Raw genomic sequence first — 53571 nt, 5'->3', positions numbered from 1 at the left:
GTAGATCCCGACCACTTTCGGCACCGCAGGCTCAGGCCGAAACGGCTTGCTCTCCTCGAGCATGAGCCAGCCCTGGACGGCATCGATCACCGACACGGGACCTTCTGGTGAGGCCACCATCACAGGTAGTTCGGGATCGACAACGGTGAGCGGTGCAAGCGCATAGACGATGTTCTTCTGCGCGACATCGCGCAGGTCTTCGGGGATGCGGAGTTTGCGGATCGCGGATTCGACCTCTCGACGGAACAGCACTCTCGTCCAGGTGCGCCTGGTGTCGTCATCCTTGTCGCGGACACGCGCTTCGATACTCTGCTCGGTGTCGATCATCTCGCGCTCAAGCTTCATCAACAGGCGACCGTGCTCGACCTTTACTTCCCGACCGAAGTTGCTCAGCCTGAAGCCATCGCCATCGCGTTCGTAAAACGACGCAAGCTCACCTGGATCGTCGGTGGTGTCGGGCATGAGTTCAGTCATCATTGGACTCCAATTTCTGTCTGGCTGCTTCCGTCTCAAGCTCCTGAGCCTCGGCGAGGATCGCGGCTGGATCTTTCGCCACCGCATCCACCATGCCGAAGAACGAACCTGCGGCACGATCAAACCCCTCCACCGCCGACTTCAACCGCGAGAGCCTTTCGGTCTGCTCTGGGAAATTCTTCCGCTGCCAGGAAGCAATGCGGGCATCGCGCTCAGCCTGACTCAAGCCGCTCACCCACGCAGGCGCACCAGCCAGCGCAGCAACGGTGTCGTTGTCGATCAGCTTTTCTGCCGTGACCTTCAACCGATCCTCTGCCGACATCATCGATAGGCGCTGACGCAGCTCACTATGCATTTGAGCTTCCGCTGCATCCCTCGGCCGCGGTGGCTGTATCTGACCTTCGATCTCGCTGATAGAGACGCGGGCCTGGTGTCTGGCACCGTCGAGTTTGGTGGATAGACTGTCTGCTACTTTCAACGCAGACCGCTTGATTTGTAAGGCTTTCTGCGCCTGGGTGAGGGTTTGATCCGCCTCCAGTTTTGCTGAAAATGTCTGGAGGACGTGAGCTTTGGCGTGAGTATTGGTGATGGTCTCAGCGAGCCTCTCAATCACCTCATCCTTACCCTGACCACCACGCACCTTGGGTAGATGCTTGCTGACAGCGCGAGGATCGAGGGACAGTGGTATGGCGAGCCGCGGCTGCGGTACCGCCGCTTCCTTCACGGGATGGTGAAGGTCAGCACCGCTATGGATGATGCGGATATTCTTGGTCATGTGTTTCGAAGCCTCAATCCAGCCCGCGATGCGCGCGTTACCCCGGCGGTGACTACGCCACCGCTACCCTCGACGAAGTGATGATGAATGACCTCAACATCGACTGAGTCACTGCCATCGTCGGCGACGACTTGGCCTCTCTCGCCTGATTGGAGCTCGACGATGGTGCCGACTGGATACGACAACGGCGGGAACAAGACCTCGACATCGCCATCGGAAACGAGCGCGCTATCCAGGGCACCGGGGACGCCATCTTGCCGACAGATGCGCAAACGCGTGACGCCGTCATGGCCAAGCTCGTGCGCCCACACGACGAAGCGCTTGCCGTTGAAGCGAACTAGGCTGCCGATAGCGGTGGTCATGCCGACCTCCGACGCAGGCAGTCGGGCAGTTTGGGCATGCCATCGTCGTGGTATTCGAGCGGGTAGTCGCCTTGGATCGCCCCCGGGGTGCTGCCATCGGGATTGCTGCCGATGAGAGGATCGATCACTCGCTCGGGGTAGATGTAGGGTTTAAGACCGTCAGAGGAGTCACTGGAAGCGTTTCTAGCCGTGACATGAGGGTTGGAGGTGGTTGACAGGGGTGGGACCGTGTCACGGTGCGCACGCTGTCTACAGGTGTCTCCGCAATAGCGACGACGAAGGTTGGACCCGAGAAGCTCCTCACCGCAAAAAGAGCAGACACGGACCGGAAGATCGAGCACGTCACCTTCACCACGATGCGCTCATCGACGCCGGGCCGATACGGCGGTGAACTGAATCGGTATGAGTCAACGGGCGATGGAATGCAAGTTGCTGGTCGTCCAGCACCGTCCAGCGGTATGAAAAAAGTTTTCTGTGTGAGTGGGTGCGTGGGCATGTCGCCTACTTGGCGTTGGACTACTTGGTTTCCTTGGTGGTGATGGGGGACTTGGTGTCTGCCTTGGTGCTGGCTTTGACCTTCACGGCCTTGGCCCGGATTGCTCGCACCTGAGACTTGTTCGTGCGCGGCGGTGAGTTCTTGCCGAGATTGACAGCGGCGATCTCAATGTTGATGCGGTCTTTTTCGCCGAAGATAAAGCGTCGAAGCGCAGTCGACACCAGATTGGTGACACTTTCCCCGCGATCCTCGGCGATCTCTTTTAGCGCCCGAAGCTCCTTGGGATGGAGCTCGATCTTAACGATGGTCGTTTGGTCGCGTTCGTTCATCGGTAGTCCTTTCAAAAGCCCCGCACGGGCAAGTCTTCGATCTCGCTTTCGGGAATGTAGTTGGCGGCTCCCACTAGCAGCGCGGGAAGGCCGTTGATGGTCTCCTGCCTGTCGTAAATCTCGCCGTTCCGTCTGAAGTACCGCTTCTTGCCGGCATTGGGATTGTGCTGCTTCTGATAGCCCTGGTGATCGAGACACCATTTGCGCCACGCCTCATCCCAATTCGCAAACTTGCTGCCTTTGGCTCGGTGATGAGCCTTAAAGCGAGCGAACTGATCTTTTGCCATGATGGGGTTGATCCCGATCTCCGCAGCTATCTCGATCTGTTTCTTGGCGATCTTCGCGTCAGCGGAAATGAGAGTGGAGCGCGAACGCGCTCTCTCACTGGGTGTTTCACTGGGTGATTCACCAGGGTAATTGCGAGTATCGCTGGCGATACGGTTTTGTGCGCCTGGCGATACGGTTTCAGATCGCTGGCGATACGGTTTCTCACTTGAAAGGGTATCGCTGATGATACCGTTTCCATCACTAAAGGGTATCGCTGGCGATATGGTTAGATCGAAGAGATATTCATTGCGACGGTTGCGACCGCCAGTGTTCTTCTCGAACTCGACGTGACCAAAGGCCTTCATCCTCGACACAGCGCGCTTTGCCGTGTTCTCGGTGACACCAGCCTTCTCCGCCAGCTGCGGATAGCTCGGGAAGCACCTGCCGGTTTGGGTGTTGTGAAAGTAGAGAAGGAGGGTGGCTCCAATCACACGCTCGGCATGGGTGAGGCGCAGGTCGGTGACAATGGCGGCGCCACGCTTCACCTTAACTACCAGCGACCCGTCTTTTTTTGCCATCTCTCGTCTCCATCCTGCTTGACCTGGGAGGCGAGAAGGGCTAGGTGTTGCTTGCTCATCACACTTTCCTAGCTGTCTACATCTCTCCAGAACCTTAAAAGGGCGGCCTTTCACAAGGGTCGCCCTTCTCCTTCTATGCCTGCATCGATAAATTTACAACACGACTGGTGCGGGAAAAACTCAGTCGTGTTGGTGAGCTAAGACGTGGTTATATTTGCCGAATGGTGCTGGACTCCTTGGCTATGTTGAGCTGGCGGTGGAGGGATGGTCCGCTATGGCGGCCTCGTTCATCAGCTTCTCGGCGCCGGAGCCGCGCACCGTTGGCAAGCCCTGCTTGAGCAGCTCCTTGTTGAGAGCCGTGACCGGGATGCGGCTCCAGGCGTGCGCCTCCATCACAATGCGGGCGACCTCAACTTGTCGTTTGCGAATGTCGAGGTGTTCGGGCTTGGCGATGCGAGCCATCACGCCACCTCACGAGTGGCGACGCGCCGTTCGATCCAGGCCTGAACTTCGTGCTCCAGCCAGGCGGTGGCGTGCTTGCCAATCTTCACTGGGCGGGGGAAATCTTCGCGGGCGTAGATGCTCGACCGGGAGATGCCGGTCAGATGTTTCACCTCATCCAGGCGGATGAAGCGACGAACCTTCACGTCATTCATGATGATGTCCTTCTGTTCCAATTGGACCCAGGAGGACAGGAGCGGACCCGTACTGCAACCGTGACGGGGGCTGTGTCCACGACGACGCGCGACATGCCCTCGGCGGGAAATCAGATCTCGGGATAAACTGCGTCATCCACAGCCTCCCGATATTCACAGCCGGGGCGCTTGACTCCACCTCCCCTACCCTAGTTTCATGGTTTGTTCTGCGGTGATTCTCACAGGCCATTGGGGCTTTGTGCACACGCGCGGAGCGGGAAGGAGACCAATATTGGATTGGAGAGAGGTGAAGGCGCTCGCCGACGACGACGTGCGGGTGCGCAATATGGCGAAGATCCTGCTGGCCACGCCGGGCCTAACCGAGAAGCAGCACGATTTCCTCAGCGACATGGCGCGGTTCAAGGGCTCGATCTCGACCAGGCAGGGCGAGACCCTGCTCGGCATCCGCGACGACCTGCAGGAGATGAGCACCATCTACGGGTTCGACGTCGGCAGCCTGACCCGCAAGTGCTGGCTTGGTCGCGCCGATCTCAGCGAGGAGGACGAGGAGTGGATCGAGAAGCTCAGGGGCAGGACCACGATCAGGTGGAAAAATCGCGGTCGCCTGCTGCGCATAGCTCGGCAGCTCGAGCTGATCAATTAGTCCATGATGGAGGCGATGATGACGAAGCTGAACGAGGCTGGGGTGAAGGCGGCGATAGAAGCTTTGGACCGGCTTAGCCAAGAACATGCAGAGACGGCTGTGACGACGACCAAAAAATCTGAAGGCAATTACGAAATTACTCTCAATGCCTTGTCAAACGAGAAGGTCGTGGAGACTGTCGTGCAAGCCTATCTGGCGGCGTCTGGGACCACGCCCGGATCGCCGTGATGGTGGCTGTCGTGTCCGTTGCCTGATGGCTGATCCTGGGCAGTTGTTGGAGATATGGACGGTTTAGGCACGTTCCTGTGTACGGATTGGGATGACTTGGCCTGTGGCACCAGTGCCTTGGCAATGACTGGCCCAGGCCAGCATCAACAGCCGGCGCTTCTCCAAAGCATCTAGCCTGCGATAGCTGGCTTCTGTCTTGTCGCTGATCGCATGACCGAGCGCGGCCTCAACCACATCGCGTTGGAACGAGGTGGTGTCCCTGGCCCAATCGCTAAACGAGGAGCGAAACCCATGGACCGTCGAGATCGGATCAAACTCACGCAGCACATTGCGCATGGTGGTGGGCGACATCGGCCTGGTTGGGGTGAGGGTGAAGATGAAATCCTCCGCCACCGGCCGACCTGACCGCGGCAATGAGCGCAGGATCTCAACGGCGCGATCGACCAAGGGCACACGAAGCTGACGCAGGCGCTTGGTACGAGCCGCGGGGATGCACCACACACGCTCATCGAAATCAATCTCACCCCATCGGGCACCAAAGGTCTCATTGCTGCGAACGGCGGTGAGGATCGTGAACTCCAAAGCCTTGGCGTTGACGTCAGTGCGCTCACGCAGGCGGGACATGAGCTGCGGCATCATGCGGTAGTCGAGGGCGGCCAGATGCTTCTTCTCAGGCGATGACGTGAACATCGTCGAAAGATGATTTCTCCATCGCGCTGGATTATCACCTTGCCGATAACCGCTGGCGGTCGCCCATCCCAACACAGCCTCGACGCGGCCCCGCAGACGCATCGCGGTGACCGGCGTTTCGTCGAACAGCGGTCTCAACAGACGCAGGACTGCTGGCGTATCGACCTGATCCACAGGCAGATGACCGAGAACGCGATTGGCGGTCTCGATGCTGCCCTTCCATTGCTGCCGATGTTTATCGTTGCGGAAGACCTTGAGCTTCACCGACATGTAATCCGCCGCGCATTCGGCGAAGGTCAACATCTTCGCCGCCTCGAGCTTCATCCGCCTCTTTTCGCTAAGAGGATCGACGCCATCAGCGATCTGTTGGCGCGCTCGGCGCGCACGTTCTCTAGCTTCAGCAAGAGAGAAGTCCTTGATGGAGCCAAGGCCGAGCCGATGCTCTTTGCCATGCATGGCGTATCTCAGCAGCCAGCTCTTGGTGCCGGTTTTACTCACCTGCAATTCGAGCCCGGCACCATCAGCGTAGCGCCCCGGCTCCTTCAAAGTCTCGACGAGGCGAGCTGTCAGCTTTTTAATTCGTCTCACGTATTGACTCCCGTTGCGAGCATGGACCTGACCGGAATCCACCGGAACACGCTGGACGACGGCGTGGTGGATTTGTCAAGTAGTCCAATGAGTTGCTGGACGTGCCTGGACGTGTTGAGACGTGATTATTTCAGTTACATGATCCGCGACAACCTCACCCTCAACGTACTGATGCTGCTGTGGCCGGTTCAGTCCATCCTCGACTGGCAGGCGGGAAGGTGAAACCGCCCTCATGCTGAGGAGCGCCCGAAGGGCGCGTCTCGAAGCATTGGCCTCATCCTTCGAGACGGCGCCGACGCGCCTCCTCGGGATGAGGGCTTGTTTGCTAGAGCGGGATGCGGATGCCGAACACCATGATCAGCATCAGCCAGACGAAGGCCAAGACCGTCGGATAGAAGGTGATGCCGAAACCGAAGGCACGCAAATACGGGTTCCGGTGATAGCCGATCCAGAACAGGATGCGCCCCATCACGAACAACATGGTGAGCAGGGGCAGCGAGCGGGCCTCCTCGGGCGGGCAGTACATGGCAAGACCGGCATTGGCCACGAAATAGGCGGTGAACTGCTCGAAGGTGTTGAGGATGAACCTGTTGTTGATGTCCACGGCCGAGTTCGGCTTGGGCGTCTGCCCGACAAACATGCTGGGGTTGAGCCGCTGCGCCGCGACGATGCAGATGCCGATCACGCCGGGCAGGAGGGCGAACACCGCGTCCTTGAGCACGAGCGCGATGCGATCGGCGATGCCCCAATCGGCCGGCTGCCAGTGCCAGACGAGCTTCATCCCCAGGAAGAAGGTGAGCGAGAAGATCCAGTTCGCCACCAGCACGATGATGAAAGGTCGCTGCCGCGCGGTGAAGCCGAAGGTCTTCGCGGGGACGTGGCGCCGGGCGCTGGTGCGGCGTTTTGGACTGTGGCGCTGTTCGACGGTGCGCTGCATCGCTGTCCCTGGTTAGGGTAGGGGTGGGTCGGCCCGCTGAGCCTGACCTACAGATCGTGAAGATCGGGTTGCCAGCTCTTAGGGCCGAGCGCCGTTCTCTCTAAGGCATAGTTCGCACCTGCACAATTCGCAAAGCGCGCCCTGTGGGCGAGTAGAACAAAACGTGTACAAAATTACGCGGGCGTCTTATTGTGGAGCGGCGCCACCTTTTCTAGCGAGAGGCGCCCGGCAAGCGGTAGAGTTCGCTCACGGTTAACAGGGGCTGCGCAACAGCGGAGGTCGCCACATGGCGGGATCAGTCAACAAAGTCATCTTGGTGGGCAACCTCGGAGCCGATCCGGAGGTTCGCCATACGCAGGACGGCCGCCCCATCGTGAATTTGCGCGTGGCCACCAGCGAGAACTGGCGCGACAAGGCGACCGGCGAGCGCCGCGAGCGCACCGAATGGCACCGCGTCGTCATCTTCAACGAGAACCTGGCGAAGATTGCCGAGCAATATTTGAAGAAGGGCTCGAAGGTCTATCTCGAGGGTCAGTTGCAAACGCGGAAATGGCAGGACCAATCCGGCCAGGACCGCTATTCGACCGAGGTGGTGCTACAGCAATTTCGCGGCGAGCTGACCTTGCTCGACAGCAAGCAAGGGGCAGGCGGTGGAGACCGCGAGCCTGCCGGCGCCTCGGCAGGGGACTTCGGCCGCTCAGGTCCGCTCGGCGGCGGTGGCGGACGCTCCTTCGACAAGGAGCTCGACGACGAGATCCCGTTTTAGAACCAACGAAGCCCGGCGACCTTTCGGCCACCGGGCTTCCGAGGCACTATGATCATCAGCCTTTAGCTAGTAGGTGCTGGAGTCGCCCTCGCGATCGGTCTTGGCCGAGCCCTCCACCACCGGCTTCTGACCGAGCAATTTGTAGCTCGGCGCCGAGGCAAGCACGTCCTTGCTGATGTTCAGCACGACCTTCACGGTGTTGTTGTCGTCACTCGTCAGTTTGAGGTCCTCGAAGCGCACGGCGACGTCCTTTTCGCCGATGCCGAGGAAGCCGCCGACGCCGATCAAGGCGGCGACGATCTTGCCGCTACGGTCGGTCACGAGATCGTTGACGTCGCCGATGGCCTCGTCCTGACTGTTGACCGCGGGCTTGCCGATGATCTTGCTCGCGAGCAGATCGTCGGACTTCTGTTCCGTCAGGAACTGCGCCGTCTGCTCCGAGCCGCTCGATGGCGGGCTCATCGCCTCAGTCGACGTCGGCGTGCCAGCGAAAAGCCCGGCAACCTTTGCGGCAACCGGGCTTGCGAGCGGCAGCGCTAATAGGCGTGGGTCTTGTCGTCGTGGCCGCTCTTGTTGGCGCCTTCCACGATCTCCTGATCATCGAGCGACTGGTAGTCCGGCGCCGCCGTCAACGCCTCCTTGTCGATGTCCACCTCGATCCTGACATCGTTGTTCGTGTCGCGCGTGAACTTCAGATCCTCGAAGGGTATCGCCACGTCCTTCTCGCCGATACCGAGGAAGCCGCCGACGCCGATCACTGCCGCAATGGCCTTGCCGCTCTTGTCGGTCACGAGATCGTTGACATCCCCAATCGTCTCGTTTGCGGCATTCACCGCCGATCTGCCGAGCACGTCGGTAACCAGCAGCTCGTCACGCATCTGGCGCGAGATAAAATGCAGCTTCAGATCGTTTGTCCCCGAGGACTGGCCTGTCGGAGTGAGCGAGGCGGAAGCGGTTGCCGGGGATTCCGATGGAGCCTGGACCTGGGCCGGCCCTTGCAAAATCTCGTTGGGGGTCGCATGCGTCTCAGCCAGGGCCGGGGCAAGGCTCAAGAGGAGGGCAGCGGCGGTTATTGCCATTTGATGTTTCACTTGTACCCTCCTTCGCCGTTTCAATGTTGTTTGATCGGTTTCGCTCGAGCCAAGAGCGAGCCTTCACAGGCTGGCGGAACGGCGTCGAGCCTCGCTCGACCGCTCCACAGATTCGCTCCCGATGGTGTCAATCCGAAGGCTGACGGCGAGCGCCGCAAAGCGAGCGCTGGAGGTCCTCGAATCGACCTGCAAGAGTCTGTATTTATTCATTAAAATAGCCCGCTACAGAAGCGCGCGGATGGTTGCGCGAAGCCCTGAAAATCAGCTATAGAAAAGTGCCTTCTCCGTACGCTCTCAGTGCTCGGAAGGCCGTGCGCATGCGCAAGCGGCCACGACTGATTATTTCGTCAACCACCTTTCAACGGACACCACCCGGCCTTGGCCGACAACGATCAACCTCCCGGATCGGGCGCGCCGAGCCCGTCTGATATTCGGCCGATCTCGATCATCGATGAGATGAAGCGGTCGTATCTCGATTACGCCATGAGCGTGATCGTGGCCCGCGCGCTGCCCGATGTGCGCGACGGTCTGAAGCCCGTGCATCGCCGCATCCTCTATTCGATGCACGAGAACAACTACACGCCCGACCGCGCCTACAACAAATCGGCGCGCGTCACCGGCGACACCATGGGCAAGTACCACCCCCACGGCAACCAGGCGATCTACGACGCGCTGGTGCGCATGGCGCAGGACTTCTCCATGCGCGTGCCGCTGATCGACGGGCAGGGCAATTTCGGCTCGGTCGACGGCGATCCGCCCGCGGCCGAGCGTTACACCGAGGTGCGGCTCGCGCGCCCCGCCATGACCCTGCTCGACGATCTTGCCAACGAGACGGTCGACTTCCAGGCGAATTATGACGGCCGCGAGCAAGAGCCGGTGGTGCTGCCGGCCAAGTTCCCGAACCTTCTAGTCAATGGCGCGGGCGGCATCGCCGTCGGCATGGCGACCAACATCCCGCCGCACAATCTCGGCGAGGTGATTGACGCCTGCATCGCCTATCTCGACAATCCGGCGCTCTCGATCGAGGAGCTGATCGAGATCGTGCCGGGTCCGGACTTTCCCACCGGCGCCCTGATCCTCGGCAGGGCCGGCATCCGCTCCGCCTATCACAAGGGCCGCGGCTCGATCCTGATGCGCGGCCGCGTGGCCACCGAGATTTTGCGCAAGGAACGCGAGGCGCTGGTCATCACCGAGATTCCCTATCAGGTGAACAAGGCGGCGATGGTTGAGAAGATCGCCGAGCTCGTGCGCGAGAAGAAAATCGAAGGCATCTCCGACATCCGCGACGAGTCGAGCCGCGATGGCATGCGCGTGGTGATTGAGCTGAAGCGCGACGCCATGGCCGATGTGGTGCTGAACCAGCTCTACAGGTTCTCGCCGCTGCAATCGACCTTCGGCGCCAATGTGGTGGCGCTGATCGGCGGCCGGCCAGAGCAGCTCAACCTCAAGGATCTGATCCGCGCCTTCACCGATTTCCGCGAGGAGGTGATCGGCAAGCGCATCAAGTTCCTGCTGCGCAAGGCGCGCGATAGGGCCCATGTGCTGGTCGGTCTCGCCATCGCCGTCGCCAATATCGACGAGGTCATCGCCCTGATCCGGAAAGCGCCGGACCCGGCGTCCGCGCGTGAGCAGTTGATGGCCAAGGATTGGCCGGCCAAGGACGTCGTGCCCCTGGTCGAGCTCGTCGCCGACCCGCGTCACAAGGTGTCGGCGCAAGGGACCTATCGGCTCTCCGAGGATCAGGCCCGCGCCATTCTCGACTTGAGGCTCCAGCGGCTCACCGCGCTCGGCCGCGACGAGATCGGCGATGAGCTGGCGAAGCTCGGCGGCGAGATCACCGACTATCTCGCCATCCTGCGCTCGCGCGCGCGCATCATCGCCATCGTCAAGGACGAGCTCGACGCCATCAAGGCTCAGTTCGGCACGCCGCGGCGCACCGAGATCCTCGAAATGGACGCCGAGGTGGAAGACGAGGACTTGATCCAGCGCGAGGACATGGTCGTCACCGTCAGCCACAAGGGCTACATCAAGCGCGTGCCGCTCTCCGCCTATCGGGCGCAACGCCGCGGCGGCAAAGGCCGCGCCGGCATGGCCACCCGCGAAGAGGATTTCGTCACCCGCATCTTCATCGCCAATACCCATACGCCGGTGCTGTTCTTCTCCTCGCGCGGCATGGCCTACAAGATGAAGGTGTGGCGTTTGCCCATCGCGGCGCCTCAGGCGCGGGGCAAGGCGCTGATCAATCTGCTCCCGCTCGCGAAGGACGAGAACATCACCACCATCCTGCCACTGCCCGAGGACGAGGCAAGCTGGGCCAAGCTCGACGTGATGTTCGCCACCAACGGCGGCACCGTCCGGCGCAACAAGCTCTCCGACTTCATCGAGGTGAGGCAGAACGGCAAGATCGCCATGAAGCTCGAGGAGGGCGACCGCATCGTCGGCGTGGCGGTCTGCAGCGAGCGCAACGACGTGCTGCTCACCACCGCGGAAGGACAGGCCATCCGCTTCCCCGTCACCGACGTGCGCGTGTTCAAGGGCCGCGAATCCGCTGGCGTCCGCGGCATCAAGCTCGAAGGCAAGGACCAGGTCATCTCCATGGCCATCCTCGCCCATATCGAGGCGGCGCCTCCGGAGCGCGTGACCTATGTGCGCCAGGCGAACATGATGCGCCGCGGCGGCGCCGAACAGGAGCAAGAGGTTGAGAGCGAAGGCAACGGCCAGGAGGTGGTGCTGTCGCCGGAGCGCTACGCCGAGCTCAGCGCGCATGAGGAGTTCGTGCTGACCGTGTCGGAGAACGGCTACGGCAAACGCACCAGCGCCTACGAGTACCGCATCTCGGGCCGCGGCGGCAAAGGCATCATCGCCATGACCGTGAACCAGCGGAACGGCAAGTTGATCGGCTCCTTCCCGGCCGAGGAGGGCGACCAGATCATGCTGGTCACCGACCGCGGCCAGCTGATCCGCATTCCGGTGGAAGGCATCAGCGTCATGGGCCGCTCGACGCAAGGGGTGATCGTGTTCGACACCGCGGAAGATGAGCGCGTGGTTTCGGTCGAGCACATCCCCGATGTCGAGAACGGCAATGGGGACGAAGAACACGCCGGCGAAGGGCCGCTTGACGAAGGGCCAGAGGACGAAGGCCCTGACGACGATAGATCGAGCGAAGAGGGTTAATCCGCGTCTTCGCCATAACGGTGGCCCTTGCGGGCGCCATGACCGCGCGGCTAGAAGGTGCCGATGACCCGCACTGGCTTCTATCCCGGCAGCTTCGATCCCGTGACCTTCGGCCATATCGATATCGCCAGGCGCGCGACGAAGCTCGTCGATCGCCTGGTGGTCGCCGTCGGCACTCATCATGACAAGCACGCTTTGTTCAGCGCCAAGGAACGGCTCGCCATGGTGGTTGACGCGCTCCGTCCCCTGGCCGACGAGACGGGGGCCGGATTCGACGTGACCAGCTTCGACGCGCTGACCGTGACCGCTGCACGCGAGGCCGGGGCCGGCGTCATCATTCGCGGCCTGCGCGACGCCGGCGATTTCGACTACGAGATGCAGATGGCCGGAATGAACGCCGCCATGATGGCGGACATCGAGACGGTGTTTCTGGCCTCTTCGCCGGAAACCCGCTACATCGCTGCCAGCTTCGTCCGCCAGATTGCCGCCATGGGCGGCGATGTCACCGCCTTCGTCCCGGCCAAAGTGGCTGAAAGCCTGAAGAGGAAGTTCCCAGCATGATGTTCACTCGTCTGTTTGCAGTTGCCGCGGTTCTTGCCGCTGTCGCCTGTGCTACGCCGCGCCCGAGCTTTGCCGCCGATCCGCTCGACAATGTCCTGCTGCTTGACCTCAAGGACGGCCGCGTCACCATCCTGCTTCGTCCCGATCTCGCGCCGAAGCATGTCGAGCGGGTGAAGAAGCTGACCCGCGAGGGCTTCTACGACGGGATCGTGTTCCATCGCGTCATTCCCGGCTTCATGGCGCAGACCGGCGACCCGACCGGTACCGGCACCGGCGGATCGCAATATCCCGACCTTCCGGCTGAATTCACCAACAAGGCGACCTTTGAGCGCGGCACGGTCGGCGCGGCGCGGTCGAACGACCCTAACAGCGCCAACAGCCAGTTCTTCATCGATCTCGATGCGGCTCCCTTCCTCAACGGCAAGTACACGATCTGGGGCCAGGTGATCGGCGGCCAGGACGCCGTCGACAAGATCAAGCCTGGCGAGCCTCCGTCCAATCCCGACAAGATCGTCAAGATGCAGATCGCCGCCGACGCCGACGATGCATCGAAACAGGCAGCGGCCAAGGCGCTACAGGCCCAGCAATAGGAGGTCCGAAATGGCGGCAACAGCAGAGGATACCCTGATCATCGAGACGACGCGCGGGCCGGTCACCGTCGAGCTCAGGCCGGACCTCGCGCCGAACCACGTGGCGCGCATCAAGGAGCTTGCGCGTCAGGGCTTCTATGACGGCGTGGTGTTCCACCGCGTCATCGACGGCTTCATGGCGCAGACCGGCGATCCCACCGGCACCGGGCGCGGCGGGTCAGGCCAGAAGCTCCGCGCCGAATTCTCGAAGGAGCCGCACACGCGCGGCGTCGTGTCCATGGCGCGGGCGCAGTCGCCAGACTCCGCCGACAGCCAGTTCTTCATCTGCTTCGACGACGCGAACTTCCTCGACGGCCAGTACACGGTTTGGGGGCGTGTCAGCCAAGGCATGGAGAATGTCGACATGATCACGCGCGGCGAGCCTCCGGCCAAGCCCGACCAGATCGTTTCCATGCGGGTCGCCGCCGACGCGGGCTGACATGATCAATTCGCCATTGCCGGGCTTGACCCGCCTACGCGGGCCGAAGCATCTTGACAGGACTTCTCAGCTATCGCTTCGGTGGGCGAAGGCCCGGCAATCCATTCCAATTGCCCTTCCACTTGCTGAGCCGCAACGGCATGGATGCCCGGATCAAGTCCGGGCATGACGTGCTGATATGCGCGTCGACGACTTCGATTACTCGCTGCCGGAGGAGCTGATCGCGCTCAGGCCGGTGAACCCGCGCGACGCGGCGCGGCTTCTGGTGGTCGAGCCCGGCGCCGATCCGCCTTTCACCGATCGTATGATCGCCGAACTGCCGTCGCTGCTAATCCCCGGCGACGCGCTCGTGTTCAATGACACCAAGGTCATCCCCGCCGAGCTGAAAGGAACGCGCGAGCGCGACGGCATCTCGGCACAAATCTCGGTGACGCTCACCGGGCGGCTCGATGCCAACCGCTGGACGGCGCTCGCCCGCCCCGCGAAACGCTTGAAGGCCGGCGACCGCATACTGTTCGGCGAGGGGGAGGGCGTGTGCCTGCTCGGCATGCTCGCCGCGACGGTTGAGGAGCGCGGGCCCGAGGGCGAGGTCACGCTTGCCTTCGATTTCAGCGATGCAAGCCTTGATGAGGCCATCAAGCATCTGGGGGCCATGCCGCTTCCGCCCTACATCGCCTCGCGCCGGCCGCCGGACGAAGAGGACCGCACCGACTACCAGACAATTTTTGCGCGCGAGGAGGGTGCGGTGGCGGCGCCTACAGCAGGCTTGCATTTCACCGGCGCGTTGATGGACGCGCTTCGCGCGCGCGGCGTCTCGCTGCATTTCGTTACGCTGCATGTCGGCCCAGGCACCTTCCTGCCGGTGCGCAGCGCCGACACCGGCGGGCATGTGATGCACGAGGAGACCGGTACCGTCTCCGCCGGCACCGCAAACGCGCTCAACGCCGTAAAGGCGAGGGGAGGGAGGATCGTTGCCGTGGGCACCACGTCACTCAGGCTGCTCGAAAGCGCCAGCGATGCGAACGGCAAGCTTGCACCTTTCTTCGGCGCGACCAATCTTTTCATCACGCCGGGCTATCGCTTCCGCTTCGCCGATCGGCTGGTGACCAACTTCCACCTGCCGCGCTCGACCCTGTTCATGCTGGTCGCGGCCTTCTCGGGACTCGACCTCATGCAGTGCGCCTATGCCCATGCCGTCGCCGAGCGTTACCGCTTCTACTCTTACGGCGATGCCTGTCTCCTGAGCCCTGCGCCCGCGGTGGAGGATGAAAACAAAGGCAGGGTCGTTTCGCCTTTCCGCATGAGGAGCAAGCCGCCGGCTTAGGTATGATTGAGCCAAATGCAGCGTGATGTGACAAAGCAATTTGCCTTCACCTTGAAGGCGCGGGACAGCAGCGCGCGTCTCGGCGAGATCGCCACGCCCCGCGGGGCCATCCGCACGCCTGCATTCATGCCGGTCGGCACCGCCGCCACGGTGAAAGCCATGCTGCCAGAGACGGTGCGCGCCACGGGCGCCGACATCATCCTCGCCAACACCTATCATCTGATGTTGCGGCCGGGCGCCGAGCGCATCGCCAGGCTTGGGGGCTTGCACCGCTTCATGGGCTGGGATGGGCCGATCCTCACCGATTCAGGCGGCTATCAAGTCATGTCGCTATCGAAGCTCCGGCGCATCGAGGAGCATGGCGTGACCTTCCAGTCGCATATCGACGGCGCCACGCATCTGCTCACGCCTGAGCGGGCCATCGAGGTGCAATGCCTGCTCGGCGCCGACATTCGGATGGTGCTCGACGAATGCACGCCGTTTCCGGCGACAAGGGACGAAGCGAAGTCGTCCATGGAGCTGTCGATGCGCTGGGCCGAGCGCTCGAAGGAAGCGTCTCAAGGCATGGCCGTGCCCGGCCAAGCGCTGTTCGGCATCGTGCAGGGTAGCATCTATCCCGATCTGCGCGGGAAGAGCGCCGAGGCGCTGAAAAGCATCGGCTTCGACGGCTATGCCATCGGCGGATTGGCCGTGGGCGAGGGGCAGGAGGCCATGCTCGACACCGTGGCGGTGACGGCGTCAGTCCTGCCCGAGGACCGGCCGCGCTATCTCATGGGCGTGGGCACGCCACAGGATCTGCTCGAGGCCATCGCCCGCGGCATCGACATGTTCGACTGCGTGATGCCGACGCGCTCGGGCCGTCACTGCCAGGCCTTCACCTGGGGCGGAAAGCTCAATCTGCGCAATGCGCGCTATGCCGACGACCCGAGCCCGCTCGATGCTGAAAGCGCGTGCCCGGCGGCGCAATACTCCCGCGCCTATCTGCATCATCTGATGAAGTGTGGCGAGACGCTTGGGCCCATGCTGCTCTCCTGGGCGAACGTCCAGTTCTATCAGGAGCTGATGGCCGGCGCGCGCGAGGCCATCGCCCGCGGCAACTTTGCTGCTTACGCCGAAGACGTGAGCCGCCGCTACCGCGCATCGAATGGCGGAGAAGAGGAGTAACGATCCTTGGCTGTCGGTGGCCGCCCAGGGAGCGAGGCTACGCCGGCGATGGGTGGGCCAACGGATGAAGGCATCTTCCGGCGGCTGTGGCGTGGACGGCTGCCGTTATGGGATGCGTTCTGGACCTACTACGTTCTCGGACAGGTCCTTGCCTACTTCATAGGAACCTGCATCGCCGCAGAAAGTAGTCCTTTGTTTGCCGAAGAACACGCCGTGCTCCCGATGATCCTTTTCGGCATGATAGCCCCCATTCCCTATCAGGTGATCGCGGGTGTGGCCGTTTGGCGGAGTGCATCCGGGCGTGGCGTGCTCGGCCTGCTTGCAAGGCTCATCGTCGTCGTCCAATTGGCCGCCATGATCTTTGTCTTTGGCGGACTCGTTTACGCTGCCGTTCAAGGCCAGTTCTCCGTTTAAGAGCGCGGCCCCGCTACTGCGTGGCGATGTCGGAGGCGGGGCCAACGACCTTCGCGCCCAGCACCTTGCGCTCGCGGGCGAAGAGATAGAGGCCCGAGAGGATGACGATCGCAGCACCGCTCAGCGTCCACGCCGTCGGCACTTGCCCGAAAACGAGAAAGCCTGCCGCCGACATCCAGATCAGCCCGAGATAGATATACGGCGCGAGCGCCGATGCCGGCGCGATGCGATGCGCAAGGATCAACAGCCAATGTCCGAGCCCGCCCCAGAATCCGAGCGAGGCAAGCAAAAGCCAAACCGTCAAATCTTGCGGCTGCTCCCAGGCGGCAAGCGCGAACGGCATGAGCAAAACGGCCCCCGCGAGAGGGGTGTAGGTCTGCGTCACCGCCGGCGGATCGAAAGCGGCAAGGTAGCGTGTCGACAGATTGTAGAGCGCGTAGCCGAACGTCGCCACGAGCGAGATCAGCATCGCCCAATGCAGCGTGCCGAATCCAGGATGCATCACCAGCAGCACGCCGAGGAAGCCTGCAATGATCGCCACCATGCGATGCCAGCCGACCCATTCGTGCAGCAGCGGCCCGGCAAGGAGCGCGACGAGCAGCGGGGCAAGAAAGAAGATGGTGACCGTCTGATCGAGCTGCAGGTATCGGAGCGAGATGAAATTGAATCCCGTTGTGACGATCATGATCAGGGAGCGCAGCACCTGCATCACGGGCTTTGCCGAGCGCAGCGACGGCCTGAACGCAAACGGCCAGAGCACCGCGGCACTGAACACGATGTGGCCGGCAAAGCGCAACCAGGTGACTTGCAAGACCGGCACGGCCTTCACCGTGACGAGGTATTTGGCCGTGGCGTCGAGCAGGGCGAAGCACACGGTGGCAAGGGCCATCAGCCCGATCGCCTTCAGCCTTTGGCGCGGGTCGGTGATCGGGGCTGAGGGCAGCAGGCGGGGGGTCATGAGCTTTGCGTCTATCTGCACGAGTCCTTGCCAAAAGGCCACCCGCGGCTAAGGTTGCCTTCACATCGAGAGGAGACCAGCATGGCTGATGTTCGTGCCATGTGTGCCATAGGTCAGCGCGGCCAGCTCGGGCTCGGTGGCAGGCTGCCCTGGGAGGGCAACAAAGGGAGGGAGTATGTCGCCGATGTGGCGCGCTTCTTCGACGTGACGCGGGGGCATGTCATCATCGCCGGGCCGCGCACCGTCGCCTCGATCCCGGCCTTCGCCTATGAGGACCGCACGATCTGCGAGATACGCTCGGAAAACCATCCAGCCGATGTGTTGGCGTGGTTTCCGGATCGCGTGGTGTATGTCGGCGGCGGCCCTCCGGTGTGGGAGACCTACGCCCCCCTCATCCGCCATTGGGACATCACCCGGCTTCCGTATGACGGCGATGCGGACCGCTGGTTCGATCCGGCGTGGCTTGTGGCGAGCGAGAAGCCTGAGTGAGGCGGCCTGTCAGGCGAGCGACAGACCGAGCTTCATCACACCGTTGAGAATGAGCGCCAGACCGATCAACGCGGCTGCGAGCAGCATCGCAAGCACGATGGCGATGGTCTTCCAGGGCGTGGCCGAGCTTGGCGTCATGACGGATTGCCGAGTCGCGGCGGCGTCGTTTTCCAGGGACGACCGCTTTTGCCAAGCTCAAAACCGAGATTGAACAGGGTGGTCATGTATTTCGGGTCGAACGCCTCGGTGCTGGTATCGGGGAAATTGCCCGGGATGTAGGCGAGATTGTAGGCGATGCGATTGCGCTGGGCGAATTCGTACATTTGATACAGGTCGCCGATGCCTTGCGTCTTGATGAGGGTGGAGATCGATCGGCCGGCGATGGCGAGCGTGCTCGCCTTCACTGCCTTGTACTCGGGAGCGACCCGCCCGTTGCGGATGATATAGAGGCGGCGTTGCGGGTTGATGCCGAGCTTGGCGTCGATGCCTCCGGCCGAAACCTGGGTGGGAAGCAGGAACACCTGATTGGTGGTGCCGCCGTCGACATGCATCTCCTGCCTGACGCCGCCGTCGGCCCGTACCTGAACATAGACGGGCGGAAACAGGCCGGGGATCGCGGCCGACGCGAGCAGCACATTGCGGAACAGCGCAAGCGCCGAAGGATCGCCGCTCGACGCGATCCGGCCCATGTCCCAGATCACCGGTCGCTGCGCATCGAGATTGGTCGTGCCGATCAGCAATCGCCGCCCCCTTGCATGCTCGCGGGCGACCTCCGTCAAGAATTCCGCTGTGACGTAATGGGCGATGACCCCGGCAAGCGGCTCATTGCTGGCGAGCGCATCGCCGCCGAGCAGGCCGCGGACGGGATGCTTCGTCAGCAGCTGGTCCGTGGAATAATTGGTATAAACGTCCTTGAGCGCCGGGTCATAACGCGGCCCGAGAAATGCAAACGGCGCGGTGAGCGCACCGGTGCTGACGCCAGTCACGATATCGAATTCCGGCCGGTTGCCGCGGGCGGTCCAACCGACGAGCAGGCCCGCGCCGAAGGCGCCGTCGGAACCACCGCCTGAAATCGCGAGGAGACTGATCTGCGGCCGTCCGCCGGCCTTCAACAGAGCTGGCCTGGCCGATCTGACCTGTGCCCATTTCTCCGCGGAGAGCGCCGCCATGTTGTCGGGCGCACGGTCGCCCCAATAGCGGACCTGAACGTTGCCGATGACGGAGACCTTGTCTTCAAACTCCGGCGTGACCGGGTCGCGCGGCATCGCAGACGCGCAGCCGGCGAGACTCAGTCCCACCGCGCCGTACCAGATGAGACGACATATCCCCCGCACGCGCACCAAGATCCCTCATCGTTTGGGCACGTAAAACAACCGGTTAGTCTACCTTGAATCAGGCGGCTTTGCGGCGCTCCAAATGGCTCAACCTATGGTAGTCATGCCCCCTCGGCTGCCTCAAGGCTGTGCGTCGACCTTGGTCCACTTTGCGTCCGGATCGAAGGTCTCGATCTTGCGCGCGATCTTCTCGGTGCGCTCGCCGAGATCCCTCTGAAACACCGTGCCGTCCTGATTGACTATGAAGGTCATGATGCCGGAATTGCCGTACTCGGCGGGGTAGGCAAGCAGCGCGAAGCCGCCGATCATCTTGCCGTTGACCACGTAGTCGTAGGCGCCGCCAGTCGCGCTCGCGCCCTGACGCTTCAGGATGCGATAGAAATAGCCGTGATAGGGGATCGGCTTCTGTCCCACCTTGTAGCCCTCGGCGGAGGCTTGCGCGGCGAGGTCGCCCAACGGGCTCGGCTCCTCACCATCGGCGGTCGGCCAATAAAGCCCATCCTTCTTGCCCGGGCTGCTCACAATGTGCTGCGCATAGACATGCGGGCCGAGGCCATCCGGGTTGAGCGAGGCATATTCGTTCTGCGCCTGAACGTAGGCGAGGCTGACCTGAATGGCGGAAAGCTCGTCACGGCCGATGCGGCGGCGAAGGATCTCGTCGAGGCCAGCCTTGGTGTCGAAGCTCCAGCCGTCATGCTTGCGCACGATCGGAATCGGGAAGGGCCAGTCGTCGTCGCCGATGACCAGTGTCGCGCTGTCGTCGCCGTCCTGGGTGATGCTGTGCTTGGTGTCGTAGGCTGTGACGAACTTGTCGCGAACCGCACGATCGGCCACCGGATCGCCGGAGCTGACGATCTGTTGTCCCTTCGGCCCCAGCACCTTGAAGAGGTCTTTCTTGTCTTGCGCCTTGGCGGCATCGACCAGCGCCGTGACCGCGTCTTGGGTAGTGTTGAAGCGCTCCTGCGCCTTGACGGGAGCAGTGCAGGCAAGAAGCGCCATACTGAGAATGACCAAGCCTAGTCTCTGCATTGTCGGCCCCACGGTCCTACCGTTCGCGCGCTAGCCATTCATTCCAGGTCATGAATTTGACCCCGATCCGATCATAGTCGACCCTCAAATACCCATCGCTGCCGCGCCAAACTGCGTCGGGTTCAATTCTCTGCACCTCCTGCGCCATGACGCCAACATAGGCGGTGCGATCGCTGCCTTTGTAGTGGAAGCGATAAAGCGCGAGACCGTTGCCGAGCCGCGCCAGCGGTACGATGTCTTCCTTGAGGCGGATGTCTGAACGACGCCCGCCGCCACGTCCGCCGCCGCCGCCGCGGCCGCCGCCACCGCCGCGATGACCGCCGCCACCCATCTGACGTCCGCCGCCGCCGCCGCCCACGCGTTGGCCACCGCCGCCTCGATTGATATTTGGCCCGCCGCCGCCCCCCTTGGGCCTTGACATCTCTCGGGGACTCCGATCGCCGAGGCTTGCCTTCCCCTGCTTTGAATAGTCACGCGCCTTGGCGCCGTCGCTCGCGTCGAAGGCATTGGGCTTCGCCTTGCCTTTGTCGGGCCTGCCGAGATCCGCCTTGCCGGGCCCACCCTTATCCTTGCCGAGGTCAGGCCGCTTGCCATCGCCGGGACCTTTGCCGAGGTCCGGTCGTTCGCCGCCACCAGGGCCTTTGCCGAGATCAGGCCGCTCGCCGCCGCCAGGACCCTTCTTGTCGGGTTTCAGGACCTGCTCGCCGCTCCGGCCGCGATAGTCGAGCTTGCGATCAGCCGATTTGACCGCGTCCTTGCCGAACTTGTTCTGCACCGACTTGTCTTTGTAGTTCACGCCCTTGCGGTGTTGGGGGTTGTGCTCCCATTTGCCCTGCTTCACGTCCTTCTTGTTGACGTGCTTGTTGATGTTCACGTTCTTGTCGATGTCGACATTGATGTTGTGGTCGTGCCAATCGAAGCCGTCCCAGATGGCGTTACCGATGGCCCAGCCCGCGCCCCAGGCAATGCCGGTCGCGATCGCGCCACCAACCACCCAGCCCGTCGCCGGCGGGAAGTAATAAGGCGGGTAGTCGGGATAGTCCCAGCCGCCATAGACCACGGCCGGCTCGTAGTACGGCACATAGACGGTCTCGGGCGAGGTCGGCTCGATGACGATGACTTCCTTGTCGGCCTCCTTGCTGACCGTGACCTTCTGCTCTTTGGTCGTCTTCAGCTTGCCGTTCGCTTCAGCCTTGGCGCGCAGGCGTTGGATCGCGTCCATCACGTCAGCCTGCTGCGCCAGCACCGCGTCGCCGAGCTTCTCGGTCCAATCGAGATCGTCGTTCATCATGGCGAGCACGGTCGGCGTCGCCACGAGCGCCTTGACGCTTGCGTCCCAGTCCTGCTTGGCGAACGCTTCGTCGAGCTTGTCGCCCTTGAGCGACTTATTGGCTTTCGCCCAGCGGTCTGCCTGCACGACCTCGAGCGGATAGGTCGCCGCCATGATTACCTGGGCGAGCAGCGCATCGGGATAGAGCGCGATCGGGGCCACGAGTGCATCAAGCTCGCCTTGGCTGAGCGTCTGCTGCCGCGGCGTCGTTGTGTCGGCGCTGGTCGCCTCGCCCTCGGCGAATGCCGGCCACGATAGACTTGCGGCGAGGACCGCGACCGCGAGAGCTGCACTGATCCGCATTGCGCTGGCCTCCCGCCCGCAAATCTCAGGCCATTCGTAACCGCCATGATTGGCCTGAAAAAAGGGCAACAATCGGGATTTATTGAACTTATTCAGCTTGCAGTTCAACGAGCATCGACTTTGCAGCTTGAAGATCGCGCGTTTCGAATCCCTCTGTGAAATTCGCCAAGATTTCGCCAAGTCTGTCGCGCGCCTCAGCGCGCCGTTTCTGCTTTTGATGCAGGCCGGCAAGGCTCATCGTTGCCCTGAGCTCCCAGGCTTTGCTCTGCTGTGTCTTGGATATCTCGATCGCCCGTCGAAAGTGAAGTTCTGCCGCGTCGGTGGCGCCGCCGTTGCTGAGGGCAAGTTCACCTTTCAGCCTGTACAACTCCGCTTCATGACATCGCTCTTCGCTTTCTCCTGCGATGGCGAGGGCCTTGTTCAGCGCGTTATCGGCGTCCTTTGAACGCCCGGAGTCGGTCAAGGCGCTGCCAAGAAGACCGAAATAGTAAGGAAGCGCCAGCGCGGCTCCAGTGGCCCGGTACGCGTCGAGCCCTCTGATGAGTTCTGGCAAGGCTCTTTTTCCTTGGCCCTGCAGAAGGGACGCGGCGGCTCCGTAGACGATTCCGGTTGCGCGGAACAGTGGAAATCCTTGTTCGGTCGAGAAGCGAATCTGCTCGCCGCTCTTCGCCAGGATTTCCGTCGGCAGCCCGAGATATTGGTAAAGCCAGCTCGTGTGATGCAGCGCATAGGCGAGGCTGAAGGGATGTTCGATGGAACGCGCGAGCGCGAGCATCTCGCGGTTCACGCTGAGCGCCTCTTCGGAGTAGCCGAGATGCCACAAGGTCAGCGCTAGATAGCAGCGATGCGTGACCCCTGCATGCTCGCCAACCCGCGTGGCCCACATGCGTGTTCGTTCGTGATCGTCATCATAGTGGGCCAGAGCTTTCTCGTACTGCGCCCGCGCCCCAATGAAATCTCCGCGGTAGTACAGCGTCACGCCCATCAGAAACAGGGCTTCCATCCAAACGCCCGGGTCGTCGAGCCTTTCAGCGTGCTCGAGCGCTTCGCGGGCGAGGTCCAGCGACAGATTCATTTCGCCGCGCACGACGCGCCAGGCAAAGTTGCCCCACACCATGGCGAATTGCTGGTGCGGCTCACCAATCTTGTCGCAGAGAGAGCGCGCGCGCTGAAACACCGGACCAACTTCCGGCGCGGCGTAACCGCGTACGGCGATGTAGGCGGTTCCAAGCGGGTTGAGCACCTGAAGTTCAAGCTGGTCTCTGGCCTGGTCCTCCGGAAAGCTTTTGAGCAGCGCCAGCGCGCTTTCGAGATTCTGCACGGCCTGATGCAGGGCACCTCGTGACATCGCCTGCATGCCGGCAAGCCTCAAATACTTGACGGCCTTTGCCTGATTGGCGCTGCGCGAAAAGTGGTGTGCCAAGTCTGCGACATGGTCGTCCAACGACGTCGCATAGAGCGACTCGATGGCCAGTCCAGCGTCTTCATGCAGCTGCTTGCGTCGCTCGAGCAGGATTGAATTGTAGGCTACTTCCTGGGTGAGGGCGTGCTTGAACACGTATTCGACATCCGAAATCGAAGGTTGCTCGTAAACGAACTCGCCGAGCTGCAGGTTGGCGATGAGGCGTTCGAGCTCATCTGCCGACCGCCCGGCAACGGCTCTGGCAAGGCTGAGGACGAATTCGCGACCCAGCACTGCAAGCGTTTGCAGCAGGTTCTTTTCGTCATTTCGCAGCCGGTCGATACGGGCGGCGAGGATGGTTTGAACGGTTGGCGGAATTCGCAAGGATGCGAGGGGCTTGACCAGCGTGACGGCTCCGTCGGATCGGGTCAGCGCGCCCTCATCGAACAAGGCTTGTACCGTCTCTTCCATGAAGAACGGCGTGCCTCCGGTGGTTTCGATGATGAGCTGCTTCAACGGCAGAAGATCGATCGACTCCCCCAGAATTGCCGCCAGCATTTCATCGGCACTGTCCTGTTCGAGCGCTTCAAGCCGTAACAGGTGACAGTAAGTCTTGCCTCCCCAGGGCATCGTGTATTCGGGCCGATAGTTCACCAGGAGTAAAATCCGCGCATTCGCCATCGAGTTCACGAGCAGGTCGAGAAGAGCCTGGCTCTCGTCGTCCAGCCAATGCAAATCCTCGACGACCAGAATGAGCGGATGCCGGGTTGCTTCACTGAGAAGGAGGCGAACGACGGCGTCGAACGTGCGCGATCGCCGAAGTTGGGGGTCCATGCCGGCAAGGCGCTCCTTGTCGTCTCCAATCTCCAGCAGCGCATAAAGATAGGGGAGGATGGACTCGAGCGATGGATCCTGTTCGGCGATCCGTTTTGCTATCCTCTCGCGCCTTGTAGCCGGGTTGTCTCCTTTGGTGATTCCGAAATAGTCATGCAGCAGCTCGATCACCGGCAAGTATGAAGATCCCTTGCCGTGGGAAACCGAGAATGCTTCCAGGACTGTCCAATCTCCGCCGGCTTCAGCCTTGAATTCGAAAACGAGCCTTGACTTTCCCACGCCCGGTTCGGCCACAAGGGCAATAAGCTGCCCAGACCCCGATTTCGCGAGTTGCGCCGCGAGCCGGAAGATTTCCCGTTCCTTGCTGCGCCCCACGAATTTGGAGAGCCCACGCCCCGCCGATCGTTCCAGTCTGGTCCGCAAGGGGCCCAATCCGGCGACCTCATAGACGCTGACCGATTCAGTGATCCCCTTGAGGCGTGTGGGACCCATGGCGCGAAGAGCGAAGTAGCCTTCGACCAGACTTCGCGTGCTGTCGCTGATGACGATTGCCCCGGCGCTGGCAAGCGATTGCATGCGCGAGGCGAGATTTACGGTGTGACCGACCGGCGTATATTCCGTGTGGCTTTCGCCAGTCTTGATCGGCCGAACCACCACTTCGCCCGTGTTCACGCCCGCTCTGACCTGGATCGGCGAACGCCCTTCCGACCGCAGCCGATCGTTTAGGCGTCGAATGTCCTCCTGCAGCCGCAACGCGGCATAGAGCGAACGTTGCGGATGATCTTCGTGAGCAACCGGCGCTCCAAACAGAGCAAAGATGCCGTCGCCGGTCGATTGAACGACGTGGCCGTCGTAGCGGCGCACCGAATCGATCATCAGCCCAAGTGCTGGATCGATGATTGCTCTGGCTTCTTCTGGATCTAGGTCCTGCTCCAACCCGGTCGAATTGATGATGTCGACGAAGAGCGCGGTGACGAGTTTACGCTCGCCCTCTGGAACGAAACCTGAGTCGATGGCCTGACCTACCGCAATGCCCGGCGCCGTTTTGGCTGCGGGTTTGGCGACGACGCCGAGTGCGGTCCCGCATTGGTTGCAAAATCGCGACCCAACGCCGTTAAGGTGGCCGCAATTGGTGCAGCTGATCGGCAACGCCGTTCCACAGGAGCTGCAGAACTTTGCCGCTTCCGGGTTGTCAGCGTCGCAGTTCGAGCACCGCATGGCACCAGGATCTCGTGGCCGTTCAACCCGTTAGACCACGAATGGCGGCCGTTGTCCTCGGTCTAATCCGCATGCAGATAATTTGTTAGCCTTGCTGTGTTTCAATACGCATGCGGGGGAGTGAGGAAACCAGGGAGTCGAGCATGACTATTCGCACAATTGCCCCGCTCGCCGCGGCATCCATCGTCACCGCACTTTACGTTGGCGGCAGCTTTATGGCTTTCGCCGCCGATCCCGTGACCAAGGACGAGGCCGTGGCCATGGTGAAGAAGGCCGTGGACGCCATCAAGGCAGAAGGCGCTGAGAAGGCCTATACCGAGATCGACAACCCGACCGGTCCGTTTGTCGACCGCGACCTTTACATCGTAGTCTATGGCCTCGACGGCATGGTTCTCGCGCACGGCGCCAACAAATCGCGCGTCGGCACCAACCAGATCGACGACAAGGATGTCGACGGCAAGCCCTTTGTCAAAGAGCGCGTCGACATGGCCAAGCAAAACCCCAGCTTTTGGCAGTCCTATAAGTTCATGAACCCGGTGACCAAAACGGTCGAGCCGAAGCAGATGTATTGCGAACGGCTCGACGAGACGGCAGTCTGCGGCGGCGTCTATCAGTAGCGTCCAAAACGGGAGAGCGCATTTGATCAAGCCAGGCAACCTGCTTGCGTGTGCCGCGTTAGCAATAGGCGCACTTGCATTTGAGGCGACGGCTCAAACTGCCGACGTCCACCCGGCGACGAAGGAACAAGCGGTCGCCATGGTGCAAAAGGCCGTCGCCTTCATCAAGGAACAAGGCCCCGACAAGGGCTACGCCGCGATCGACGACAAGTCGGGACAGTTCGTGCAAGGCGATCTTTATCTTGCGGTCGTCGGGCTCGACGGTACGCTCCTCGCCTACGGCGCCGACGGCTACCGCATCGGCGACAACTTGATGGACTTGAAGGACAGCGACGGCAAGGAAGTCATTAAAGAACGCGTCGACATGGCTAAGCAAAACCCCAGCTTCTGGCAGTCCTATAAGTTCATGAACCCGGTGACCAAGACGGTGGAGCCGAAGCAGATGTATTGCGAACGGCTCGACGAGACGGCAGTCTGCGGCGGCGTCTATCAGTAGTGGAGGTGTGCAAGCCATGATGCGACGGCGCATGTCTTTGCTGCTTGCGGCGGCGGCCGCCATGACCGGAGCATCCGCTTCCGCGCAAGAAGACCCGACCAACATCGTCGCCGATCAGATCCGCGCGCAAGGGTATAAATGCGAGTCTCCGCAAAGCGCCAAACGAGATCCGCAAGCCTCGAAGCCCGACGAGGCAGTGTGGATCCTGCAATGCGAGAGCGGGAGCTACCGAGTCAGGCTCACCCCTGACATGGCCGCCAAGGTCGAGCCGCTCGACAAGAGCCAAGACGGCGGAAAGTAGCGGGCTCGGCATAATGCCGGCTCAAATCGGGTCACGCACCCTGGGCGAAAGGTGCGCAACCAGGCTTGTGCGGGAAAGCCAAAGCCAACCCGCCCACACCAGACCGAATGTCGGATCGGTGTTTAGGCTATTGCGCTGGCGCCGGCGCTGCTGGCGGTGCCTCCGGAGGGGGCGTTTCGGTGCTCGCCGGCGCAGGGGCCTCGGCAGTCCGGCCCATGACGCAGCCGACCCAGCCGGCCTCGCCGAATTTGCAGCCATGGCGATAGCTTTGAACCACGCCAAACGCGATGATGGCGATCAGTACGATGAGAATCAGGCGCATGTGTTCGTCCCTCCCTTGGTGGGGCGCAAATTAGCCGAATGCGTGGAAAACAGAAAGGGGCGGTCTAGCGCAGGCGGCACAATTCCCAACGGACAAGTCGTACCTTCGGTGTTCAGGGTTGAGCCTGACACGCAAGCGTCACGAATGCCGAAAGCCACGCCGAACCAATTGCTTGGCATACTTTGCGTCCGCTTCGACCGAACTCAACCCCGTATCCCACGGTCGGCACGACGGCGCCACGATCGCCTCGCCTCCCTTTGGCCGTAATGGGTAAGCAATGGAAGGCCCATGCGCTGGACCCTCCGAATCGCTGCTGTTTTGGCCGTTTTGCTCTTGGCCTATGCGATCTGGCCGGTGGTTGGCTTCGCCCGCATCGCGTCAGCCATCGAGGCGAGGGATGGCGCCGCTCTCGCCAAGCTCGTCGACTTTCGCGCGTTGCGCAAATCGCTGACCAAGCAGATCGTCGCTGCCTATATCGAGCTTACCGGCAAGGAGAAGCAGCTCGGCCTCATGGGCAAGACCCTCGCCGTCGGCATCGGCACCTCTTACGCCGAGCCGATCGTGGCGGAGCTGCTCAACGAACAGACCTTGATCGATCTGCTCACCAAAGGTGAGGCTGGCGGCGGCGGCGGCGGCGGCGTCAAGATCCCGGCGGAGTTTGCCCCCTTCTCCAAGTCGGCGCTGCAGAGCGGCTGGCGGACATGGTGGGCCTCCGAATACGGACTTGGCGATTACTATATCTATCTCCCGCCCGACAAGGCGCCGGACAAGCAGTTCAAGGTGAAACTCAGCCTGAAAGAATTGCAATGGAAGCTTGCCGGAATCGACCTGCCTCAACCGATGCGGGTCCAGCTGGCGCAGCAGCTTATGAAAAAGCGCGCCGAAAAGAGCGAATAGCTCCCTTCCGCCGTCTCCGATTCAGCCTTTCTTAAACGCTTCGCGCTTCGATTCGAGAGCACGGTGCGCGTCTCGCGATCGAGCGTGTCGCACCGGGCTGACGGGTGGCCGTCCTTAACTTTTTTGCCCTCAAGTTGGGGCATGGCGAGGACGGGCGAGGGTGACTGTTAAGGGCGTCGATCGGGGTCCGCAGTTTGCGGCATCCAAACGACGCGTCCTCTTCAAGAGACAGTCGCATCGCGCCCGCTTGCGGTGGAGTAGCGTCTGTGTCTGACCGGTTGGACATTGTCCGCCTCATCGACTCGAAGGTCACCGCCACGCGGCGGACCGTCGCCCGGTCGAAGCAATTGGCCGAGGCGGCTAACGACGATCTCACCACCCATCAAGAGTGGCTCGAGCGTCATCGTCAGCGTGCGCAGGCGGATTCGGAGCAGCATCAGCGACACATGCGGCGCCGGCGCCGAGTGGAGGACTGCAAGCGCTTCGCGCTATGTCTGTTTCTGCTCCCGCCGTCAGCCTGTGTCGCCGTGTTTCGCGCGGCGGGCAGGGGCCTCGCCGCTCTCGGCGAAGCGTTCTACTTCGGCTGCCGCTCGATCGGCACGACGGCCTATGCGCTAGGAAGCTGGCTCATTCGCCTCATTGCCGGCAGTATCAGCTCGGTCGCGACGACGCTTCTTACTCTCGCGCTGTGGGTGGCCGCCGGGCTTTGGCTTGTCTTGTCGTCGCTCGGCGCTGGGACGGGACGCGCTGCGGTCTCGGCGGCCGGCTCAGGCTCTCGCGGCCTGTCTTGGCTTGCCCCCAGGTCGCGCAGCCTCGGCCATTGGCTCGTTCAGGCCTTGTCGTCTGGCATCTCCCGGCTTGCCGCCCTGACAGCGAGCCTCGGCGGCTGGCTCATTGACACAATCGAAGAGCAGATCAAGTCGCTCGCCGCACGATGGCGGGAAGACGCAATACGTCCCGCGGCAAGGCTGGAGCCAAGCCTCGACCCGCGGCGCTTGCAAGCGGCGGCATTCGTCCGCCTGCGCGCCGAGCATGACCGGCTGCAGGCCCGCATTCACGCCATGGACCTGAACTACGGCTCCCGCGTCCCGGCGCGCGGGCGTCCGGACGTTGGGGAATGGGCAGAGCTCCGCAAGCTAGGGCGCGACGCCCGGCGGCTGTTCGAAATCCAAGAAGCCGAACTGCTTGGTCCGGCTGTGCCGAGAGAAAACGGCCGTTCGCGTGCCGAGCAGCCGAACGGGACGCTGGCGGCGTCGGTTCGTCCTTCGCCGGCCGGCCACTCTAGGTTTGGAGCTCCGGCAGCGGCCGCAGTTCCGGGCCAAAACCGGCGCCCGCGGCCCAGACGGCGCGCCCCACTCTTCTCTCCCTCGGCGTCCTAGCCGATCAATTTGCCGGATCCCCTGGAACCAATTGGCCGCTTCGATAGTTGCAGGCGACGTTGGGGCGGCAGTGGGGGGATAAAATGCCGGACAATTCTCGACACTCGGTCGACAGCAAGACTTCGCGAAAAATCGGCGACTCGACGATTGGCGAGGACTTGCGGATCACGGGCAACGTCTCGTCGAAAGGCGAAATCCATCTCGATGGCGAGGTCCATGGCGACGTCGCTTGCGTCGCCCTGGTTCTCGGCGAAAGTGCTACGCTCGAAGGCAATGTGACGGCCGAGGATGTGGTGATCCGCGGCCGTCTCGTCGGCTCGGTGAGAGCATTGCGCGTGACGCTGCAATCCATGTCCCATGTCGATGGCGACATCTATCATCAAAGTCTCGCGCTCGAGCAGGGTGCCTATTTCGAGGGCAGGTCACACCGCTCCGATGATCCCATGGACCTCGCTAGCGCCGCGTCCGCCAACGGCGCGGCCAAGGCGCCCGAGGCCGCCGAGCCCGCCGGCCATCGCAAGGATAGGCCTGCCCATAAATTCACCCGCTCGCTTCCAGAGTCACGCAGCGCCTAGTTCATGTCTTGCAGGAGGTAAGGATGTTTGGGTCAAAGAACCGCGGAACCGTTATTGCCAAAGGACTTAAGATCGTGGGGACCGTCACCGCCGAGGGCCTAGTTGAGGTCAACGGCCAGGTCGACGGCGAATTGCATTGCACCTCGCTCATTATTTCGCGCGGGGCGCAGGTCTCCGGAACCATCGCCGCCGGCCGCGTGGTCGTTGACGGAAGGGTCGAGGGCCCCATTCAAGGGGGCGACGTCATCCTGAAATCGCAAGCCCATGTCATTGGCGATATTCATCACCAGTCGCTCTCCATCGAGAGCGGCGCCTTCTTCGACGGCCGCTCGGTGCACGCCCGCGCCAACGGCCAGGCGGCAGAGCGGATCGACAAAAAATCCGTTCGGCAAATTGCCGGCAGAGGGGAAGGCGCCACGGAAGCAATGGACGACGGCCTGCCTCAGCCGCGACGAAAACTGGCTGAGCTTTAAGTCCTAACCACAGGCCGCAACGAAGCGGCGATGGTCATTGCCGCTTGGCGCTGCGCACCGGCGTTCGCTTCCTGGGCTTCGCCTTCGCGGCCTTTTCCGGCTTGGGGATCGGCACGCACCAAGACTGCGAAGCCGCGTCGGCATACTGCGCCTTCACCGCAGTCCTCGAAGCGTCGCAGTCGGCTTCGGTCTTGTAATCGAACTGCACGATCGGCTGCTGACCGGCGATCAAGAACACCAGGCACCATCCCCAGATCGTCACCATGGTCGAGACCCCGGCGGTGGGCCGGACCGCAAGACGCGAGCAAGAAAGCGGCTGGGAATGATCGCCATACCAGCATGAACCCGTGGATCATGGGGAGGATTGGCTCAGGCCGTCCATAATGGCCTTGGCAAGTTTATTAAAACTTAATCTTCTCGGTTCCGAATCGGTCGCAGGTCCAAGACGGGTGGGAACCATGGAGAATCTCAACGGGCTATTGTCCGCAGCGTTTCTGATCCTGATGGCGGCGGCGGCGGCGGTCACCGGATCGATGGTCGTGCTCGGCCTGTTCGATCGCCTGTTCGGCAAAAAGAAAAGCCCGGCGCCGGGCCCGGAAAGCCCTCGCGATGCGCACGCCGACGAAGACGACGACAAGCTTGCAAACCTGCACGCCGAGCAGATGAGGAAATTCAGTCCGAGCCGGGGCGCGTCGTAGCACCCAAGCGGGGAGCTAACCTTGGCCCGCTCGCCTCAGCTTGGCGAACAAAAACGCCTTGCCGATCTGATAGTAGATGTCGGTCTTCTCGTTGCGCACGGCATCGAGAATGCTCGGGAGCATCGCCGACGGCAGATGCATGGTGATGATCCCGTCGGTCTCGGTATCGAGCTCGTACGGCATGGCCGGGTCCTTGAAACGGACAAAGGCGAGGCTGTTGCCGTCGGTATCGGCGAGCGTGATCTGGGCACGGTTGTTCTGGTAGCCTTGCTCGCCGCTATAGAACAGGATGCTGTATTTCGACACCTTGGCCATGAGCGTGTCCTCTGTCACACGGGAGCTCGGCCGCCTCTCGGCGAGAGGGCATTTCGGCGATGCTCAAGAACTGCCTCGGCGCTCCGGCATTGGTGGTCGTGCTGCCGGAAGCAGGCTATCCAGCTCACGCGCGAAACGGATTGGTATCGGCCCACTGCTCCACGATCTGACCGTCGGCAATGCGAGCGATGCCAATCCCCGTCCAGGACTGAGGGTGCCCCGAGGCTCCACTCTTGATCGTCACGCGGGTTGCCACTTTGTCGCCTTCGCCAAGCATGTCCTCGATCGTGAAGCGGACTCCCGGGTTAGCGGCACGGAATTCGGCGATGAATTGTTTGAAGGCCTCGCGACCCCGGGTCGGCTCGGCCGCCTGGTGATTGATGAGGTTGGGCGCCAGCAACTCGTCAGCGACCTCCAACCGGCCCTCGTTCCACACTTCCTCGATGAAGCGCCGCGCAACTGTCTTGTTCTGTTCGACCGACATGGCTCACTCCCTCTTCCGCGCCGGGCGCCAGTCTATCACTTGCGATCTGTCACTTATTTGACTGTTGGGCGGCGTCCCAAGCGCTCGTCGCGTCCTGCAACATGGTGTCGAAAGTGCCGTTGGTGGTCATCTCGGTGATGCCCTGGCTGAAACCGGGAGCCAAAGAGCGGCAGGGCGACTTCTTGGAGAAGGCGACGAACATCTCGGCCTCGAGGATTGCCGGGCTCAGCGCTTCGACCTGGTCCTTGACCCCCTCTTTGGCCGCTTCGGCGAGACCGGAATAATAGCCGGCGATCACATAGTCAGCGTTGCCGGCCAAGAGCTCCTTGAAGGCGGCGTCGATGCCGTCGGCGCGCGCGACCGTCAGCTTGTCCTTGATGAAGGCATCGAAATCGTTGCCGTAGCTCTCGCCCTGGTTGGTGACGCCCTTCTTGCCGATCAGGTCGTTCTCATCTTTGTAGGTAAACGCCTTGCCCTTGGCGACGAACACGACCACCTCGTCGAACATGAAGGCAGGCTTGACGTAATCGAGGTAGGTGGCCCGCTCGTCGTTGTAGTAGATGCCGAAAATCATGTCGGCCTTGCCGTCGCGCGCCGCCGCCTGGGCCTCTTCCCAAGTCCCCATATATTTCGATTCAAGCGGTACCTTGAGGTTCTTGGCGATGGCTTCGACCAGCATCGGCGCGGCACCGGCGATGTTGTCGCCGTCCTTGTAGGCGATTGCCGGATATTGCGGGTGGCCCGTCGCGGTGATCTTGGTGCAAGCATCCTCGGCGAAGGCGGCATTGCCGGTGAGCGCGAGGACAGCAAACAGGCTGAGACTGAGAATTCGTTTCATGAGCACGGGTTCCTTGTTCCTGGTCGCATAGAGCGCGGATCGGTGAACGGCGCTGTGCGCCGCGGCTTGACCAAGCGTCAGAGCCCTTTCGCTTTTGCCTTCAGTTTGTCCACCTCGGCTTGCGAGATCTTTCCGGCTTGGACCAGAGCTTGCACGCAGGCCGGGGACAAGCCAGGGCCCGCCTTGCGCATGCACAGGTTCAGCGCATTCGATTGCAGCCCGTAGTCGCCGCAGAATTTCTTGTAGTCGTTGACACAGTAAGTCTGCATGCCTTTGGTGATGGTCCCCGCCTGTGCGAAGGCCGCCGACGGCGCCAAGCCTACGCAACAGAACATCAAGACCAGGGCGGCAGGCAATCTTGCGCGAGATCTCGTCATTCAGGGACCCCCTTGGTGATTTGCAGAAGGGGTTCTACCACGCTTCCGGCCCTTCGCCACCCCCGCAAAGGTCGAAGGCTCGACGGCGGAAAGTGGTGATGGTTAAGGCGCCCGACGAGCCTCACGCGCCAGCAATGGAGCAGGCGCCGTCAGGGTACAATGAGGCGGAATTGGTGAGCCCGATAGGATCCGAACCCCAAGCACTGGCGCAACACTAAAGTGATGCGCGTGCGAGACCGGAAAGCCGGCGCTTCCTTCACCTGCCAAACCTACCTCTTGGCGTGCGGGCGATGAGGAGGAGGTGCCGAAGGTGCCGGACAGTAAAGCGCGTCAAAACCGCCTGGCTCGGCGATGCAGCGGCCATGGTGCATGACCTGCGGATTGTAAATACCGGTGGCCGACAAAAATGGCACGGCCATGATCATCAAGATCGTCCCCATTCGACCCTCCCTTTTTGGCGTGGCACGCCCCAGTGACAGTGACCACTCCCAGCGCTGCCGCGCCGGGGCCCTGGGTAAACGAGTCGCGACCATCATATGACTACCTCGCCTTCGTTACTGTGATCCGGCCGCAACTGTCCCCAACAAATGGGTTGTTCGCTCGAGCTTGGCAGGCGGCGAACACCACGCGAGCTGGGGTGGATTGTGTAACAGAAGTCTGACCCTAGCTGGGGTGAGGGGCCCAGGCTCCGCAAGTCAGGGAAGGTTGGCAGACGCCGCCAAACCAGCGGAGCGGCCCCGCTCATTCAACCGGTTAGGGGATTGGGCGTTCCTGTCGAGCGCCTACAAGAACACCGCATAGCCCAGCCACAGAATGAAGCCAAAGATGGCGGAGGCGGCGATACTCAAAAAGGTCCAAATCGCGGCGTCGTACCGGCGGCGGAGCTCTTCGCGGGACCCGTAATCATTTTTCATGCGCGACCACCGTCGATTCTACCTGCAATTCGCGGGCCGGCTTACAACAAGAGGCCCGCATGACTGCCTGGACGCACTAGGAGTACTGATAGCCACCAATCTCAGCGGCGCGACTTTGTGGAGACGACCGCTCGAAAGCTTCCAAGGAAATTGGGCCAACGGAAGAGTTGGCGCCGCCGTCACATTAGCAGGAGGCAATCCGCTTTGCTGTGGCCCGGACGTCACCCGAAGACAAAAACGCGGAAGAGCGCCGGCCGAAGCCGACGCCTTGCACAATCCACTCGAGCTCGGGCGCCTTGCTGACGGCTGCCTGAATAGCCTTGGCTCGAAATTCATCTATGCTGGCGAGGTAGCGCCACAGCAAGATCGGGTATAATGCCGAAGGTGAAACGCGGCTCCTGATTTGGAGTTAGAGACTATGGCAGAGCAAGAACAGTGTGAGTGCCAATCTGGAGCGCACGGCCATCGGCCGGGCAAGTGCCCGCTTCCAGCTGTTGAGGACGGGTTGTGCAAAGAGTGCAATGAGGAAAGGCGGGCAGCGGAAGCAAATCCTTATGGGCAGACAAGACCGCGCCGTCCCTGACCGATCCTGTCCGTCGTACCACAAAGGGGCGCCGGCCGAAGCCACTACGTTCCGTGCTAACCTAAGCGCATGGATCGTTGCCACAACTGCGACCAGGATTCGATCGAGATCGATAATCGAGGCCAGCGCCTTATGGGGTGCCTGACGTGCAACGAGGACGGCTCCAGTTCTAGCGGAGAAAGAGCATGAGGGTAACACTGGCCCTACTGATCCTGATGAGCGTAGCGCTCGGCGGGTGCCTTCAGACACCGCAAGGAGAAGCGTCAGAGACGACCCTATCGCCGAGCCAGTGCGTTGGCAGTGCGACGGCGGACGTCAAGAGCCCCGGTTGCAGCCGTTAGCCGAAGCCTCGGACTATCCAAGCGCTCATCGGCGACGGAATGGCTGTGGCTCACGCGCAACTTTGCTAGGGAAAGCGAGGCCGCCCCGAATATCGGGTAGCAATAAAGGGGCGCCGGCCGAGGCCGAAGCCCCGGTGGGGATCGAAGCGGCTTAGGGTATGGCCGCCTGAAATGTGGAGAGGTCGATATGAGTAGATGGATTGGATGGAACCGATTGGGTTGGTCGGTCTTGCTCGCGGTCTTTGCGCTGGGATTTGGAATTACTCTGGCGACTGCCCAACAGGTACCAGAGACACCCCTAAATTTGCCAACAGAGGTACGGAGCGGTGCCGAAAGCAGCTGGGTCAAGATTTGCAAGAAGGATGAGGAGACTGGCGACAAGCAGGCTTGCCTGGTCAGGTACGAAGGTGTCGATTCCAAGACAGGGTCGATTGTCATAACCGCCACCGTGCGCAACATCGAAGGCCAGGATAAGCAAAAGCTACTCGTCAACATGCCGACCTCCTATTCGCTGATGATGCCATTTGGCGTGCAGATTAAGATCGATGAGGATGAGCCCAGACAGTTGCTATACGCGGTCTGTTTTCCTAGGAACTGTCAGGCTGAGATGGACCTGTCCAAAGAAATGTTGGATCAAATGCGGAAGGGTAAGCGCATGTTCGTTGCTGCCATGAACGCGCAGCAAAAAACCATAGCCTTCCCGCTTTCGCTCCAGGGCTTCGCCAAGACCTCGGATGGAGCCCCGGTGGACAACACCGCATATCAAGCAGCCAGAAGGCAGATGATTCAGGCGGCCGAGCAGCACCAAATCGACCTTGCTGAAAAGGCCCTAGAAGCGAAACTGACAGGCCAGCCCCCGGCCGACGAAACTATGGTGCGGCCAGCAGCGCCCGATGCCACCGTCGTGCCGAAACAAGAACCGGCGCCGCAATAAGCGAGACGCACAAGACTCGCGCTTGGCGTTTGAGGCTATGAGCCCTTTGATTTGATTGGTGAGCCCGATGGGATTCGAACCCATGACCCCTTGATTAAAAGTCAAGTGCTCTACCGGCTGAGCTACGGGCTCTCCCCGTGGCCGACCATATGGGTGCGTCGCCGTAAAGGTCAACTTAAAGCACGGCCAAAGCCAGCGTCTTGGCGGCGCGTGGGCACGCGCAAATTACGCCATCGCGAAAGCGATGCGCTTTCAGTAAGCTCCCGCCGTCCTTGGGGACCGGGCACGGGGAAACTGCGCTATGGCAAGCAAAACGGTGGAGGGTGGGCTGAAGCGCTATTGGCCGCGCCTTCTCCTCCTCATCCCGTTTTTCGCGGTGCTGTGGGTCCCGTTCTATAACCGGCTTGAGCCTGCGCTTGGCGGCGTGCCCTTCTTCTACTGGTATCAGCTCGCCTGGATCCTGATCGGCGCCTTGCTTGTGCTCGGGGTCTATCTGATCGAGACCCGCATCACCCATGCGCTCGAGCGCACCCGAATCCGCTTGGAGCGGACGGATGCCCCGGGGGATATCCTTTGAGTTGGCATCTCCCGGCCACGATCGTCTTCGTCGCGCTGTTCCTGTTCGTCACCTGGCTTGGTTTTGTCGCGGCGCGCTGGCGCAAAGCCGACCTCAACCTGCTGCATGAATGGGGCCTTGGCGGACGCCGGTTCGGCACCATGGTCACCTGGTTCCTGCTCGGCGGCGACCTCTACACCGCCTACACCTTCATCGCGGTGCCGGCGCTCGTCTTCGGCAAGGGGGCGATGGGCTTTTTCGCGGTGCCCTACACCATCCTGATCTATCCCATTCTCTATCTGGTGTTTCCCCGGCTATGGGCGATCGCGCATGCGCGCGGGCACGTCACCGCCGCCGATTTCGTCCGCGATCATTTCGGCAGCCGCATGCTGGCACTTGCCGTGGCGCTGACCGGCATCGTCGCCACCATGCCCTATATTGCGCTACAGCTCGTGGGCATGGAAGTGGTGATCGGCGCGCTCGGTTTTCCTGCGGGCGGTCTGCTAGGCCATCTGCCGCTCATCATCGCTTTCACCATTCTCGCCGCCTTCACCTATACCAGCGGCCTCAGGGCTCCGGCGCTCATCGCCATCGTCAAGGACATGCTCATCTTCATCACGGTGTTCGCCGCGATTGTCGTCATTCCGGCTAAGCTCGGCGGCTACGGGGCGATCTTTGCCGCCGTGCCTCAGGAGAAGCTCATCCTCGCCCCGCCGGAAGGTGCCAACCTCGGCTCCTACAGCGCCTATGCCACGCTCGCGCTCGGCTCGGCCCTGGCGCTGTTCCTCTATCCTCACTCCATGACCGGAATCTTGAGCGCGTCCGACGGCAACGTCGTCCGGCGCAACGCGGCACTCCTCGCGGCCTATTCGTTCATTCTGGGGCTGATTGCGCTGCTCGGTTACATGGCCATCGCTGCCGGCGTGGACAAGGATCCCGCCTATGCCGCGGGCTTCACTCAATATGGGGCCAACTTTGCCGTGCCGGCGCTGTTCCTCGCTTCCTTTCCGTCCTGGTTCGTCGGCGTCGCCTTTGCCAGCATCGCCATCGGCGCGCTGGTGCCTGCGGCGATCATGTCCATCGCCTGCGCCAACCTCTTCACCCGGAATCTGTACAAGGAGTTCCTCCGCCCCGATTGCACCGAGGCGCAAGAAGCCAACATGGCCAAGATCGTCTCGCTGGTGGTGAAGATCGGGGCGGTGGTGTTCATCCTGGCCATTCCGCAGGCTTACGCCATCCAGCTCCAGCTTCTCGGCGGCATTTGGATCATCCAGCTTCTTCCCGCCATCCTACTTGGCCTGTACACGCGCTTTTGCAACGCACCGGCCCTCCTGATCGGCTGGGCGGCGGGGCTTGCTGTCGGCACCTACATGGCGGGAACGCAGGGCTTTGCCAGCTCGGTCTACCCCCTATCGGCCTTCGGCGTGACCGTTCCCGGCTATGCCGCGCTCTATTCGGTGCTCGTGAACTTCGCCCTCGCCATCGGGCTCACGCCGGTCTTCAATCGCGGCGTGCAACCAACTGACCGATAAGCCGTTGATACGAGCGCGGGAGCGCCTTCGCTTGTGCATATGCGCCGGAAATTGGCGCATTTCCGGGGACCAACCCTCGACCCAGGGTGGATAACTCGTTAGGCTCTGCCTCGTCTCGACCAACGACCCTCGAGAGGGAGAACAACTATATGGCAAACGACAACCAGGCCGGCGGTAGGACGTTCCTCGCTATCGTCTTGGGAGGCATCGTCCTTGCTCTCGTGATTGCTGCCTATTTCATGTATGGGCACAAAGCCGAGGCCCCCGCACCCGCGCCCGAGCCACCGAAGGCTGAAGCCCCGGCTCCGGCCCCCGCACCAGAGCCGACGCCTCCTCCGGCACCAGCACCTGAGCCGGCACCAGCGCCAGAAGCCGCGCCGCCAGCACCGGCGCCAGAGGCTGCTCCACCGGCACCTGAGGCACCTGCACCTGAGGCACCTGCACCCGAGACGCCAGCGCCAGCGCCGGCCCCGGAGCAGGCACCTCCAACCAATCCTTAAACAAGGCTACCTCTGGGCGATCCTCGAACAGGATCGCCCAGACGGTCCGCATCAGCACCCGCGATCGCGTGAGGATTGGGAGAAGCCCTCCACCAAACCTGGTCTGGCGGAGGTAGCAATGTTTAGTAACGCTCTGCAATAATCGCCGCGCTTAGGGTCTCTTTGCTGCCGAATTGGTGATAGATTATTCGCCTCGAAGCACAGGCTTCGCGAGCAGGCGCGCTCCTGGTTGCACGCGTGTAACCTTGATCAAGCAAGGCTGTGGGCGGCAGCCCGTCATTTGACCTCTGACGGGACTTTACCATGGGCTTCGCGCGTCCCGCCTTAGGCGGCGCCCGCACCGGACCGTGCGAAAGGCTGGCGAGGGGAGCGCCCCTGATGCAAAAGGCAAGCGGCAGAAAAGGCTATTCGCTCGGCCGTCGCCTCGCGCTGATCTTCGTGCTGCTCGCCTTCATGGTGCTTCTCCCCGTGTTCTGGCGCCCGGCCGAGCAGATCATGAAGAGCGAGATGGCAGGCGTGACAGAGCTTGCCACGCAAGCCATCAAGCCGGTCGCCGCCAAGCCGGACAAGGCGCCCCCGAAATCGGTGGCGGTCGAAGCTGCGGCGGTCGCCAAAGGACCGCTCACCGAACGGGTCACGGCGGTGGGCAGCCTTCGCTCCGATGAATCGGTGGTGATCAGCTCGGAGATCGCCGGGCGTATCATCGACATTCATTTCAAGGAGGGCACGCCGGTGGAGCGCGGTGCGCCGCTCATCACCCTCGACGATTCCGTCGACCAGGCCGAACTGCATCAGGCTGAAGCGAAGCGCCTACTCGCCGAGCAAAGCAATCAGCGCGTGTCCGAGCTGTTCTCGCGCAAGATCGCAAGCGGGAGCTCCAAGGACGAAGCCGAGAGCAATCTCGCCGTCGCCAACGCCGCCATGGAGCTCGCCAAGGCCCATATCGCGAAGACCAAGATCGTGGCGCCGTTCGCCGGCATCGTCGGCCTACGCCAGGTGAGCGTCGGCGAATATATCACCCCGGGGCAGGCTTTGGTCGGCCTCGATGCCATCGACCCGATCAAGGTCGACTTCAAGATAGCGGAAAAATATCTGCCTACGGTTCACACCGGGCAGTCGATCGAGATCAAGGTGGACGCCTATCCGAACGAGACCTTCAAGGGCGAGGTGTATGCCATCGATCCACGCGTGGACATCGAAGGCCGCTCCATCTTCATTCGCGCCCGCGTGCCCAACGACGATCAGAAGCTCCGGCCTGGCCAGTTCGCCCGCGTCACGCTGATCCACGAAGTGAAGCCCGACGCGCTGACCGTGCCCGAGGCCGCCATCGTGCCCAAGGGCGAAGATCAATTCGTGTTCAAGGTGGTCGACGGCAAGGCGCAACTCTCCAGGGTCTCGATCGGCACGCGGCGCGAAGGCCGCGTCGAGCTGGTCGAAGGCGTGGCCGCCGGCGAGCTCGTGATCACGGCGGGCCAGCTCAAGATCCGCGACGGCGCGGCGGTGACCGTGGTTCCGGCGCAGGAGCCCAAGGCGTGAAGCTTTCCGAAGTCTCGATCCGTCGCCCGGTGTTCGCCACGGTCATGAGCCTCGTGGTGACGCTCGTCGGCCTCGTCGGCTATAGCCGCTTGAGCGTGCGCGAATACCCCAATATCGACCCGCCTGTGGTGACCGTTACCACCGACTATCCCGGTGCGAGCGCCGCCATCGTCGAAACTCAGGTCACCAAGGTGCTCGAGGACTCGCTTTCAGGCATCGAGGGCATCGACTACCTCACCTCGATCAGCCGCCAGGAAGAGAGCCAGATCACCATTCGCTTCAAGCTCGAGCGCGATCCCGATGACGCCGCCGCCGACGTGCGCGACCGCACCTCGCGGGTGAGGGGACATCTCCCCGACGAGATCGACGAGCCGGTAATCCAGAAGATCGAGGCCGACGCTCAGCCGATCCTTTACATCGCCTTCTCCAGCGACCGCCACTCGGCGCTGGAGATCACCGATTACGCCGACCGCTACGTCAAGGATCAGCTGCAGACCTTAAGCGGCGTGGCCGCGGTGACCCTGTTCGGCGAGCGCGAATATTCGATGCGCATCTGGCTCGATCCTGAGCGGCTGGCCGCCTACAACCTCACCCCGCAGGACGTGGAGAACGCGCTTCGCAAGCAGAACGTCGATGTGCCTGCCGGCCGCATCGAGAGCGTGCAGCGCGAATTCACCGTGCTCTCCGAGACCGACCTCAAGACGCCCCGGCAATTCGACGATCTCGTCCTCAAGGATGTGAAAGGCTACCTCGTTCGCCTGTCCGACGTCGGCCATGCCGAGCTTGGTCCGCTGGACGAGCGCCGCATCGTCCGCTTCAACGGCAAGCCTGCCATCGCGCTCGGCGTGGTGAAGCAGGCGACCGCCAATCCGCTCGACGTCTCCAACGAGGTTGCGGCGGCGATGCCCGGAATTCTGGCATCCTTGCCCGACGGCATGATCGCCAAGGTCGCCCACGACAAATCCATCTTCATCCGCGAGTCGGTGAAGAACGTCTACGAGACCATCGGCGAAGCTATCGCGCTCGTGGTGCTGATCATATTTCTTTTCCTGCGCTCCTTCCGCGCCACCCTCATCCCGCTCGTCACCATTCCGGTCTCTCTCATCGGCGCCTTTGCGCTGATGTATCTGCTCAATTTTTCCATCAACACGCTCACGCTGCTCGCGCTCGTGCTGGCCATCGGGCTCGTCGTCGACGACGCCATCGTCATGATGGAGAACATCTACCGCCATGTCGAAGACGGCGAGGAGCCGGTCGAAGCGGCGTTGATCGGCAGCAAGGAAATCGGGTTTGCCGTGCTTGCCATGACGCTGACGCTCGCGGCGGTCTACGCCCCGATAGGCTTCATGACCGGCAATACCGGCAGGTTGTTCACCGAGTTCGCCTGGACGCTCGCCGGCGCTGTGATCGTGTCAGGCTTCGTGGCGCTCACTTTGTCGCCCATGATGTGCTCGAAGCTGCTTCATCGCAGTGAAAATCACGGCTGGCTCTATCGCTTCATCGAGAGCGGTTTGCGCGGGCTCACCTCAGGCTACCGCGCCCTGCTGCGCGGGGCTCTGAGGGTCAGGCCGTTGGTCCTGCTGATTGGCCTTTCCGTCGCCGGCTCGAGCTATTTCCTGTTTTCGGCGCTCAAGTCCGAGCTGGCGCCGACCGAGGACCAAGGCCTTCTGGTCGGCATCATCCAGGCGCCCGAAGGCTCCACCATCGAGTACACCGACACCTACGCCAAGAAGCTCGAGGAGATCTTCGCCAAGGTCCCGGAAACCGAGCGCTATTTCGTCGTCTCCGGCAGGCCCACCGTGTCGCAGGGAACCACCTTCCTCAAGCTCAAGCCGTGGGGCGAGCGCAACCGCACCCAGCAGCAAATCGCCTCCGACTTGGCACCGCAGATGATGGCGATCCCGGGGGTCGTCGCCTTCCCGAGCAGCCCGCCGCCGCTTGGGCAGGGCATACGCGACAAGCCCATCCAAATGGTGATCGAGACCTCGCGGCCTTATGCCGAATTGCAGGTCATGGTCGACAAGATGCTGGACAAGGCCGCGGACAATCCGGGCCTGGTCAACGTCGATACCGATCTCAAGCTCAACTCGCCGCAGCTCGAAGTGGACATCGACCGCGACAAAGCTGCCGCGGTCGGCGTCGAGGTCGAGACCTTGGGGCGCACGCTCGAGACCCTGCTCGGCGGACGCCAAGTCACCCGCTTCAAGCGCGAGGGTGAGCAATACGACGTGATCGTGAAGGTCGCCGACATCGACCGCCGCAATCCGGAGGATCTGCGCCGAATCTACGTGCGCGGGCGCGGCGACACCATGATCCCGCTGTCGAATCTGATGACCGTAAAGGAGTCGGTGGCGCCAAAGGAGCTTAACCACTTCAACCAGCTCCGCTCGGCCATGATCACCTCTCATCTCGCCCCCGGATACACCTTGAGCGAAGGCCTCGACTATCTGGAGAAGGCGGCCGAGGAGGTGCTCCCGCCCACAGCGCGCATCGACTACGCCGGTCAGTCGCGCGAGTTCAAGCAGACGAGCTCGAGCATCTATTTCACCTTCCTGCTCGCGCTCGCCTTCATCTATCTCGTGCTCGCCGCGCAATTCGAGAGCTTCAAGGATCCCTTCATCATCATGCTCACCGTGCCGCTCTCGATCACCGGCGCGCTGCTTGCGCTGTGGTGGAGCGGGGGAACGCTCAACATCTACAGCCAGGTGGGTCTCGTCACTTTGATCGGGCTGATCACCAAGCATGGCATCTTGATCGTGGAGTTCGCCAACCAGCTTCGCGCGCAAGGCCACCCGGTCAAGGAGGCGGTGATCGAGTCGGCTACACTCAGGATGCGCCCGATCCTGATGACCACCGGCGCTATGGTGCTCGGCGCCGTGCCGCTCGCGCTCGCCACCGGCGCCGGCGCCGAGAGCCGCCAGGACATCGGCTGGGTGATCGTCGGCGGACTTCTGGTCGGCACGCTGTTCACCCTGTTCGTGATCCCGGTGGTCTATACCTATCTTGCCAGCCGCGACGTGAAGCACGCGACGCTCGCCGAAGAGGAAGCGCTTGCCGCGGCGATCGCCGTGCCCAAGCCGAAGCGCCTGCAAGCTGCGGAATAGATCAGGACGAGCCGGGGACGGCATCGCGCGCAACGGCAATCGGCCAATCCCTCAACCCTGGCCGGTGCCCAAAAAAGAAGAGCCCCGGCGCGGGGATTGCCGAGGCTCGTACGCATTACACAGAACGCACTACCACCCAGACGAAATACTACCGGGTGGGCAATAGAATGCCTTGGGCCTATGGCACTTTTGCGACGATTCCTTGTCAATCTCGCTTTTAACAACAATGATTTGGCAGTTTCGCCTCACCCCCCATGGTTGATCGCCAGAGGCCGTTTCGCGCGGCCTTAGAGGCTCCCCTTGCGCTTGTACGCCAGGCCGTGCCATGCAGAATGGACGGGTACTTCCGGCATGTCCGCCAAGAAGTGTCGAGGTGGCCTGAAGATGCGGTGGCGTGGCGAAAGAGAGAGCGAAAATGTCGAGGATCGCCGCGATGAAGGCGGCGGCGGCTTCGGTTCACCGTTCCCCGGAGGAGGCGGCCTGCGCTTCCCAAGCGGCGGCGGTGCCAGGGGCGGCGGCATCGGCATTGTCGGGCTCCTGATTCTGCTCGGCCTGATGTTCTTCTTCGGCGTCGACCCCCGCGTCATCATGCAGGGCGGCGGACCTGGCGGCGATGAGGCGAACTTCCCCGATATCAGGCTGCCGCAATCGCGCCCCGACACCACCGGTTTTCCGGTTCCCAGGCAGCCCCAGGGTCCTGATCTCCAGCGCCCGCGAAGTGCAAGCGAAGACGACCTCAGGAAGTTCGTCTCGGTGGTGCTGGCCGAAACCGAGGACGTGTGGAGCAACCTGCTTCCTCAGTACGGACAGAGGTACAGCGATCCGAAGCTCGTGCTGTTCTCAGGCGGCGTCCGCTCGGCCTGCGGCGTCGGCATGGCGCAGATGGGCCCGTTCTATTGCCCCCAGGATGAGAGGGTCTATATCGACCTCTCCTTCTACAAGGAGCTGAAAGACCGCTTCAACGCACCGGGCGACGCCGCCCAGGCTTACGTGATTGCGCATGAGGTCGGCCATCACGTGCAGAAGCTGCTCGGCATCATGGATCAGGTCGAGTCGGCACGGCAGCGGGTGAGCGAGCGGCAAGGAAACGCCATTCAAGTCCGCGTCGAATTGCAGGCCGACTGCTTCGCCGGCGTCTGGGCCAACAAGGCGCAAGAAGCCAAGAACATCTTCGAGCCTGGCGATATCGAGAGCGCGCTCAACGCGGCGAGCGCCATTGGCGACGATCGCATTCAGAAGCAGACGCAAGGCTACGTCGTTCCGGATTCTTTCACCCACGGTTCTTCAGCCCAGCGCGTGCGCTGGTTCAAGCGCGGTTACCAGACCGGCGATCTGCGCCAATGCGACACCTTCAACGCCGACGACCTCTAGGACCGGATTTCGTCGGCGCGGCACCACAGCAATCGGTTGGAAAAGGACTTAGAAGGCGTCGCCGGCGAAGACGGTCGCCTCGCAAGGCATGTCGGCCTTCTTGAACAGCCCGCAGGCCTGCATCGCCTCGGCGGCGCTTGAGAATGGGCCGGCGATCAGCCGCCACTTCTTGTCCGGCGCCATGACGCGACGCGCTTGAAGGCCGGCAACGAGCGCTGCGTGGTTGGTCAGCAAGCTCTTCCACATCGGCCTGACGTCATCCTGCTTGCCGACGCTGCCGATCTCGATGCCGAAGCGGGTGGTGCCTGGCGGAATTGACGGCGCGGTCGACGGCGGCGTGAGATTTGCAGTTTCCGTCGATTCAGACGGCGGCTCGTCGGCGGTGACCGGGCTCGGCGTGCTTTTGTGGTCCTGATCGTCCGCGGAAGGCTTCGGCCCGGGACCAACCTCATCCGGCGCTTCCGCCACGCTCTCAGTCGGCTTTGGCTGGCTCGCCGGCTTGGATTCGACAGGGGGAGGCGATGGTGGCGCCACGGCGACCGAAGGCCTGGGCGGCTCCGGCGGCCTCTCCGCCGCTCTCATCCCATCGGGCGCAGGCGGCGAGGTGGTGACGGCGGTGGAGCTTGGCAGCGCCGCCACCGGGCCCAGCACCTTTTCCAGCGGCTTCAGCCGGTTGCTGAGCTCAATGACTTGGCCTGACAGGTTTTGCACCACCGTCTTAAGCTCGCCGATCTCCCTGTCCTTGGCGTCACTCGCTTGGATCAAGGCTTCAGCCTGGTCCGCCGACAGCGACGAAGGCGAGGCAGGTGGGGCCGGGGGTTCAGGTGAGGTCGCGGACGGAGGCGCGGGATTGGCTGCGGCGGAGTCGGCCGTTTGCGACCGAGGCTCGGTGACGATGCGGAAGAGGTAGGCCGCGGAGAAAACGGCAAGCAGTATCCAGAAGGCGGCGAACAGCCCGGGCACCCAGTTGCGTCCTCCGCTCCGGCGATCCTTGACGGCCATGGGTCTTGAGGCCTCCCTATACCCGTGACTCTACGCCGAAAAGCGCCGGCAATGTGGCTCTGCTGCGTGCCCGGCCGGCCGGGAGCGAGAAGATTACTCGCTTCGCCTTCCTGGTCAATTTCCGCGTAATCTTGTCGTGCTATCTCGGCTTATGGCTCTCGCACTCTCTTTCCATTAGACAGGTCGCGGAAGGCGGCCTGGCGCCCGCGATTTGACCCCAGCGAAAGGGGACTCGGGCGGGCCAGATCGGTGATCGAAGAGGCATGACGCAGAATTCGGTTCTCGCCATCGTCCTTGCCGCCGGCAAGGGCACCAGGATGAAGTCCGACATCCCCAAGGTGATGCACGCGCTTGCCGGGGCACCGCTGCTCGTCCACGTGCTGGCTGCCGCCAAGTCCGCCTCTGTCGAAGAGATCTGCGTGGTCGTGGGACCCGGTATGGACGAGGTTGCGAGCGCCGCCCGCGGCCTCGATCCCGCCCTCCCGGTCTTCGTGCAGCCGGAACAGCGTGGCACCGCCGACGCGGTCAAGGCGGCGCAAGACGCCTTCGCCGGTATCGCCGGTCCGGTGATCATTCTCTACGGGGACACCCCGCTGCTGCGCGGAGAGACGATAGGCCGGCTTCGTGCCGCGCTTGCCGAGGGTGCCGATCTCGTGGTGATCGGGTTCGAGGCGCAGGAGCCTACCGGTTACGGCCGGCTGCTGCTGGACGAGAGCGGGACTCTGATTGGCATCCGCGAGGAGAAGGACGCGAGCGCAGAAGAGCGCGCGATCACTCTGTGCAATTCGGGGATCATGGGATTTAGCAGCGGCAAGACGCTCACCGATCTTCTTGCCCGCATCGGCAACGCCAACGCCAAGGGCGAGTTCTATCTTACCGACGCGGTGGCGCTGGCACGCGCCGGCGGGCTCGACACGCGCATGCTGCGTGGGCAGGCCGACGAGGTTCTCGGCGTCAACTCCCGCGCCGAGTTGGCCCAAGCCGAAGCCGCCATGCAAGGCCGCCTGCGCGACAAGGTCATGGCCGAAGGAGCGACGCTCGTCGCGCCAGAGACGGTGTTTCTCAGCCATGACACCAGGATCGGCAGGGACGTGATCGTCGAGCCGAACGTGTTTTTCGGCCCCGGCGTGGTCATCGAGGACGGCGCTATCATTCATAGCTTCTGCCACTTCGTCGAGGCGCATATCGGACCATGCGCGGAAGTCGGTCCCTATGCGAGGCTGAGACCGGGCGCCGATCTCGGCCCTGACACCAAGGTCGGCAATTTCGTCGAGATCAAAAAGTCGCAGCTCGCCGAAGGTGCCAAGGTGAACCATCTCACCTATATCGGCGATACCAGCATCGGCGCGCGCGCCAATGTCGGCGCGGGCACCATCACCTGCAACTACGACGGCATCGCCAAGCATCGCACCGAGATCGGCGCCGGTGCCTTTATCGGCTCCAACAGCTCGCTGGTGGCGCCGGTCAAGATCGGGGAGGGCGCCTATGTCGGCTCGGGCAGCGTCATCTCCAAGGACGTGCCCCCGGATGCTCTTGCGCTCACCCGCTCCCCGCAGGAGGAGCGCCCAGGCTGGGCGGCCCGGTTTCGCAAGCGGCAGACGAGGAAATAAAGGGTTACAGCATATGAATTGCCGCCGCTTTTGCCTCTTAGGTAGGTAAGCGTGAGACTAAGGAATCGGAGTTAGGCTGATGTGCGGCATTGTTGGCGTCCTCGGCAAAGGGCCGGTCGCTGGCCAGCTCGTCGATGCGCTGAAGCGGCTTGAATATCGCGGCTACGACTCAGCCGGCGTGGCCACCGTGGAGAACGGCACGCTCGGCCGCCGCCGTGCCGAAGGCAAGCTGCGCAATCTCGAGGCGCGGCTGAAATCGTCCCCACTGCTCGGCGAGACCGGCATCGGTCACACCCGTTGGGCGACCCACGGCAAGCCGACGGAGGCAAATGCCCATCCCCATATGACCGACGATGTGTCGGTCGTGCATAACGGCATTATCGAGAATTATCGCGAGCTGAAGGAGGAGCTGGCCGCCGCAGGCGCCGCCTTCAGCAGCGACACCGATACCGAGGTGATCGCCCACCTCATCACCCGCGAGCTCCGGGCCGGCAACGATCCGGTGCGCGCGGTCTATCACGCGCTACAGCGGCTCGAAGGCGCCTTTGCCCTCGCCATGATCTTCCGCGGCTACAACGATTTGATGATCGTGGCCCGCCAGGGGAGCCCCCTCGCCATCGGCTATGGCAAGGGCGAGATGTTCGTCGGCTCCGATGCGCTGGCGCTTGCCCCCTTCACCGACGAGGTCTGCTATCTCGAGGACGGCGACTGGGCGGTGCTGACCCGCGAAGGGGTGGCCATCCGCGACCGGAGCGGCAACGCGGTGCAGCGTCCCATCGCCCGCTCGCTGGCCACGGCGCTCTTGGTCGACAAGGGCAACCACCGCCATTTCATGGCCAAGGAGATCCACGAGCAGCCTGAGGTGGTGGGTCATACGCTTGCCAGCACCGTCGATTTGTCCCTGGCCCGAGTCGAGGCGCCAAAGCTCCCCTTCGACTTTGCCAAGCTCAACCGGCTCGCCATCTCGGCCTGCGGCACGGCGTTCTATGCCGGGCTCGTCGCCAAATATTGGTTCGAGCGCTGGGCTCATCTCCCCGTCGACGTCGATATCGCCTCCGAGATGCGCTACCGCCAGGGCGGCTTGGAGCCTGGCGGCGCCGCTCTGTTCATCTCGCAGTCCGGCGAGACGGCCGACACGCTCGCCACCCTCCGCCACTGCCGCGAGCTTGGCCAGAGCGTGCTCTCCATCGTCAACGTGCGCGAATCCTCCATCGCGCGGGAATCGGATGCGATCATTCCGACGCTTGCAGGCCCCGAGATCGGCGTCGCCTCGACCAAGGCCTTCACCTGCCAGCTCACCGCGCTTGCCTGCCTCGCCATCGTTGCCGGCAAGGCGAGGGGGGTCATCGATGAGGCGCTCGAGGCCGAGCTCGTGCAGGCGCTCGCCGAAGTTCCCCGCCACATGGCGACCGTGCTCAGAGACGAGAAGCCCTACGAGACGCTCGCCCTTCGCCTCCAGCGCGCCCGCGACGTGCTTTATCTCGGACGCGGCCAGAGTTACCCGATCGCGCTCGAGGGCGCGCTCAAGCTGAAAGAAATCTCCTATATCCACGCGGAGGGCTATGCCGCCGGCGAGCTGAAGCACGGGCCGATCGCGCTGATCGACGAGAACATGCCGGTCATCGTCATCGCGCCGCGCGACGAGCTGTTCGAGAAGACCGTGTCGAACATGCAGGAAGTCGCGGCGCGCGGCGGCCAGATCGTGCTGGTCAGCGATGCCGATGCGGCAAGCGTCGGCTGCGCCATCCACACCCATTTGGCCGTGCCGCCGCTGCACCGCTTCGTGACGCCGCTGGTCTACGCCGTGCCGGTTCAGCTTATCGCCTACCACACGGCGGTGTTCATGGGCACCGACGTCGATCAGCCGAGAAACCTGGCAAAATCCGTGACGGTGGAATAGGCTATGGGCCTCGGATTTGCCTGATTTCTTTGTTTGAGCAAGGAAATGGCGGTTCATCGGAAACGCCCCCTCCTGCGCGACCCGAACTCAGGCAAGCGCCCCCGTCGGCGTCTCATCCTGTTGAGCGCGCTGATTGCCGTTGGGGGCCTTGGTTTCCTGACGCAGGCGCAGGCCCAAGAGGGGTCTTTGAGCGGCGGCGCCGCCACCTTCGCCGCCGGCAAATACGATTCTACCGTGCGGCTGATGACTGGAGTGCTGCAGGGCGACAAGGTGGCTCCCGCCGACGCCGCCAAGGCGCTCTATTTCCGCGGCCTCGCCTATCAGAAGCTCGGTCAGCACACCCGCGCCATCGCCGATCTCGGCGCCGCCATGTGGCTCGGGCTGTCGTCCTCCGAGCGCACCGTGGCGCTGGTCAACCGAAGCCTCGCCTACCAGGCCGCGGGCCTCAAGACGCAAGCCGATGCGGAACTTGCCTCCGCGCGGAAGAGCGGCAGCAGCGGCGAGGTCGAGAAGCTGATCGCGAGCAAAGGCGGCGCCGGCAGCGACGCCGGTTCCATCTCCCCCTTCGCCACGGAGGTGCGTAGGGAGAGCGGGCGGACGAGCACGGTCGCCTCGGCCTCGCAGGACGCTCCGCTGCCACCAGCGCCGGCCGCGCGCAACACTCAGGCGGCAAATCCGAGCTCCTGGACCACCACCCAAGGAGAAGCGCCTGCTGCACCACCTCAGAGCGGCAATCGTCTGTCCCGCTGGTGGGGATCGGTCAGAGGCCCTTCGGGCGAATCCGCACCCGAGCCGGCGCTGGCGCCAGCCCCTCAGAGCCCTCCAAAGGCAACCGCCGCCGCAGTGCCGTCGGCCTGGACTACGCAAACTCAAGCCGAGGCGGGTGCGGGGCCCGGAACCCGCGTGGCGACGGCAAGCCCCGCCGCGCCGGTGCCTTCAGGCGGTGGTGGAAACTATCTGCTGCAACTGAGCCCGACCCGCTCTGAAGCCGAAGCGAGCGCGTTGTGGAAAACCGTCGTTAAGCAGAACCAGCAACTCGCGAGCCTCCAGCCGCGCGTCGAGAAGACCGACATGGGCAATCTCGGCACGTTCTATCGCCTCCAGATCGGACCCTTCCCGGACAAGGCGGAAAGCCTTAAGCTGTGCAACGCCCTGAAGCGAAGCGGAGTCGATTGCTTTCTCGTCAACCCCTAGACCCTGAGTAGCGCGTCACGCGTCGATCCCGCGCACAGCAAAGCGCGGGCGAATGTCGTAGGGGTAGCATCCAGCCAGCGTATAATGTTATCCGGCGTCCAGCATCGACTCGCCCGAACACGCATGAACACGTCCACAGATCCAAAGCCGGCACCAAGAACAAAACCGTCCGAACACGGGGAGCCGCTCCGGCAACTTGTCGCCGGCGAGGAGCCTGGCTCGTCGCATCTTGGGGCGCGTTTGCGCGGTTATTTCCTGACCGGCCTCATCGTGGTCGGTCCGGTCGCCATCACTGTCTACGTGGTCTGGTGGTTCATCAATCTCGTCGACGCTTGGGTAAAACCGATCGTCCCGCCGCAATATTTGCCCGAGCATTATCTCCCGTTCAGCGTGCCGGGCGTAGGGCTGATCCTCGGCATCACCGGCGTGATGGTGGTCGGCGCGCTCACCGCCAATCTGTTCGGCCGCACGCTGGTCAGCTACAGCGAGATGATGCTCGCCCGCATGCCGATCGTGCGCAGCGTCTACCGCACCTTGAAGCAGATCTTCGAGACGGTGCTGTCCAAGAATGGCGGATCGTTCAAGCGCGTCGGACTGATCGAGTTTCCGCGGCGAGGACTGTATGCCATCGTGTTTCTTGCCGGCGAGCCGCCGCTCGAGGTCGACGAGAAGATCGGCGACGGCAATCCGATGATCACCGTGTTCATGCCGAACGGCCCGAACCCGACCACCGGCTTCATCATCTTCGTTCAGGCAAGCGAGGTGATTCCGCTCGACCTGTCAGTGGAAGACGCGGCCAAGCTCGTGGTGTCGGCGGGTCTGGTCGCGCCTGACCAGCAGGAGCGTTTGCGCGAGCTCGCCAAGCGCAAGCCGAAGCCCGTGCATGAGGAAGAGCCGGTGGTTTGATTGCCTCGCGCTTCTCGTTCGTCATGCCCGGACTTGATCCGGGCATCCATGCCGTTCCGCCTCAGCGAGTTTGTGCGTCAGTGGAATGGACCGCCGGGTCAAGCCCGGCGATGACGCGGAAATATGAGTCCCGGCGCATTCACCCGGCGCGCATCAGTTTGATCGCATCGTCGCGCTCGAACAGGTAGAGCAGCAGCTTCAACACTTCCGCGCGCGGGCCGGTGAGGTCGGAGTCGCGGGTCAGCACCAGCCGCGCCTCGTCGCGCGCCGCCTGCAGCAGCGCTTCGTCTTCAGGCAGCCGCGCCACGCGAAATTCCGGCAACCCGCTCTGCCGCGTACCGAGCACCTCGCCGCCGCCGCGCAAGCGCAAATCCTCCTCGGCGATGACGAAGCCGTCCTCGGTGCTCTTCATCACGTTGAGCCGCGTCTGCGCCGCCTCCGACAGAGGCTTGCGATAGAGGAGAATGCAGGAGGACTGCGCCGCGCCGCGGCCGACGCGGCCCCGCAACTGGTGCAATTGCGCAAGACCGAAGCGCTCGGCGTGCTCGATCACCAGGATGCTGGCATTCGGCACGTCGACGCCGACCTCGATCACCGTGGTCGAGACCAGAATGGAAAGTTCGCCTGCGGCGAACGCCGCCATGACGCGGTCCTTCTCCTTGCCGGAGAGTCGCCCATGCACCAGGCCGACTTTGTCACCGAAGCGCTTCTTGAGATCGGCGTAGCGTTCCTCGGCGGCGGCAATGTCCAGGACCTCGGACTCCGCGACCAGCGGACAGACCCAATAGATCTGCGCGCCATTGGCGATGGGCCGTTCGAGTTGATCGACCAACTCTGCGAGCCGCTCGTCCGGCATGACGCTGGTCTGGACTGGCTTCCGCCCCGGGGGCTTCTGGTCGAGGCGCGATACGTCCATGTCGCCATAGCTCGTGAGCAGCAGCGTGCGCGGGATTGGCGTCGCCGTCATCACCAGGAGTTCGGCGCCGCGCCCGGTGCCCTTCGCTTGCAGCGCGAGCCTCTGATGCACGCCAAAACGGTGCTGCTCGTCGATCACCACAAAAGCGAGATCGCGGAACGCGACAGGCTCCTGGAACAGCGCATGGGTGCCGATCAGGATGTCGATACGTCCCTCGGCAAGCGCTGCAAGAATCTCCTTGCGCTCCGCGCCCTTCTCGCGGCCGGAGAGGAGGGCGATGCGAAGGCCGGCCGACTGAGCGAAGCTGCCGATCGTCTTGAGGTGCTGGCGGGCGAGCAGCTCTGTCGGCGCCATGAAGGCTGCTTGCGCTCCGGCCTCGACCGCGGTCGCCATGGCGAGCAGCGCCACCACGGTCTTGCCGCTGCCGACATCGCCCTGCAGGAGCCGCAACATGCGGTGGGGATCGGCGAGATCGGCGTCGATTTCCGCAAGCGCCCGGGCTTGCGCGCCCGTGAGCTTGAAGGGAAGCCTCGTCAGGATGGCCCGGCGCAGCTTTCCCGGAGCGGCTAGCCGCCGCCCGGCGCTGCGGCGCAGACGCTGCCTGATCACGGCGAGCGCGAGCTGATTGGCGAAAAGCTCGTCATAGGCAAGCCGCGTCCGCGCCGGCGCCGAGAGTTCGAGATCGGATGCGCTCTGAGGTTCATGCATGCGGCGGAGCGCATCGGCGAAGTCCGGCCAGGTATTCCGCTCGCGCCAAGCTGCATCGATCCATTCGGGGAGGACCGGCAGGCGCTCAAACGCCTGGGCGACGATCTTGCGCAAGGTCGTGTTGGTGAGGCCGGCCGTGAGCGGATACACCGGCTCGAGCAGCGGCAGCTTTGCTGCGCCGTTCCCGGCATCCACCGCGACCACGTGATCCGGATGCGGCATCTGCAGCCAGCCGTCATAGGATTCGAGCCTGCCTGAGATCAGCCTCCGGCTTCCTTCCGGCAACAACCGCTTGAGATAGGCCGGATCGGCATTGAAATAGACGAGCTCGAGCGCACCCGAAGCATCCTCCACCAGCACGCGGTACGGAGTGCCAAAGCCTCGTCGGCGACCGCCTCCTCGATGCTCGGTCACGGTCACTTCCAGCGTCGCGAGCTCACCGATGCGGGCGTCGGCGATCCTCGGCGTCAGCGTCCGGTCGATCACGCCTTGCGGCAGATGCCAGAGGACATCGATGACGCGGGCATGGGCGGATTGGTTACGCGGCGCGACAAGCTTGTTCAGCAGCCCCTCGATGCGCGGTCCGACGCCCTTAAGGCTGCGCGCCGGAGCAAAGAGTGGGGCTAACAGGGAAGGGCGCATTGGCTACCAACTATTCGATGTGGGACTACCAAACAAATCCCCTCCCCCCTTGAGGGGGAGGGTTAGGG

The 53571-nt window shown here is 62.7% G+C and carries 58 protein-coding genes, 1 tRNA gene and 1 pseudogene (1 of these 60 only partly in view); 30 read left to right on the top strand and 30 right to left on the bottom strand.

Annotated elements, in window-relative coordinates:
* The 7 genes from ACREC7_RS01460 to ACREC7_RS01430 all read right to left on the bottom strand — a co-directional run.
* On the bottom strand, positions 1-477 hold the 5' portion of the coding sequence (locus ACREC7_RS01460; RefSeq protein WP_431553910.1) for a hypothetical protein. Its footprint begins 42 nt before the window's first position; only the first 477 of its 519 coding nucleotides appear in the window; its start codon is at positions 475-477; the stop codon falls past the left edge of the window.
* Positions 467-1249: a hypothetical protein gene (locus ACREC7_RS01455; protein ID WP_431553909.1), complete on the bottom strand. Its 783-nt coding sequence runs from the start codon at positions 1247-1249 to the stop codon at positions 467-469. Before ACREC7_RS01455 ends, ACREC7_RS01460 begins: the two co-directional genes overlap by 11 nt.
* Positions 1246-1611: a hypothetical protein gene (locus ACREC7_RS01450; protein ID WP_431553908.1), complete on the bottom strand. Its 366-nt coding sequence runs from the start codon at positions 1609-1611 to the stop codon at positions 1246-1248. Before ACREC7_RS01450 ends, ACREC7_RS01455 begins: the two co-directional genes overlap by 4 nt.
* Before the next feature lie 516 nt (positions 1612-2127).
* Entirely contained in the window at positions 2128-2436 is a 309-nt protein-coding gene (locus tag ACREC7_RS01445; RefSeq protein WP_431553907.1) for a hypothetical protein, read from the bottom strand.
* A gap of 11 nt (positions 2437-2447) precedes the next feature.
* On the bottom strand, positions 2448-3281 hold the full coding sequence (locus ACREC7_RS01440) for a helix-turn-helix domain-containing protein (RefSeq protein WP_431553906.1): 834 nt from the start codon (positions 3279-3281) through the stop codon (positions 2448-2450).
* Positions 3282-3521: 240 nt separating this feature from the next.
* Positions 3522-3743 (bottom strand): hypothetical protein, encoded by a 222-nt coding sequence (locus ACREC7_RS01435; RefSeq protein WP_431553905.1) that lies wholly within the window; start codon positions 3741-3743, stop codon positions 3522-3524.
* Positions 3743-3937 carry a helix-turn-helix transcriptional regulator gene (locus ACREC7_RS01430; RefSeq protein WP_431553904.1) on the bottom strand — a complete coding sequence of 65 codons (195 nt, stop codon included), beginning with the start codon at positions 3935-3937 and terminating at the stop codon, positions 3743-3745. Before ACREC7_RS01430 ends, ACREC7_RS01435 begins: the two co-directional genes overlap by 1 nt.
* Positions 3938-4208: 271 nt before the next feature.
* Here ACREC7_RS01430 and ACREC7_RS01425 point away from each other — a divergent pair, with 271 nt between their 5' ends.
* Together ACREC7_RS01425 and ACREC7_RS01420 are read left to right on the top strand one after the other, a co-directional pair.
* Positions 4209-4580, top strand: coding sequence for a hypothetical protein (locus ACREC7_RS01425; protein ID WP_431553903.1), 372 nt, complete (start codon positions 4209-4211; stop codon positions 4578-4580).
* 15 nt (positions 4581-4595) lie between these two features.
* Complete coding sequence (locus ACREC7_RS01420) at positions 4596-4808, top strand: hypothetical protein (RefSeq protein ID WP_431553902.1); 213 nt, start codon at positions 4596-4598, stop codon at positions 4806-4808.
* A 63-nt stretch (positions 4809-4871) separates the two neighbouring features.
* On the opposite strand, the gene ACREC7_RS01415 is transcribed toward ACREC7_RS01420, so the two are convergent.
* Positions 4872-6086: a tyrosine-type recombinase/integrase gene (locus ACREC7_RS01415; RefSeq protein WP_431553901.1), complete on the bottom strand. Its 1215-nt coding sequence runs from the start codon at positions 6084-6086 to the stop codon at positions 4872-4874.
* 135 nt (positions 6087-6221) lie between these two features.
* On the opposite strand from ACREC7_RS01415, the pseudogene ACREC7_RS01410 reads away from it, so the two are divergent.
* A pseudogene (locus ACREC7_RS01410) lies at positions 6222-6308 on the top strand (DUF2585 family protein); the annotation flags it as partial.
* A 103-nt stretch (positions 6309-6411) separates the two neighbouring features.
* Here ACREC7_RS01410 and ACREC7_RS01405 read toward each other — a convergent pair.
* On the bottom strand, positions 6412-7023 hold the full coding sequence (locus tag ACREC7_RS01405) for an MAPEG family protein (protein WP_431553900.1): 612 nt from the start codon (positions 7021-7023) through the stop codon (positions 6412-6414).
* Between the two features lie 286 nt (positions 7024-7309).
* On the opposite strand from ACREC7_RS01405, the gene ACREC7_RS01400 reads away from it, so the two are divergent.
* Positions 7310-7789, top strand: a complete 480-nt coding sequence (locus tag ACREC7_RS01400) for a single-stranded DNA-binding protein (RefSeq protein WP_431553899.1) — start codon at positions 7310-7312, stop codon at positions 7787-7789.
* A 66-nt stretch (positions 7790-7855) separates the two neighbouring features.
* Here the strand turns inward: ACREC7_RS01400 and ACREC7_RS01395 are convergent, their stop codons facing one another.
* Together ACREC7_RS01395 and ACREC7_RS01390 are read right to left on the bottom strand one after the other, a co-directional pair.
* Positions 7856-8251 carry a PRC-barrel domain-containing protein gene (locus tag ACREC7_RS01395; RefSeq protein ID WP_431553898.1) on the bottom strand — a complete coding sequence of 132 codons (396 nt, stop codon included), beginning with the start codon at positions 8249-8251 and terminating at the stop codon, positions 7856-7858.
* A gap of 74 nt (positions 8252-8325) precedes the next feature.
* Positions 8326-8868 (bottom strand): PRC-barrel domain-containing protein, encoded by a 543-nt coding sequence (locus ACREC7_RS01390; RefSeq protein ID WP_431553897.1) that lies wholly within the window; start codon positions 8866-8868, stop codon positions 8326-8328.
* Positions 8869-9258: 390 nt separating this feature from the next.
* Here ACREC7_RS01390 and gyrA point away from each other — a divergent pair, with 390 nt between their 5' ends.
* From gyrA to ACREC7_RS01355, 7 genes are all read left to right on the top strand, one after another.
* Positions 9259-12054 carry a DNA gyrase subunit A gene (gyrA, locus tag ACREC7_RS01385; protein ID WP_431553896.1) on the top strand — a complete coding sequence of 932 codons (2796 nt, stop codon included), beginning with the start codon at positions 9259-9261 and terminating at the stop codon, positions 12052-12054.
* Between the two features lie 63 nt (positions 12055-12117).
* On the top strand, positions 12118-12615 hold the full coding sequence (gene coaD / locus ACREC7_RS01380; RefSeq protein WP_431553895.1) for a pantetheine-phosphate adenylyltransferase: 498 nt from the start codon (positions 12118-12120) through the stop codon (positions 12613-12615).
* Positions 12612-13205, top strand: a complete 594-nt coding sequence (locus ACREC7_RS01375) for a peptidylprolyl isomerase (RefSeq protein ID WP_431553894.1) — start codon at positions 12612-12614, stop codon at positions 13203-13205. Before coaD ends, ACREC7_RS01375 begins: the two co-directional genes overlap by 4 nt.
* Before the next feature lie 10 nt (positions 13206-13215).
* Positions 13216-13683, top strand: coding sequence for a peptidylprolyl isomerase (locus tag ACREC7_RS01370; protein ID WP_431553893.1), 468 nt, complete (start codon positions 13216-13218; stop codon positions 13681-13683).
* 178 nt (positions 13684-13861) lie between these two features.
* Complete coding sequence (gene queA, locus ACREC7_RS01365) at positions 13862-15007, top strand: tRNA preQ1(34) S-adenosylmethionine ribosyltransferase-isomerase QueA (RefSeq protein WP_431553892.1); 1146 nt, start codon at positions 13862-13864, stop codon at positions 15005-15007.
* A gap of 15 nt (positions 15008-15022) precedes the next feature.
* On the top strand, positions 15023-16171 hold the full coding sequence (gene tgt, locus ACREC7_RS01360) for a tRNA guanosine(34) transglycosylase Tgt (protein WP_431553891.1): 1149 nt from the start codon (positions 15023-15025) through the stop codon (positions 16169-16171).
* 48 nt (positions 16172-16219) lie between these two features.
* Positions 16220-16585 carry a hypothetical protein gene (locus ACREC7_RS01355; RefSeq protein ID WP_431553890.1) on the top strand — a complete coding sequence of 122 codons (366 nt, stop codon included), beginning with the start codon at positions 16220-16222 and terminating at the stop codon, positions 16583-16585.
* Positions 16586-16598: 13 nt separating this feature from the next.
* On the opposite strand, the gene ACREC7_RS01350 is transcribed toward ACREC7_RS01355, so the two are convergent.
* Positions 16599-17543: a DMT family transporter gene (locus ACREC7_RS01350; RefSeq protein WP_431553889.1), complete on the bottom strand. Its 945-nt coding sequence runs from the start codon at positions 17541-17543 to the stop codon at positions 16599-16601.
* An 81-nt stretch (positions 17544-17624) separates the two neighbouring features.
* Here ACREC7_RS01350 and ACREC7_RS01345 point away from each other — a divergent pair, with 81 nt between their 5' ends.
* On the top strand, positions 17625-18032 hold the full coding sequence (locus tag ACREC7_RS01345) for a diacylglycerol kinase (RefSeq protein WP_431553888.1): 408 nt from the start codon (positions 17625-17627) through the stop codon (positions 18030-18032).
* A 9-nt stretch (positions 18033-18041) separates the two neighbouring features.
* Here ACREC7_RS01345 and ACREC7_RS01340 read toward each other — a convergent pair whose 3' ends face one another.
* The 5 genes from ACREC7_RS01340 to ACREC7_RS01320 all read right to left on the bottom strand — a co-directional run bounded on the left by ACREC7_RS01340 (position 18042) and on the right by ACREC7_RS01320 (position 25482).
* The gene (locus ACREC7_RS01340) at positions 18042-18170 is read right to left on the bottom strand and encodes a hypothetical protein (protein ID WP_431553887.1); all 129 of its coding nucleotides are present in this window, start codon (positions 18168-18170) and stop codon (positions 18042-18044) included.
* A complete protein-coding gene (locus ACREC7_RS01335) occupies positions 18167-19366 on the bottom strand; it encodes a patatin-like phospholipase family protein (protein ID WP_431553886.1) in 1200 nt (399 codons plus the stop codon). Before ACREC7_RS01335 ends, ACREC7_RS01340 begins: the two co-directional genes overlap by 4 nt.
* A 120-nt stretch (positions 19367-19486) precedes the next feature.
* A complete protein-coding gene (locus ACREC7_RS01330; protein WP_431553885.1) occupies positions 19487-20380 on the bottom strand; it encodes a DUF2950 domain-containing protein in 894 nt (297 codons plus the stop codon).
* A 31-nt stretch (positions 20381-20411) separates the two neighbouring features.
* A complete protein-coding gene (locus ACREC7_RS01325; protein WP_431553884.1) occupies positions 20412-22028 on the bottom strand; it encodes a DUF3300 domain-containing protein in 1617 nt (538 codons plus the stop codon).
* Between the two features lie 88 nt (positions 22029-22116).
* Complete coding sequence (locus tag ACREC7_RS01320; protein WP_431553883.1) at positions 22117-25482, bottom strand: AAA family ATPase; 3366 nt, start codon at positions 25480-25482, stop codon at positions 22117-22119.
* A 143-nt stretch (positions 25483-25625) separates the two neighbouring features.
* Here ACREC7_RS01320 and ACREC7_RS01315 point away from each other — a divergent pair, with 143 nt between their 5' ends.
* The 3 genes from ACREC7_RS01315 (at position 25626) to ACREC7_RS01305 (ending at position 26896) form a co-directional block, all read left to right on the top strand.
* Positions 25626-26099 carry a cache domain-containing protein gene (locus ACREC7_RS01315; protein ID WP_431553882.1) on the top strand — a complete coding sequence of 158 codons (474 nt, stop codon included), beginning with the start codon at positions 25626-25628 and terminating at the stop codon, positions 26097-26099.
* A gap of 139 nt (positions 26100-26238) precedes the next feature.
* On the top strand, positions 26239-26595 hold the full coding sequence (locus ACREC7_RS01310; RefSeq protein ID WP_431553881.1) for a cache domain-containing protein: 357 nt from the start codon (positions 26239-26241) through the stop codon (positions 26593-26595).
* A gap of 16 nt (positions 26596-26611) precedes the next feature.
* Positions 26612-26896 carry a hypothetical protein gene (locus tag ACREC7_RS01305; protein WP_431553880.1) on the top strand — a complete coding sequence of 95 codons (285 nt, stop codon included), beginning with the start codon at positions 26612-26614 and terminating at the stop codon, positions 26894-26896.
* A 127-nt stretch (positions 26897-27023) separates the two neighbouring features.
* Here ACREC7_RS01305 and ACREC7_RS01300 read toward each other — a convergent pair whose 3' ends face one another.
* Positions 27024-27218, bottom strand: coding sequence for a hypothetical protein (locus tag ACREC7_RS01300; protein WP_431553879.1), 195 nt, complete (start codon positions 27216-27218; stop codon positions 27024-27026).
* A gap of 288 nt (positions 27219-27506) precedes the next feature.
* Between ACREC7_RS01300 and ACREC7_RS01295 the strand changes: the two genes are divergently transcribed.
* From ACREC7_RS01295 to ACREC7_RS01280, 4 genes are all read left to right on the top strand, one after another.
* Positions 27507-28115: a DUF2939 domain-containing protein gene (locus ACREC7_RS01295; RefSeq protein ID WP_431553878.1), complete on the top strand. Its 609-nt coding sequence runs from the start codon at positions 27507-27509 to the stop codon at positions 28113-28115.
* Positions 28116-28381: 266 nt separating this feature from the next.
* Entirely contained in the window at positions 28382-29494 is a 1113-nt protein-coding gene (locus tag ACREC7_RS01290) for a hypothetical protein (RefSeq protein ID WP_431553877.1), read from the top strand.
* A gap of 83 nt (positions 29495-29577) precedes the next feature.
* On the top strand, positions 29578-30069 hold the full coding sequence (locus tag ACREC7_RS01285; protein WP_431553876.1) for a bactofilin family protein: 492 nt from the start codon (positions 29578-29580) through the stop codon (positions 30067-30069).
* Between the two features lie 23 nt (positions 30070-30092).
* Positions 30093-30542, top strand: a complete 450-nt coding sequence (locus tag ACREC7_RS01280; RefSeq protein WP_431553875.1) for a bactofilin family protein — start codon at positions 30093-30095, stop codon at positions 30540-30542.
* 34 nt (positions 30543-30576) lie between these two features.
* On the opposite strand, the gene ACREC7_RS01275 is transcribed toward ACREC7_RS01280, so the two are convergent.
* Positions 30577-30807 (bottom strand): hypothetical protein, encoded by a 231-nt coding sequence (locus ACREC7_RS01275; protein ID WP_431553874.1) that lies wholly within the window; start codon positions 30805-30807, stop codon positions 30577-30579.
* 193 nt (positions 30808-31000) lie between these two features.
* Between ACREC7_RS01275 and ACREC7_RS01270 the strand changes: the two genes are divergently transcribed.
* Entirely contained in the window at positions 31001-31240 is a 240-nt protein-coding gene (locus ACREC7_RS01270; protein WP_431553873.1) for a hypothetical protein, read from the top strand.
* Positions 31241-31255: 15 nt separating this feature from the next.
* Here the strand turns inward: ACREC7_RS01270 and ACREC7_RS01265 are convergent, their stop codons facing one another.
* From ACREC7_RS01265 to ACREC7_RS01240, 6 genes are all read right to left on the bottom strand, one after another.
* Complete coding sequence (locus ACREC7_RS01265; protein WP_431553872.1) at positions 31256-31555, bottom strand: hypothetical protein; 300 nt, start codon at positions 31553-31555, stop codon at positions 31256-31258.
* 124 nt (positions 31556-31679) lie between these two features.
* Entirely contained in the window at positions 31680-32039 is a 360-nt protein-coding gene (locus tag ACREC7_RS01260; protein ID WP_431553871.1) for an ester cyclase, read from the bottom strand.
* Positions 32040-32088: 49 nt separating this feature from the next.
* Positions 32089-32877 (bottom strand): substrate-binding periplasmic protein, encoded by a 789-nt coding sequence (locus ACREC7_RS01255; RefSeq protein WP_431553870.1) that lies wholly within the window; start codon positions 32875-32877, stop codon positions 32089-32091.
* A 77-nt stretch (positions 32878-32954) separates the two neighbouring features.
* On the bottom strand, positions 32955-33254 hold the full coding sequence (locus ACREC7_RS01250) for a hypothetical protein (RefSeq protein WP_431553869.1): 300 nt from the start codon (positions 33252-33254) through the stop codon (positions 32955-32957).
* Positions 33255-33523: 269 nt separating this feature from the next.
* Positions 33524-33694 (bottom strand): hypothetical protein, encoded by a 171-nt coding sequence (locus tag ACREC7_RS01245; protein WP_431553868.1) that lies wholly within the window; start codon positions 33692-33694, stop codon positions 33524-33526.
* A gap of 342 nt (positions 33695-34036) precedes the next feature.
* The gene (locus ACREC7_RS01240) at positions 34037-34168 is read right to left on the bottom strand and encodes a hypothetical protein (RefSeq protein WP_431553867.1); all 132 of its coding nucleotides are present in this window, start codon (positions 34166-34168) and stop codon (positions 34037-34039) included.
* 1111 nt (positions 34169-35279) lie between these two features.
* Here ACREC7_RS01240 and ACREC7_RS01235 point away from each other — a divergent pair.
* Positions 35280-36026, top strand: a complete 747-nt coding sequence (locus ACREC7_RS01235; protein WP_431553866.1) for an invasion associated locus B family protein — start codon at positions 35280-35282, stop codon at positions 36024-36026.
* A 56-nt stretch (positions 36027-36082) separates the two neighbouring features.
* Here the strand turns inward: ACREC7_RS01235 and ACREC7_RS01230 are convergent.
* Positions 36083-36158 (bottom strand) — tRNA-Lys (locus ACREC7_RS01230).
* Between the two features lie 169 nt (positions 36159-36327).
* Between ACREC7_RS01230 and ACREC7_RS01225 the strand changes: the two genes are divergently transcribed.
* Together ACREC7_RS01225 and mctP are read left to right on the top strand one after the other, a co-directional pair.
* Positions 36328-36603, top strand: coding sequence for a DUF3311 domain-containing protein (locus tag ACREC7_RS01225; protein ID WP_431553865.1), 276 nt, complete (start codon positions 36328-36330; stop codon positions 36601-36603).
* Positions 36600-38114, top strand: a complete 1515-nt coding sequence (mctP, locus tag ACREC7_RS01220) for a monocarboxylate uptake permease MctP (protein WP_431553864.1) — start codon at positions 36600-36602, stop codon at positions 38112-38114. Before ACREC7_RS01225 ends, mctP begins: the two co-directional genes overlap by 4 nt.
* 237 nt (positions 38115-38351) lie before the next feature.
* Here mctP and ACREC7_RS01215 read toward each other — a convergent pair whose 3' ends face one another.
* Both ACREC7_RS01215 and ACREC7_RS01210 read right to left on the bottom strand, forming a co-directional pair.
* Positions 38352-38666 (bottom strand): hypothetical protein, encoded by a 315-nt coding sequence (locus tag ACREC7_RS01215; RefSeq protein WP_431553863.1) that lies wholly within the window; start codon positions 38664-38666, stop codon positions 38352-38354.
* A gap of 70 nt (positions 38667-38736) precedes the next feature.
* Entirely contained in the window at positions 38737-38919 is a 183-nt protein-coding gene (locus ACREC7_RS01210; protein ID WP_431553862.1) for a TetR family transcriptional regulator, read from the bottom strand.
* Between the two features lie 73 nt (positions 38920-38992).
* Between ACREC7_RS01210 and ACREC7_RS01205 the strand changes: the two genes are divergently transcribed.
* The 3 genes from ACREC7_RS01205 (at position 38993) to ypfJ (ending at position 44625) form a co-directional block, all read left to right on the top strand.
* A complete protein-coding gene (locus ACREC7_RS01205; protein ID WP_431553861.1) occupies positions 38993-40150 on the top strand; it encodes an efflux RND transporter periplasmic adaptor subunit in 1158 nt (385 codons plus the stop codon).
* Complete coding sequence (locus ACREC7_RS01200; RefSeq protein WP_431553860.1) at positions 40147-43254, top strand: efflux RND transporter permease subunit; 3108 nt, start codon at positions 40147-40149, stop codon at positions 43252-43254. The genes ACREC7_RS01205 and ACREC7_RS01200 overlap by 4 nt, the downstream gene beginning before the upstream one ends.
* 384 nt (positions 43255-43638) lie before the next feature.
* Positions 43639-44625 carry a KPN_02809 family neutral zinc metallopeptidase gene (gene ypfJ, locus ACREC7_RS01195; RefSeq protein ID WP_431553859.1) on the top strand — a complete coding sequence of 329 codons (987 nt, stop codon included), beginning with the start codon at positions 43639-43641 and terminating at the stop codon, positions 44623-44625.
* Positions 44626-44673: 48 nt separating this feature from the next.
* Here ypfJ and ACREC7_RS01190 read toward each other — a convergent pair whose 3' ends face one another.
* Positions 44674-45627 (bottom strand): SPOR domain-containing protein, encoded by a 954-nt coding sequence (locus tag ACREC7_RS01190; RefSeq protein ID WP_431553858.1) that lies wholly within the window; start codon positions 45625-45627, stop codon positions 44674-44676.
* Between the two features lie 263 nt (positions 45628-45890).
* On the opposite strand from ACREC7_RS01190, the gene glmU reads away from it, so the two are divergent.
* The 4 genes from glmU to ACREC7_RS01170 all read left to right on the top strand — a co-directional run bounded on the left by glmU (position 45891) and on the right by ACREC7_RS01170 (position 51237).
* Positions 45891-47237 (top strand): bifunctional UDP-N-acetylglucosamine diphosphorylase/glucosamine-1-phosphate N-acetyltransferase GlmU, encoded by a 1347-nt coding sequence (gene glmU / locus ACREC7_RS01185; protein ID WP_431553857.1) that lies wholly within the window; start codon positions 45891-45893, stop codon positions 47235-47237.
* Between the two features lie 79 nt (positions 47238-47316).
* Complete coding sequence (gene glmS / locus ACREC7_RS01180) at positions 47317-49137, top strand: glutamine--fructose-6-phosphate transaminase (isomerizing) (RefSeq protein WP_431553856.1); 1821 nt, start codon at positions 47317-47319, stop codon at positions 49135-49137.
* Between the two features lie 45 nt (positions 49138-49182).
* Positions 49183-50331 (top strand): SPOR domain-containing protein, encoded by a 1149-nt coding sequence (locus tag ACREC7_RS01175; RefSeq protein WP_431553855.1) that lies wholly within the window; start codon positions 49183-49185, stop codon positions 50329-50331.
* 123 nt (positions 50332-50454) lie between these two features.
* Positions 50455-51237, top strand: coding sequence for a DUF502 domain-containing protein (locus ACREC7_RS01170; protein WP_431553854.1), 783 nt, complete (start codon positions 50455-50457; stop codon positions 51235-51237).
* Positions 51238-51376: 139 nt separating this feature from the next.
* Here ACREC7_RS01170 and recG read toward each other — a convergent pair whose 3' ends face one another.
* Positions 51377-53503, bottom strand: coding sequence for an ATP-dependent DNA helicase RecG (gene recG, locus ACREC7_RS01165; protein ID WP_431553853.1), 2127 nt, complete (start codon positions 53501-53503; stop codon positions 51377-51379).
* Positions 53504-53571: the final 68 nt, after the last annotated feature.

It is taken from the genome of Methyloceanibacter sp. (assembly GCF_050728395.1).
GTDB lineage: Bacteria > Pseudomonadota > Alphaproteobacteria > Rhizobiales > Methyloligellaceae > Methyloceanibacter.
Note: the sequence above shows the minus strand (reverse complement) of the source record. Positions and strands in the feature narration are given on the sequence as shown.

Coding starts and splice junctions, on each gene's coding strand:
- ACREC7_RS01225 (WP_431553865.1), top strand. CDS start 36,328: ATGGCAAGCAAAACGGTGGAGGGTGGGCTGAAGCGCTATTGGCCGCGC.
- ACREC7_RS01245 (WP_431553868.1), bottom strand. CDS start 33,694: ATGGGGACGATCTTGATGATCATGGCCGTGCCATTTTTGTCGGCCACC.
- ACREC7_RS01440 (WP_431553906.1), bottom strand. CDS start 3,281: ATGGCAAAAAAAGACGGGTCGCTGGTAGTTAAGGTGAAGCGTGGCGCC.
- recG (WP_431553853.1), bottom strand. CDS start 53,503: ATGCGCCCTTCCCTGTTAGCCCCACTCTTTGCTCCGGCGCGCAGCCTT.
- ACREC7_RS01310 (WP_431553881.1), top strand. CDS start 26,239: ATGGTGCAAAAGGCCGTCGCCTTCATCAAGGAACAAGGCCCCGACAAG.
- ACREC7_RS01400 (WP_431553899.1), top strand. CDS start 7,310: ATGGCGGGATCAGTCAACAAAGTCATCTTGGTGGGCAACCTCGGAGCC.
- glmU (WP_431553857.1), top strand. CDS start 45,891: ATGACGCAGAATTCGGTTCTCGCCATCGTCCTTGCCGCCGGCAAGGGC.
- ACREC7_RS01175 (WP_431553855.1), top strand. CDS start 49,183: ATGGCGGTTCATCGGAAACGCCCCCTCCTGCGCGACCCGAACTCAGGC.
- ACREC7_RS01390 (WP_431553897.1), bottom strand. CDS start 8,868: ATGGCAATAACCGCCGCTGCCCTCCTCTTGAGCCTTGCCCCGGCCCTG.
- ACREC7_RS01280 (WP_431553875.1), top strand. CDS start 30,093: ATGTTTGGGTCAAAGAACCGCGGAACCGTTATTGCCAAAGGACTTAAG.
- ACREC7_RS01305 (WP_431553880.1), top strand. CDS start 26,612: ATGATGCGACGGCGCATGTCTTTGCTGCTTGCGGCGGCGGCCGCCATG.
- tgt (WP_431553891.1), top strand. CDS start 15,023: ATGCAGCGTGATGTGACAAAGCAATTTGCCTTCACCTTGAAGGCGCGG.
- ACREC7_RS01430 (WP_431553904.1), bottom strand. CDS start 3,937: ATGAATGACGTGAAGGTTCGTCGCTTCATCCGCCTGGATGAGGTGAAA.
- ACREC7_RS01170 (WP_431553854.1), top strand. CDS start 50,455: ATGAACACGTCCACAGATCCAAAGCCGGCACCAAGAACAAAACCGTCC.
- ACREC7_RS01325 (WP_431553884.1), bottom strand. CDS start 22,028: ATGCGGATCAGTGCAGCTCTCGCGGTCGCGGTCCTCGCCGCAAGTCTA.
- ACREC7_RS01300 (WP_431553879.1), bottom strand. CDS start 27,218: ATGCGCCTGATTCTCATCGTACTGATCGCCATCATCGCGTTTGGCGTG.
- ACREC7_RS01340 (WP_431553887.1), bottom strand. CDS start 18,170: ATGACGCCAAGCTCGGCCACGCCCTGGAAGACCATCGCCATCGTGCTT.
- ACREC7_RS01370 (WP_431553893.1), top strand. CDS start 13,216: ATGGCGGCAACAGCAGAGGATACCCTGATCATCGAGACGACGCGCGGG.
- ACREC7_RS01255 (WP_431553870.1), bottom strand. CDS start 32,877: ATGAAACGAATTCTCAGTCTCAGCCTGTTTGCTGTCCTCGCGCTCACC.
- ACREC7_RS01250 (WP_431553869.1), bottom strand. CDS start 33,254: ATGACGAGATCTCGCGCAAGATTGCCTGCCGCCCTGGTCTTGATGTTC.
- coaD (WP_431553895.1), top strand. CDS start 12,118: ATGACCCGCACTGGCTTCTATCCCGGCAGCTTCGATCCCGTGACCTTC.
- ACREC7_RS01285 (WP_431553876.1), top strand. CDS start 29,578: ATGCCGGACAATTCTCGACACTCGGTCGACAGCAAGACTTCGCGAAAA.
- ypfJ (WP_431553859.1), top strand. CDS start 43,639: ATGCGGTGGCGTGGCGAAAGAGAGAGCGAAAATGTCGAGGATCGCCGC.
- ACREC7_RS01270 (WP_431553873.1), top strand. CDS start 31,001: ATGGAGAATCTCAACGGGCTATTGTCCGCAGCGTTTCTGATCCTGATG.
- ACREC7_RS01190 (WP_431553858.1), bottom strand. CDS start 45,627: ATGGCCGTCAAGGATCGCCGGAGCGGAGGACGCAACTGGGTGCCCGGG.
- ACREC7_RS01445 (WP_431553907.1), bottom strand. CDS start 2,436: ATGAACGAACGCGACCAAACGACCATCGTTAAGATCGAGCTCCATCCC.
- ACREC7_RS01420 (WP_431553902.1), top strand. CDS start 4,596: ATGATGACGAAGCTGAACGAGGCTGGGGTGAAGGCGGCGATAGAAGCT.
- ACREC7_RS01215 (WP_431553863.1), bottom strand. CDS start 38,666: ATGCGGACCGTCTGGGCGATCCTGTTCGAGGATCGCCCAGAGGTAGCC.
- ACREC7_RS01260 (WP_431553871.1), bottom strand. CDS start 32,039: ATGTCGGTCGAACAGAACAAGACAGTTGCGCGGCGCTTCATCGAGGAA.
- glmS (WP_431553856.1), top strand. CDS start 47,317: ATGTGCGGCATTGTTGGCGTCCTCGGCAAAGGGCCGGTCGCTGGCCAG.
- ACREC7_RS01345 (WP_431553888.1), top strand. CDS start 17,625: ATGGCTGATGTTCGTGCCATGTGTGCCATAGGTCAGCGCGGCCAGCTC.
- ACREC7_RS01295 (WP_431553878.1), top strand. CDS start 27,507: ATGCGCTGGACCCTCCGAATCGCTGCTGTTTTGGCCGTTTTGCTCTTG.
- ACREC7_RS01455 (WP_431553909.1), bottom strand. CDS start 1,249: ATGACCAAGAATATCCGCATCATCCATAGCGGTGCTGACCTTCACCAT.
- ACREC7_RS01375 (WP_431553894.1), top strand. CDS start 12,612: ATGATGTTCACTCGTCTGTTTGCAGTTGCCGCGGTTCTTGCCGCTGTC.
- ACREC7_RS01450 (WP_431553908.1), bottom strand. CDS start 1,611: ATGACCACCGCTATCGGCAGCCTAGTTCGCTTCAACGGCAAGCGCTTC.
- ACREC7_RS01240 (WP_431553867.1), bottom strand. CDS start 34,168: ATGAAAAATGATTACGGGTCCCGCGAAGAGCTCCGCCGCCGGTACGAC.
- ACREC7_RS01320 (WP_431553883.1), bottom strand. CDS start 25,482: ATGCGGTGCTCGAACTGCGACGCTGACAACCCGGAAGCGGCAAAGTTC.
- ACREC7_RS01210 (WP_431553862.1), bottom strand. CDS start 38,919: ATGGTAAAGTCCCGTCAGAGGTCAAATGACGGGCTGCCGCCCACAGCC.
- ACREC7_RS01395 (WP_431553898.1), bottom strand. CDS start 8,251: ATGAGCCCGCCATCGAGCGGCTCGGAGCAGACGGCGCAGTTCCTGACG.
- ACREC7_RS01235 (WP_431553866.1), top strand. CDS start 35,280: ATGAGTAGATGGATTGGATGGAACCGATTGGGTTGGTCGGTCTTGCTC.
- ACREC7_RS01315 (WP_431553882.1), top strand. CDS start 25,626: ATGACTATTCGCACAATTGCCCCGCTCGCCGCGGCATCCATCGTCACC.
- queA (WP_431553892.1), top strand. CDS start 13,862: ATGCGCGTCGACGACTTCGATTACTCGCTGCCGGAGGAGCTGATCGCG.
- ACREC7_RS01275 (WP_431553874.1), bottom strand. CDS start 30,807: ATGGTGACGATCTGGGGATGGTGCCTGGTGTTCTTGATCGCCGGTCAG.
- ACREC7_RS01355 (WP_431553890.1), top strand. CDS start 16,220: ATGGGTGGGCCAACGGATGAAGGCATCTTCCGGCGGCTGTGGCGTGGA.
- ACREC7_RS01350 (WP_431553889.1), bottom strand. CDS start 17,543: ATGACCCCCCGCCTGCTGCCCTCAGCCCCGATCACCGACCCGCGCCAA.
- ACREC7_RS01405 (WP_431553900.1), bottom strand. CDS start 7,023: ATGCAGCGCACCGTCGAACAGCGCCACAGTCCAAAACGCCGCACCAGC.
- ACREC7_RS01265 (WP_431553872.1), bottom strand. CDS start 31,555: ATGGCCAAGGTGTCGAAATACAGCATCCTGTTCTATAGCGGCGAGCAA.
- ACREC7_RS01205 (WP_431553861.1), top strand. CDS start 38,993: ATGCAAAAGGCAAGCGGCAGAAAAGGCTATTCGCTCGGCCGTCGCCTC.
- ACREC7_RS01435 (WP_431553905.1), bottom strand. CDS start 3,743: ATGGCTCGCATCGCCAAGCCCGAACACCTCGACATTCGCAAACGACAA.